Origin of the sequence: Sagittula sp. NFXS13 (genome assembly GCF_040148795.1) — a bacterium.
Taxonomy (GTDB): domain Bacteria; phylum Pseudomonadota; class Alphaproteobacteria; order Rhodobacterales; family Rhodobacteraceae; genus Sagittula; species Sagittula marina.
Genome location: NZ_JAGEMH010000001.1, coordinates 397,732 through 452,383, shown reverse-complemented (window position 1 = coordinate 452,383; position 54,652 = coordinate 397,732). Strand labels below are relative to the sequence as shown.

56 protein-coding genes, 1 tRNA gene and 1 riboswitch (2 of these 58 running past the window's edge) are annotated in these 54,652 nt (G+C 63.4%); of the genes, 32 read left to right on the top strand and 25 right to left on the bottom strand.

The window, feature by feature from the left end; genetic code table 11:
• Positions 1 to 434: the 5' portion of a LysR family transcriptional regulator gene (locus tag J4E08_RS02165; RefSeq protein ID WP_183964171.1), read on the bottom strand. The gene continues 481 nt to the left of window position 1, outside the view; 434 of the gene's 915 nt are visible here — the first part of the coding sequence; it begins with the start codon at positions 432 to 434; its stop codon lies beyond the left edge, outside the window.
• Between the two features lie 148 nt (positions 435 to 582).
• The gene (locus tag J4E08_RS02160; protein WP_349537106.1) at positions 583 to 1,275 is read right to left on the bottom strand and encodes a GntR family transcriptional regulator; all 693 of its coding nucleotides are present in this window, start codon (positions 1,273 to 1,275) and stop codon (positions 583 to 585) included.
• A gap of 135 nt (positions 1,276 to 1,410) precedes the next feature.
• Here J4E08_RS02160 and J4E08_RS02155 point away from each other — a divergent pair, with 135 nt between their 5' ends.
• Both J4E08_RS02155 and J4E08_RS02150 read left to right on the top strand, forming a co-directional pair.
• Positions 1,411 to 2,106 carry an aspartate/glutamate racemase family protein gene (locus J4E08_RS02155; RefSeq protein ID WP_349537105.1) on the top strand — a complete coding sequence of 232 codons (696 nt, stop codon included), beginning with the start codon at positions 1,411 to 1,413 and terminating at the stop codon, positions 2,104 to 2,106.
• A 23-nt stretch (positions 2,107 to 2,129) separates the two neighbouring features.
• Positions 2,130 to 3,491: an NCS1 family transporter gene (locus J4E08_RS02150; protein ID WP_349537104.1), complete on the top strand. Its 1,362-nt coding sequence runs from the start codon at positions 2,130 to 2,132 to the stop codon at positions 3,489 to 3,491.
• 23 nt (positions 3,492 to 3,514) lie between these two features.
• Here the strand turns inward: J4E08_RS02150 and J4E08_RS02145 are convergent, their stop codons facing one another.
• The 3 genes from J4E08_RS02145 to J4E08_RS02135 form a co-directional block, all read right to left on the bottom strand.
• Positions 3,515 to 4,066 carry a type II 3-dehydroquinate dehydratase gene (locus J4E08_RS02145; protein ID WP_349537103.1) on the bottom strand — a complete coding sequence of 184 codons (552 nt, stop codon included), beginning with the start codon at positions 4,064 to 4,066 and terminating at the stop codon, positions 3,515 to 3,517.
• Between the two features lie 379 nt (positions 4,067 to 4,445).
• A complete protein-coding gene (locus J4E08_RS02140; protein WP_349537102.1) occupies positions 4,446 to 6,329 on the bottom strand; it encodes a bifunctional sugar phosphate isomerase/epimerase/4-hydroxyphenylpyruvate dioxygenase family protein in 1,884 nt (627 codons plus the stop codon).
• Positions 6,326 to 6,595: a hypothetical protein gene (locus tag J4E08_RS02135; RefSeq protein ID WP_349537101.1), complete on the bottom strand. Its 270-nt coding sequence runs from the start codon at positions 6,593 to 6,595 to the stop codon at positions 6,326 to 6,328. The genes J4E08_RS02140 and J4E08_RS02135 overlap by 4 nt, the downstream gene beginning before the upstream one ends.
• Before the next feature lie 125 nt (positions 6,596 to 6,720).
• Here J4E08_RS02135 and J4E08_RS02130 point away from each other — a divergent pair, with 125 nt between their 5' ends.
• Positions 6,721 to 7,431 carry a TetR/AcrR family transcriptional regulator gene (locus J4E08_RS02130; protein ID WP_349537100.1) on the top strand — a complete coding sequence of 237 codons (711 nt, stop codon included), beginning with the start codon at positions 6,721 to 6,723 and terminating at the stop codon, positions 7,429 to 7,431.
• Between the two features lie 257 nt (positions 7,432 to 7,688).
• On the opposite strand, the gene J4E08_RS02125 is transcribed toward J4E08_RS02130, so the two are convergent.
• Together J4E08_RS02125 and J4E08_RS02120 are read right to left on the bottom strand one after the other, a co-directional pair.
• Positions 7,689 to 9,095 (bottom strand): PepSY-associated TM helix domain-containing protein, encoded by a 1,407-nt coding sequence (locus J4E08_RS02125; protein ID WP_349537099.1) that lies wholly within the window; start codon positions 9,093 to 9,095, stop codon positions 7,689 to 7,691.
• A gap of 83 nt (positions 9,096 to 9,178) precedes the next feature.
• The gene (locus tag J4E08_RS02120; protein WP_349537098.1) at positions 9,179 to 9,529 is read right to left on the bottom strand and encodes a hypothetical protein; all 351 of its coding nucleotides are present in this window, start codon (positions 9,527 to 9,529) and stop codon (positions 9,179 to 9,181) included.
• Between the two features lie 285 nt (positions 9,530 to 9,814).
• Here J4E08_RS02120 and J4E08_RS02115 point away from each other — a divergent pair, with 285 nt between their 5' ends.
• From J4E08_RS02115 to J4E08_RS02085, 7 genes are read left to right on the top strand one after another with little or no spacing between them, the layout of a single operon-like run.
• A complete protein-coding gene (locus J4E08_RS02115) occupies positions 9,815 to 11,020 on the top strand; it encodes a GTP-binding protein (RefSeq protein ID WP_349537097.1) in 1,206 nt (401 codons plus the stop codon).
• Positions 11,020 to 11,631, top strand: coding sequence for a DUF1826 domain-containing protein (locus J4E08_RS02110; RefSeq protein ID WP_349537096.1), 612 nt, complete (start codon positions 11,020 to 11,022; stop codon positions 11,629 to 11,631). The genes J4E08_RS02115 and J4E08_RS02110 overlap by 1 nt, the downstream gene beginning before the upstream one ends.
• A complete protein-coding gene (locus tag J4E08_RS02105; RefSeq protein ID WP_183964150.1) occupies positions 11,631 to 11,915 on the top strand; it encodes a DUF6525 family protein in 285 nt (94 codons plus the stop codon). Before J4E08_RS02110 ends, J4E08_RS02105 begins: the two co-directional genes overlap by 1 nt.
• 22 nt (positions 11,916 to 11,937) lie before the next feature.
• Complete coding sequence (locus J4E08_RS02100) at positions 11,938 to 13,446, top strand: ABC transporter substrate-binding protein (RefSeq protein ID WP_349537095.1); 1,509 nt, start codon at positions 11,938 to 11,940, stop codon at positions 13,444 to 13,446.
• On the top strand, positions 13,443 to 14,384 hold the full coding sequence (locus J4E08_RS02095) for an ABC transporter permease (protein WP_349537094.1): 942 nt from the start codon (positions 13,443 to 13,445) through the stop codon (positions 14,382 to 14,384). Before J4E08_RS02100 ends, J4E08_RS02095 begins: the two co-directional genes overlap by 4 nt.
• Positions 14,381 to 15,196: an ABC transporter permease gene (locus J4E08_RS02090; protein WP_349537093.1), complete on the top strand. Its 816-nt coding sequence runs from the start codon at positions 14,381 to 14,383 to the stop codon at positions 15,194 to 15,196. The genes J4E08_RS02095 and J4E08_RS02090 overlap by 4 nt, the downstream gene beginning before the upstream one ends.
• Positions 15,193 to 16,638 carry an ABC transporter ATP-binding protein gene (locus J4E08_RS02085; protein ID WP_349537091.1) on the top strand — a complete coding sequence of 482 codons (1,446 nt, stop codon included), beginning with the start codon at positions 15,193 to 15,195 and terminating at the stop codon, positions 16,636 to 16,638. The genes J4E08_RS02090 and J4E08_RS02085 overlap by 4 nt, the downstream gene beginning before the upstream one ends.
• Positions 16,639 to 16,925: 287 nt before the next feature.
• Here J4E08_RS02085 and J4E08_RS02080 read toward each other — a convergent pair whose 3' ends face one another.
• The 6 genes from J4E08_RS02080 to J4E08_RS02055 are packed head-to-tail and all read right to left on the bottom strand — an operon-like array spanning position 16,926 to position 21,362.
• On the bottom strand, positions 16,926 to 17,804 hold the full coding sequence (locus J4E08_RS02080; protein WP_349537090.1) for a metal ABC transporter substrate-binding protein: 879 nt from the start codon (positions 17,802 to 17,804) through the stop codon (positions 16,926 to 16,928).
• Positions 17,804 to 18,121 carry a hypothetical protein gene (locus J4E08_RS02075; RefSeq protein WP_349537089.1) on the bottom strand — a complete coding sequence of 106 codons (318 nt, stop codon included), beginning with the start codon at positions 18,119 to 18,121 and terminating at the stop codon, positions 17,804 to 17,806. Before J4E08_RS02075 ends, J4E08_RS02080 begins: the two co-directional genes overlap by 1 nt.
• Positions 18,122 to 18,147: 26 nt before the next feature.
• Positions 18,148 to 18,912 (bottom strand): DUF4198 domain-containing protein, encoded by a 765-nt coding sequence (locus J4E08_RS02070; RefSeq protein WP_349537088.1) that lies wholly within the window; start codon positions 18,910 to 18,912, stop codon positions 18,148 to 18,150.
• Positions 18,913 to 18,940: 28 nt separating this feature from the next.
• The gene (locus J4E08_RS02065) at positions 18,941 to 20,095 is read right to left on the bottom strand and encodes an ABC transporter permease (RefSeq protein WP_349537087.1); all 1,155 of its coding nucleotides are present in this window, start codon (positions 20,093 to 20,095) and stop codon (positions 18,941 to 18,943) included.
• Positions 20,092 to 20,766 (bottom strand): ABC transporter ATP-binding protein, encoded by a 675-nt coding sequence (locus tag J4E08_RS02060; RefSeq protein WP_349537086.1) that lies wholly within the window; start codon positions 20,764 to 20,766, stop codon positions 20,092 to 20,094. The genes J4E08_RS02065 and J4E08_RS02060 overlap by 4 nt, the downstream gene beginning before the upstream one ends.
• Positions 20,763 to 21,362 carry a hypothetical protein gene (locus J4E08_RS02055; protein ID WP_349537085.1) on the bottom strand — a complete coding sequence of 200 codons (600 nt, stop codon included), beginning with the start codon at positions 21,360 to 21,362 and terminating at the stop codon, positions 20,763 to 20,765. Before J4E08_RS02055 ends, J4E08_RS02060 begins: the two co-directional genes overlap by 4 nt.
• Before the next feature lie 557 nt (positions 21,363 to 21,919).
• Positions 21,920 to 22,025, top strand: a riboswitch (TPP riboswitch).
• On the opposite strand from J4E08_RS02055, the gene J4E08_RS02050 reads away from it, so the two are divergent.
• From J4E08_RS02050 to J4E08_RS02035, 4 genes are all read left to right on the top strand, one after another.
• On the top strand, positions 22,018 to 22,629 hold the full coding sequence (locus J4E08_RS02050; protein ID WP_183964129.1) for a YkoF family thiamine/hydroxymethylpyrimidine-binding protein: 612 nt from the start codon (positions 22,018 to 22,020) through the stop codon (positions 22,627 to 22,629). It overlaps the preceding riboswitch by 8 nt.
• 45 nt (positions 22,630 to 22,674) lie before the next feature.
• Positions 22,675 to 23,436, top strand: coding sequence for an ABC transporter permease (locus J4E08_RS02045; RefSeq protein WP_349537084.1), 762 nt, complete (start codon positions 22,675 to 22,677; stop codon positions 23,434 to 23,436).
• Complete coding sequence (locus J4E08_RS02040) at positions 23,429 to 24,169, top strand: ABC transporter ATP-binding protein (protein WP_349537083.1); 741 nt, start codon at positions 23,429 to 23,431, stop codon at positions 24,167 to 24,169. Before J4E08_RS02045 ends, J4E08_RS02040 begins: the two co-directional genes overlap by 8 nt.
• Positions 24,166 to 25,143: an ABC transporter substrate-binding protein gene (locus tag J4E08_RS02035; RefSeq protein ID WP_349537082.1), complete on the top strand. Its 978-nt coding sequence runs from the start codon at positions 24,166 to 24,168 to the stop codon at positions 25,141 to 25,143. Before J4E08_RS02040 ends, J4E08_RS02035 begins: the two co-directional genes overlap by 4 nt.
• 479 nt (positions 25,144 to 25,622) lie before the next feature.
• Here J4E08_RS02035 and J4E08_RS02030 read toward each other — a convergent pair whose 3' ends face one another.
• Positions 25,623 to 27,896 (bottom strand): methyl-accepting chemotaxis protein, encoded by a 2,274-nt coding sequence (locus J4E08_RS02030; RefSeq protein WP_349537081.1) that lies wholly within the window; start codon positions 27,894 to 27,896, stop codon positions 25,623 to 25,625.
• Positions 27,897 to 28,368: 472 nt separating this feature from the next.
• Here J4E08_RS02030 and J4E08_RS02025 point away from each other — a divergent pair, with 472 nt between their 5' ends.
• Both J4E08_RS02025 and J4E08_RS02020 read left to right on the top strand, forming a co-directional pair.
• Complete coding sequence (locus tag J4E08_RS02025) at positions 28,369 to 28,596, top strand: hypothetical protein (protein ID WP_349537080.1); 228 nt, start codon at positions 28,369 to 28,371, stop codon at positions 28,594 to 28,596.
• Positions 28,597 to 29,107: 511 nt separating this feature from the next.
• Entirely contained in the window at positions 29,108 to 29,938 is an 831-nt protein-coding gene (locus J4E08_RS02020; RefSeq protein ID WP_349537079.1) for a GNAT family N-acetyltransferase, read from the top strand.
• Between the two features lie 236 nt (positions 29,939 to 30,174).
• Here the strand turns inward: J4E08_RS02020 and J4E08_RS02015 are convergent, their stop codons facing one another.
• Positions 30,175 to 30,657, bottom strand: a complete 483-nt coding sequence (locus J4E08_RS02015; RefSeq protein WP_349537078.1) for a winged helix-turn-helix transcriptional regulator — start codon at positions 30,655 to 30,657, stop codon at positions 30,175 to 30,177.
• A gap of 166 nt (positions 30,658 to 30,823) precedes the next feature.
• Between J4E08_RS02015 and J4E08_RS02010 the strand changes: the two genes are divergently transcribed.
• Complete coding sequence (locus J4E08_RS02010) at positions 30,824 to 32,149, top strand: NAD(P)/FAD-dependent oxidoreductase (protein WP_349537077.1); 1,326 nt, start codon at positions 30,824 to 30,826, stop codon at positions 32,147 to 32,149.
• Positions 32,150 to 32,589: 440 nt separating this feature from the next.
• Here the strand turns inward: J4E08_RS02010 and J4E08_RS02005 are convergent, their stop codons facing one another.
• Positions 32,590 to 32,790 carry a heavy-metal-associated domain-containing protein gene (locus tag J4E08_RS02005; protein WP_349537076.1) on the bottom strand — a complete coding sequence of 67 codons (201 nt, stop codon included), beginning with the start codon at positions 32,788 to 32,790 and terminating at the stop codon, positions 32,590 to 32,592.
• Between the two features lie 159 nt (positions 32,791 to 32,949).
• Here J4E08_RS02005 and J4E08_RS02000 point away from each other — a divergent pair, with 159 nt between their 5' ends.
• Both J4E08_RS02000 and cueR read left to right on the top strand, forming a co-directional pair.
• Positions 32,950 to 35,457 (top strand): heavy metal translocating P-type ATPase, encoded by a 2,508-nt coding sequence (locus tag J4E08_RS02000; RefSeq protein WP_349537075.1) that lies wholly within the window; start codon positions 32,950 to 32,952, stop codon positions 35,455 to 35,457.
• A 10-nt stretch (positions 35,458 to 35,467) separates the two neighbouring features.
• Positions 35,468 to 35,887: a Cu(I)-responsive transcriptional regulator gene (gene cueR / locus J4E08_RS01995; RefSeq protein WP_349537074.1), complete on the top strand. Its 420-nt coding sequence runs from the start codon at positions 35,468 to 35,470 to the stop codon at positions 35,885 to 35,887.
• Positions 35,888 to 36,137: 250 nt separating this feature from the next.
• Here the strand turns inward: cueR and J4E08_RS01990 are convergent, their stop codons facing one another.
• The 3 genes from J4E08_RS01990 to J4E08_RS01980 form a co-directional block, all read right to left on the bottom strand.
• On the bottom strand, positions 36,138 to 37,526 hold the full coding sequence (locus J4E08_RS01990) for a fused MFS/spermidine synthase (RefSeq protein ID WP_349537073.1): 1,389 nt from the start codon (positions 37,524 to 37,526) through the stop codon (positions 36,138 to 36,140).
• A gap of 738 nt (positions 37,527 to 38,264) precedes the next feature.
• Positions 38,265 to 39,878: a thiamine pyrophosphate-binding protein gene (locus tag J4E08_RS01985; protein ID WP_349537072.1), complete on the bottom strand. Its 1,614-nt coding sequence runs from the start codon at positions 39,876 to 39,878 to the stop codon at positions 38,265 to 38,267.
• Between the two features lie 944 nt (positions 39,879 to 40,822).
• A tRNA-Leu gene (locus J4E08_RS01980) sits at positions 40,823 to 40,906 on the bottom strand.
• 201 nt (positions 40,907 to 41,107) lie between these two features.
• Between J4E08_RS01980 and J4E08_RS01975 the strand changes: the two genes are divergently transcribed.
• The 7 genes from J4E08_RS01975 to gap all read left to right on the top strand — a co-directional run bounded on the left by J4E08_RS01975 (position 41,108) and on the right by gap (position 45,183).
• Positions 41,108 to 41,746 (top strand): exopolysaccharide biosynthesis protein, encoded by a 639-nt coding sequence (locus J4E08_RS01975; RefSeq protein ID WP_349537071.1) that lies wholly within the window; start codon positions 41,108 to 41,110, stop codon positions 41,744 to 41,746.
• Between the two features lie 96 nt (positions 41,747 to 41,842).
• Positions 41,843 to 42,310: a disulfide bond formation protein B gene (locus J4E08_RS01970; RefSeq protein WP_349537070.1), complete on the top strand. Its 468-nt coding sequence runs from the start codon at positions 41,843 to 41,845 to the stop codon at positions 42,308 to 42,310.
• Between the two features lie 165 nt (positions 42,311 to 42,475).
• Positions 42,476 to 42,727 (top strand): PepSY domain-containing protein, encoded by a 252-nt coding sequence (locus J4E08_RS01965; RefSeq protein ID WP_349537069.1) that lies wholly within the window; start codon positions 42,476 to 42,478, stop codon positions 42,725 to 42,727.
• A gap of 62 nt (positions 42,728 to 42,789) precedes the next feature.
• Positions 42,790 to 43,329, top strand: coding sequence for a cytochrome b/b6 domain-containing protein (locus tag J4E08_RS01960; RefSeq protein WP_349537068.1), 540 nt, complete (start codon positions 42,790 to 42,792; stop codon positions 43,327 to 43,329).
• Complete coding sequence (locus tag J4E08_RS01955) at positions 43,326 to 43,859, top strand: helix-turn-helix transcriptional regulator (RefSeq protein WP_349537067.1); 534 nt, start codon at positions 43,326 to 43,328, stop codon at positions 43,857 to 43,859. Before J4E08_RS01960 ends, J4E08_RS01955 begins: the two co-directional genes overlap by 4 nt.
• A gap of 51 nt (positions 43,860 to 43,910) precedes the next feature.
• Positions 43,911 to 44,054: a hypothetical protein gene (locus J4E08_RS01950; protein ID WP_183965019.1), complete on the top strand. Its 144-nt coding sequence runs from the start codon at positions 43,911 to 43,913 to the stop codon at positions 44,052 to 44,054.
• Between the two features lie 127 nt (positions 44,055 to 44,181).
• On the top strand, positions 44,182 to 45,183 hold the full coding sequence (gene gap / locus J4E08_RS01945; RefSeq protein WP_183965026.1) for a type I glyceraldehyde-3-phosphate dehydrogenase: 1,002 nt from the start codon (positions 44,182 to 44,184) through the stop codon (positions 45,181 to 45,183).
• Positions 45,184 to 45,236: 53 nt separating this feature from the next.
• Here gap and J4E08_RS01940 read toward each other — a convergent pair whose 3' ends face one another.
• From J4E08_RS01940 to J4E08_RS01915, 6 genes are all read right to left on the bottom strand, one after another.
• Positions 45,237 to 45,635 carry a thiol-disulfide oxidoreductase DCC family protein gene (locus tag J4E08_RS01940; RefSeq protein ID WP_349537066.1) on the bottom strand — a complete coding sequence of 133 codons (399 nt, stop codon included), beginning with the start codon at positions 45,633 to 45,635 and terminating at the stop codon, positions 45,237 to 45,239.
• A gap of 114 nt (positions 45,636 to 45,749) precedes the next feature.
• Positions 45,750 to 45,911 carry a DUF1127 domain-containing protein gene (locus J4E08_RS01935; RefSeq protein ID WP_183965030.1) on the bottom strand — a complete coding sequence of 54 codons (162 nt, stop codon included), beginning with the start codon at positions 45,909 to 45,911 and terminating at the stop codon, positions 45,750 to 45,752.
• Between the two features lie 160 nt (positions 45,912 to 46,071).
• Positions 46,072 to 46,878 (bottom strand): alpha/beta fold hydrolase, encoded by an 807-nt coding sequence (locus tag J4E08_RS01930; RefSeq protein ID WP_349537065.1) that lies wholly within the window; start codon positions 46,876 to 46,878, stop codon positions 46,072 to 46,074.
• The gene (gene coaD / locus J4E08_RS01925; RefSeq protein WP_183965034.1) at positions 46,875 to 47,366 is read right to left on the bottom strand and encodes a pantetheine-phosphate adenylyltransferase; all 492 of its coding nucleotides are present in this window, start codon (positions 47,364 to 47,366) and stop codon (positions 46,875 to 46,877) included. Before coaD ends, J4E08_RS01930 begins: the two co-directional genes overlap by 4 nt.
• Positions 47,367 to 47,498: 132 nt before the next feature.
• Complete coding sequence (locus J4E08_RS01920) at positions 47,499 to 47,933, bottom strand: CBS domain-containing protein (RefSeq protein ID WP_183965036.1); 435 nt, start codon at positions 47,931 to 47,933, stop codon at positions 47,499 to 47,501.
• Between the two features lie 83 nt (positions 47,934 to 48,016).
• Positions 48,017 to 48,925 carry a LysR family transcriptional regulator gene (locus J4E08_RS01915; RefSeq protein WP_349537064.1) on the bottom strand — a complete coding sequence of 303 codons (909 nt, stop codon included), beginning with the start codon at positions 48,923 to 48,925 and terminating at the stop codon, positions 48,017 to 48,019.
• Between the two features lie 93 nt (positions 48,926 to 49,018).
• Between J4E08_RS01915 and J4E08_RS01910 the strand changes: the two genes are divergently transcribed.
• The 6 genes from J4E08_RS01910 to J4E08_RS01885 all read left to right on the top strand — a co-directional run.
• Positions 49,019 to 50,515 (top strand): CoA-acylating methylmalonate-semialdehyde dehydrogenase, encoded by a 1,497-nt coding sequence (locus tag J4E08_RS01910; protein WP_183965040.1) that lies wholly within the window; start codon positions 49,019 to 49,021, stop codon positions 50,513 to 50,515.
• A gap of 292 nt (positions 50,516 to 50,807) precedes the next feature.
• Entirely contained in the window at positions 50,808 to 51,245 is a 438-nt protein-coding gene (locus J4E08_RS01905; protein ID WP_349537063.1) for a hypothetical protein, read from the top strand.
• Between the two features lie 75 nt (positions 51,246 to 51,320).
• Positions 51,321 to 52,445, top strand: a complete 1,125-nt coding sequence (locus J4E08_RS01900; RefSeq protein WP_349537062.1) for a carboxylate-amine ligase — start codon at positions 51,321 to 51,323, stop codon at positions 52,443 to 52,445.
• Between the two features lie 66 nt (positions 52,446 to 52,511).
• The gene (locus tag J4E08_RS01895) at positions 52,512 to 53,642 is read left to right on the top strand and encodes a glycosyltransferase (RefSeq protein WP_183965046.1); all 1,131 of its coding nucleotides are present in this window, start codon (positions 52,512 to 52,514) and stop codon (positions 53,640 to 53,642) included.
• Positions 53,643 to 53,749: 107 nt separating this feature from the next.
• On the top strand, positions 53,750 to 54,004 hold the full coding sequence (locus J4E08_RS01890; protein ID WP_183965048.1) for a GlsB/YeaQ/YmgE family stress response membrane protein: 255 nt from the start codon (positions 53,750 to 53,752) through the stop codon (positions 54,002 to 54,004).
• A gap of 76 nt (positions 54,005 to 54,080) precedes the next feature.
• Positions 54,081 to 54,652: the 5' portion of a sodium:calcium antiporter gene (locus J4E08_RS01885; RefSeq protein WP_349537061.1), read on the top strand. 457 nt of this gene lie beyond the right edge of the window; 572 of the gene's 1,029 nt are visible here — the first part of the coding sequence; it begins with the start codon at positions 54,081 to 54,083; the stop codon falls past the right edge of the window.

The window sequence follows — 54,652 nt, the reverse complement described above, 5'->3', positions numbered from 1 at the left end:
AGGAAAAAGGCCAGATCCAGCCCCTCGGTGGTCAGGTCAACCTTGCGGTCGGTCAGGCGCAGGCGGATGCTGACGTCGGGATAATCTGCACGAAATTCCGGCACGCGCGGCGCGATGAGACGCCGCCCGACGCCCAGCGGAGCCGCAATATACAGCGATCCCTTGAGGTTCTCGGTCACGTTGATGATCTGGGCTTCTGCCCGGTCGACGGCTTCGAGGATCTCCGTCGCGCCACGGTAGAAGCTTTGTCCGTGTTCGGTCGGGGACAGGCTGCGCGTGGTCCGCTGGAACAGCCGCACGCCGAGATGTTCCTCCAGCTGGGAAATTCGCGAAGAGGTGACCGCAGACGAAATGCGCAGGTCGCGCCCTGCGGCAGACATGCTGCCCAGTTCGTAGACCCGGACAAACGTGCGGATGTTGTCGATATAGCTCATGGTGGCGAATCCCGCTGCAGGCGCGACGGCGTGGCAGGCAGGACGAGGTCCGGCACCTGCATTGTTCCGTCTTTTTTGATGCTGACGTTCAATTGCCGCCTTTAGCACGATACAAAACGGGGGGCCAGCATTCGCCCTTGCAGCGTGGTCAGGCGTTTTGCGAGGGGGCGCGGCGCGGGGCCAGTTGGTCCTGCAGCGTCGCCGCCCTTGGCTGCGCATCAAAATCCAGATCAGCCTCAAGGTGGCGCAGGTGGCTGTCGGTCAGGGCGACCATCTCGTCGCTGTCGCCGCGTTCCAGCGCATCGACGATGCGGGCATGTTCGTCCTCGGCACACGACGATGTGCCATGGCGGGCGTACAGGCCAAGGATCAGCGTGCTGCGCATGGTCAGCTCGGACAGGAAACGGTCGAGCACTTCGTTGTCGGCGACCTGTGCGATGCGCATGTGGAAATCGCGCGAGGCACGCAGCTCGGCGGGTTTGTCGCGGGCATCGCGGGCCTCGGCCTCTTCGCGGATGTTTTGCCGGAGGAACCGGATGTCTTCCGGACTGGCCTGACCGGCAGCGGCGCGCGCGATGGTGCGTTCGATGGCGCGACGGGCCTGGAATACGTCGCGGGCCTCCTTTGGCGAGGGGGTCATGACAAAGGCGCCGCGATTCGGCCGCAGCTCGACCACATGCTGTGCGGCCAGCGTGGCCAAGGCGCGCCGGACATTCGCCCGGTTGCAGCCGAACAGGTCGCTAAGCGTCTGTTCGCCCAGCTTTGTTCCCGCTGGCAGACGCTGTTCCGCGATTGCGCTCAGGATCGATTCAACGATTTCGTTTTCGGGGAGACTTTGCATGGCGCTCTGAAAATAAAAACTTTCTTTGCAGTACGTTAGGCAGCGGGGCACGGGTTTGCAAGGCTGCTCCGACGGCAAGACGCTTGACGTGTTAGCAACTATTGTTAACAATTTATGATAACAAGAGGAGGCTCCATGAAAATCTTAGTCGTCAATCCGAACTCCACCGCCGCCATGACGGACAAAGCCGTCGCGGCCGCGCAGGCCGTGGTGCATTCGGACACGGTCATCGTCGGGGCCACCGGCACCGGCCCGGCCAGCATCGAGGGCCACTACGACGAAGCCATGTCCCTGCCCGGTCTGCTGGCCGAGATCGCCAAGGCAGAGGCGGCGGGCACCGACGGCATCGTCGTGGCCTGTTTCGACGATCCCGGCATCGGTGCCTGTCGCGAACTGGCCAGCGGTCCGGTGATCGGTCTGTGCGAGGCGGCAGTGAAGGCGGCCAGCATGTTGTCGACGTCGTTTTCGGTGGTGACCACCCTGCCCCGGTCGATCCCCGTGATCGAACACCTGATCCACGGCTACGGCCTGTCGCACCAATGCCGCCGAGTCCGATCCGCGGCGATCCCGGTGCTGGCGCTCGAAGAGGAAGGATCAGGCGCCCGCGAGAAGGTCCGGGACGAGATCCTGCGCGCCATCGAGGAGGATCACTGCGAGGCGGTCGTGCTGGGCTGCGCAGGCATGGCCGACCTGACCGAGTGGCTGAGCACCGAAACAGGCATTCCGGTCATTGATGGCGTCACAGTCGCGGCCAAGATGATCGAAGCGCTGGTGGGGGCTGGCCTGAAGACCAGCAAGATTTCCGGCTATTCGACGCCGAACAAGAAATAAGAATGCTCTAGGGAGGAGTAGACATGACGATGAATGCAGAAACCGGGATGGCCGGTGGCCAGATCGCCGATCACGACGAAAAGGGGCTGGGGGAGGAAAGCCTTGCGCCGCAACAGACCCGGATCATGGACCCCTGGTCCTATCTCTTTGCCTGGCTGGGGGGCTGCGTGTCGATCGGCACCTTCACCGTCGGGTCGGGCCTTGTCGGGACGCTGAACCTGTTGCAGGTGGTCGTGGCCATCGGCATCGGCTGCACCGTGATCGGCGCGGCGCTGATGATCAACGGCCAGGCGGGGCACAAGTACGGCATCCCGTTCATGGTGCAGGCGCGCTCTGCCTTCGGGTTCTCCGGCTCACGGCTTCCGGCGCTGGTCCGTTCGGTGCCGGCAATCGTCTGGTTCGGGTTCCAAAGCTGGATCGGCGCCGGGGCGCTGAACCTCGTCTCTGAGACCCTCTTTGGTTTCAGCAACATGGTCGTCTTCTTCGTGGGCTTTCAGTTTCTGCAGATCGGCCTGTCGGTGCTGGGGTTCCACGGCATCAAGTGGCTGGAGAACATCGGCTCCGTCTTTATCATCGGGTCGCTGGTCTACATGTTCTTCAGCGTCCTGAACAAATACGGCGACGAGATTTCCACCAACCTGGTGAATGTCGACGGCACCTGGGGCGCGCCGTTCTGGGGAGCCACCATGCTGTTCCTTGGCATCTACTCCACCATGATGCTGAACGTGTCGGATTACTCGCGCGAGCTGCGCCACAATGTGGGGCCGGTGCGGCAGGTCGCGATCTACGCCAACTCGATCCTGCCCGCGACACTGTTCATGGGGCTGATCGGCCTGATGGTGTCGGGCGCAACCGGCGAGGTCGATCCGATCAAGGTCTTCTCCAGTGCTGTCGACAACAAGCTGCTTCTGGTCGTTACGTTGCTGTTCATCGCCTTTGCGCAGGTCACGACGAACATTCTCAACAACGTGGTGCCCCCGGCCTACGCCTTGATGGATATCTTCAAGATCAAGTTCAAGGTCTCGGCGATCCTTGTGGGCCTGCTGGCTTTTGCCACCTTCCCATGGGAACTGGTGAAGGATGAATCCGCCGCCGGTCTGAGCCTGTTCATCCAGACCTATTCTGCCTTCCTCGGCCCGATCTTCGCGATCCTCGTGGTGGACTACTATGTCCTGCGCAAGCAGACGCTGGACCTGGACAAGCTCTATGACGAAAACGGCCCTTACAAGGGCGTGAACTGGGCCGCTGTCTTTGCCATGGCCGTTGGTGTCGTCGCGGCGCTGCTGTTCTCGGGCATCAGCTGGTACGCGAGCCTTCTGCCTGCGGGCGCGGCCTACTACATCCTGATGCGCGTCATGCCCTCGGCCAAACGCTTCATGGAGTGACGGTTCACCGCAACCGATGACAGTCAGGATCGCCGCCTTGTCTGACAAGGCGGCGTTTCTCGTTTCCAACGATCCGGCGCGAACAAAACCGGGTGCATCGGGTGGGGCCTGCGTGGATATGGAGGTATGGCCGTGCATTTGCTCACGCTGAAGCTGATCGGACGGCACAGGCGCGGGTCGATCCGACTGGCGTTGATTTTTCGCGGAGACGGCGTGCTGACGTCCCACCTGCATCGCCGCGCCGTCGGGATCGCATGCAGGTCGGATGTTGCAAAGCAGATTACGGCTTGCGGTCTGTTCGGCGCTGCGACAGGTGCGCGCGATTTCCGCCCGCTTCCGCGGGGCAAACGCGTATCTTCGAATGCCGAAGCCCGCGATCTTTGCCGTCGTTGCCTTGGCCACGTAAGAGAATGGCCAAACGCTTCGCGCTTGAACAGCGGCGAGATATGCACCTCGATGAGCGGCCCGTCGTAGATCAGCAAGCTGTGGAGGATCGCGATAGACGTGGAGGTGAACCCGGCGGGGTTGATCAGGAGGCCATCGCGCGTGCCGCGGGCTTGCTTGATCAAATTCATTTTCTCGGCTTCGCTGTCGCCTTGCCGAACGACGATTTCCGACGCCTTCGTCCCCTGCCGTCCGGCGGCACAGCGCCTCGACGTCGTCCAGCGTGTCGTGGCCTTAGATTTCGGACTGGCGCGTGCCGAGCATGTCGAGGCCGGGGCCGTTTATGATCGGGACTGTGAGGGTCATCGGGATCTCCGTTATTCACCCGTTGCAGCCATAAAGGCAGAGAGCGCGGCCGGTGCTGTGGCTTCGGTCGGGGTGGTGACGCCGCCGTATATGCCGACCAGCAGGACGGAAACGATCATCCGTTCCCACCTGTCGTTGATGCCACCGGTTCTGCGATAGCATGTCGTGATTTTTATAGGCCCCTTCCCAAAAGGCCTGTGTTTTCTAGACCGTTGGCATCTCCTTGGCGCGCTGCAAACGCTTGAGGGACGCGATGCGGAACGGGGCGTTGGGGGCGCCGTAGCCAGCATATCCGCCGCGACGCTCGACGACTTCAAAGAACATCTGGCCGGCAAAGGGTTTCGAATAGAACTGGAAGAACTCCCCGTGCTCATCGGCGTCATACAGGATGCTCGCGGCGCGCATGCGGTCGAGTTGCTCCGGCTGCAGGTCAAAGCGCGCCGACAGGTCGTCGAAGTAGTTCGGTGACAGCGGCAGCGCCTCAAATCCGCGCGCTTTCAGAGCCTCGGCGGTGGCGAAGATATCGTTCGTGGCCAGCGCCACGTGCTGGATCGTCGCGCCCAGCCCGTCTGCCAGGAACGAGCCTGCGAGGGTCTTGTGCGACTCGGCGCCGTTCAGCGTGATGCGCGCCGCGCCGTCGGGCGCCGCGATGGCCCGGCTGCGGATCAGACCGTCGGGATCGACCACGTCAACCATCGGCGCTTTCTGCATGTCGAAAAGCGTTGTCCAGAACAGCGACCACGACAGCATTTCGTCATAGCTCATGGTCTGGGCGATATGGTCGACGCGGGTGAGACCGGCCTCTGGCGTGGCCGCATCCTCGTGCAGGAAATCCACATCCCACACTTCTGACAGCGCACCTTCGCTGATCAGATGCATGACGCTGCCGCCAAGGCCGCGGATCGCCGGGATGGGCATCTCTCCCGGGCCGATGGGCTGCGAAAACGGCTGCGCCCCAAGGGCCTCTGCGCGGATCACCGTGTCTTCGGCGGAGGCCACCGAAAGCCCGATGTCGCAAATCGTCGTGCCCCGGACAGTCCAGGCATTGGCGGCGTGGCCCGTCGTCTCGGCATTCAGCAGGAACCGGATGTTGCCCTGCTGCCAAAGCGTCACCGCCTTTGAAACGTGTCGTCCCCTGCGCTGGAACCCAAGGCTTGCCAGCAAGTCTTCAAGTGCGGTCAGGGCCGCCCCCTGTGCTGCAAATTCAATGAACGCGGTGTCATGCACCCTCACCGGGGCGGGCAATGGCGGCACGCCCGACATGGCCTCTGGTTCTTGGCGCCGCACGTCGTCCATCAGCGCGATCAGCGAGCGGTAGCCATCGCGGGCGATGGTTTTCGGGCTGCCGCCGCGGAACTGGTCGTTGAAGATTTCGAGGCTGACCGGCCCTGCGTAGCCCGTCGCCATGACGGCCCGCATGAAGTCGGTGACCCGCAGGTCGCCTTCGCCGGGCATGTTGCGGAAGTGCCGGGACCAGTAGAGCAAGTCCATTTCGATCGCGGGCGCGTCCGCCAGCTGCACGAAGAAGATCTTGTCGCCGGGAATGCGTCGGATGGTTTCGGGGTCGATCCCGCGGGCCAGGGTGTGAAAACTGTCCAGGACCAGCCCCACGTTCGGATGATCCGCCCGCCGCACGATTTCCCACGCATCGCGGTGGTCGTTCACGTGACGGCCCCAGGCCAGCGCCTCGTACCCGACCCGCAGACCCCGCGACGCCGCCAGATCGCCCAGTTCGGCCAGATCCCCTGCGGCGCGGTCGATGCCGCCAAGCGCCTCGGGATGCACCGACGAGCATATCAGCATCAGCTCGCAGCCCAGCTCCTGCATGACGTCAAACTTGCGCCGCGCGCGCTCGAAGGCCTTGGCCCGCAGCGCCGTGGGCAAGCCCTCGAAGTCGCGGAACGGCTGGAAAAGCATGACCTCCAGCCCGCTTTCCCGGATACGGCGCCCGACGGCGGCGGGGCTGCGGATATCGGCAATGAAATCCTGCTCGAAAATCTCGATCCCTGTGAAACCGGCCTCGGCGATGGCCTCGATCTTTTCCTCGAGGTTGCCCGAGATCGACACTGTGGCGATGCCCGTTTTCATACAAGTTCTCCCTCGGTCGGAGCGAGGTTTTGAAACGTCAGGCGCATCCGGTCAGCGTCGGCCTGGGCCAGGATGGCGGCAAGGTCGTCTTGGGTGTCCGCGTCGGTATCAAGAAGATCGTAGCGACAGGTCAGCCCGTGGGCCTTTGCCTCGGCCTCGTGCATCGCCGGGGTGCGCGACAACTGGATGCCACGACCGACAAGGCCCAGTTTCAGCACCGTCTGGCCGCGGTCCACACCTGTTTCTGGCGGTTGTTCAAGATTCATGGACGCGCGGAGCTCCCTTTCCAAAATTCTTGCGCTCAAATTGTTCCGCACGGTACAATTCGTCAAGGAAAAAGGGACTGACGTGTCCATTTTGCATGTGCTAATGCGTCGGAGTGGAGGGTCGCATGGAAAAGAATACCGAGGCAGAGCGCCGCAGCTGGAGGCAGAATCCCGAGGCAGTGCAACGAGATATCCTCTCCGTGGCCCTGACGGAATTCGCGGCGAAGGGGCTGTCCGGCGCCCGGATCGAAACCATCGCTTCGCGCACCCGCACATCGAAGCGGATGATCTACTATTACTTCGGTGACAAGCTCGGCCTCTACACCAAGGCGCTTGAAACAGCCTATATGACCGTGCGCGAGGGAGAGGCCGCGCTGGATCTGGCCGATCTGCCCCCGGACGAGGCGCTGGCGCGGCTCGTGGCCTTCACCTTTGACCACCACCGCAAGTCCGCGGATTTCATCCGAATGGTGATGATCGAGAACATCCACAACGCCGAGAACCTCGCGGCGTCGCAGATCATCCGGGACATGAACGTGACAGCGATCGAAAAGCTCGAAGACATCTGCCGACGCGGGCAGGATGCCGGGCTTTTCCGGTCTGACCTCGACGCGGTTGCGCTGCACTGGCAGATCAGCGCCGCGAGCTTCTTCAACCTGTCGAACCGCCCGACCTTTTCCGCGATCTTTGGCCCCGACCTGTTCGAGGAAAAGGCGCAGGCGCGTTTGCGGGCGCAGATCGTGGAAAGCATCCTCGCCACCGCGCTAAAGCCCTCCGCCCTGCATGGCATACGGTCCAGAGGGGCGATCCCGGACAGCGACACGCCTGCCGACTGATCCCGAGGCAGGACAGCCGCTGGCGCGCGTTCGTCCAGGCATCATTTGAACCCAAGGGATAGGTCTGTCGGGCATCCGGGAAAGACAGGGCCGTATCAGCCTGTCTTTGGATGAAGAGTGAGCCCCTCGCCTTTGGCGAGATGGCCGCTTGCAGCCCTTTGCCCCGAAAGACAGTGCCGCCAGCGTGACACTGGCGGCACTGTTCAGAGGGCCCGTGGCCGGAGGGCAGACAGCGGCGCTATACGCAAACTGATCGCTTACGCCCGCGTGGCCGACAGATGGCGATCACGGAAATAGGCCAGAAGTTCCACTAGCACGAGCAGAAGCATAGACAGCCCCACCAGCGGAAAGAAGATCCCGGCGGCAATCGCCATGACCAACAGGGTACGTGGAATGCGCCAGTCTGCCGGGACCTGCGGCACGCCGAGCGCACCGGAGGGGCGGCGCTTCCACCACATCGTGGCGGCCGAGACGCAGAGCCCGACCATGGCGGCGCAGGCCAGCACCAGAACCAGCTGGTTCAGCAGCCCCCATTCCTGGCCCATGTGGACGCTGATCCCCCACTCGGCCCAGCGACCGAGCGTGCCGAGATCTTCGAGCCCTGCGTCGTAAAGCACCTCACCGGAGTAGCGATCAAGATGGATGACCCGTTCGTAGGTGATGTCATCGGGGTAGACCGACGCGGTGAAGACCCCGGTCGGCCCGCTCGGGAAGGTGACGGCATAGCCCGGCACGATGCCCAGACGCTCCACCGTTGCGACCGCGTCATCGAGGACCGGAAGCGAGACCGCATCACCCTCGGGGATCGCCGCCGCACCTGCCCCGTGGCCGGCGTGTGCATTGCCTCTGTCGGACATCGGAATGGGCTGCTGCTCCATGATCCAGGGGGCACGGTCGACAACGTCCTTGGTGGGCACACCCGAGAGCGGTTTGTCCGACCAGTAGCCGTCAGGCATGCCGAGGCCCAAAGCATAGGCCGTGTCGTAGAATTTCCCGCCCCAGACGCCGGACCATGGCAGGCCCGTCATGGCGAGGAAAATGATGAAACCACCGGTGTAGATCCCGGTGACCGCATGCAGGTCGCGCCACCAGGGGCGGCCCTTGCGGGCCTTGATCCGCACCGTGCCGACCTTGCGCCCGCGCGGCAGCCACAAGAAGACGCCGCTGGCAACCAGCAGGACCATCCAGCCGGCGGCGGCCTCGATCAGGCGATTGCCGAACCAGCCGATGTACTCCAGAGAATGCAGCTTGCGCACCACGTACATGGCCGGGCTTCCCGCCGCGCCGCCATCCCACAGGGTGCCCAGAACGCGCCCGTCGGCAGGATCGACGTAGACCGTGTTGCGCATCCCCGCGTCGTCAACGATGTCGATCTCGGCGCTGCGGTCCGCTGCCGGGGCCGGCGTGTAGGCCTTGACCGTTCCGGGATGCGCTTCGAGGGCTGCGGCGACGATGCCGGAGGGTGGCAGGCTCTCGGTCCGCGCGTCGGTGAAGCGCAGGTCCGCATGTGCAACGTTGTTGATCTCGTCCTTGAAGAGATAGACGCCGCCGGTGACGGCGAGAATGAGGACGAAGGGCAGGACGATGAGCCCCGCGATGAAGTGCCAGCGCCAGACAGCGCGATAGAGCGCGGAACTGGCCGCGCGGTTTGAAGTGTCAGTCATGTGAACATTCCAACTGTCCCGTCAGCGACGGGCATGAAGCAGGCAGCACCCCGCGAAACAGGGTGCGGTGGATCAGGTCTGGGTCAGACGATCCGGGGCGGTGCCCGCGTGGAATGATTGATGTTGCGGCCCTGGGCCGCGCGATGCAGTGCCTCGCCCTGCCGCCAGAGGTCGTGCGGCGCGAAGGCCAGCTCCAGGGTCGGCGCGGTCAGCTCGGGGGCTTGCGGCGTGGCGTGACAGAAGGGGCAACGGTGCTCGTGCGTGCCGTGTCCGTCGTGATCGGCACAGAGGTCGCCCTCTCCGAATGTCATGACAAAGATCGCGCGCTCCCGGTCGCCCTGCTCCGGCGCCATCAGCATCGCCGAGACAACGCTCGTGAGCGCAAGGCACAGGCCAAGCACAAGGACGCAGATCAGGGGCACGCGGGTCGACATGGCGCGGCTTATGCCACCCTGCCCGTCCGTGGGAAAGATGGAAAAGAAACTTGGCGCCGATCCGCGATTTGCCGCGAGGACAAAAAAACCGCTTGCGAGTTTGTAACGTTATACAATAACACACGGGGCAGCCGATAGGCCCATGAATTTTCCCTCGCAAGTCAGTGGCTTGACGGGGATGGCCCCTTGCGGCCGACAGCAATGACGAAACGAAAACTCGGCGCAGACCTCCCGCCCGCCGTGGCGGGAGGCGTGGCTCTTTGCGCCTGAAAGAAAGGGTTCGAGATGCAAGATCACAGGCTTCCGGTTACGGTATTGTCCGGCTTTCTGGGCGCGGGAAAGACCACGTTGCTCAACCGTGTCCTGAACAATCGCAACGGTCGCCGGGTGGCGGTGATCGTCAACGACATGTCCGAGGTCAACATCGACGCCGACCTCGTGCGCGCCGACACGCAGCTCAGCCGCACCGACGAGACGCTGGTCGAAATGTCGAACGGTTGCATCTGCTGCACGCTGCGTGATGACCTGCTGGCCGAGGTGGCGCGCCTGGCCTCCGAAGGGCGGTTTGACAGCCTGGTGATCGAATCCACCGGCGTGTCCGAGCCGCTGCCTGTGGCGGCGACCTTTGAGTTCCGTGACGAGACCGGCCACAGCCTGTCCGATGTGGCGCGGCTGGACACGATGGTGACCGTGGTCGATGCGGTGAACCTTTTGCGCGATTTCTCCAGCCATGATTTCCTGGCGGATCGCGGAGAGACGGCGGGGGACGGTGATGAACGCACCCTCGTGCATCTGCTCACCGACCAGATCGAATTCGCCGATGTGGTGGTGCTGAACAAGGTGACCGATGCCGGGCCTGACCGCGTCGATGCCGCGCGCAAGATCATCCGCGCGCTGAACGCCGATGCAAGGATCATCGAGGCGGATCATTCGGACGTGCCTGCGGAGGCCGTGTTGGACACCGGGCTTTTCGATTTCGAGCGTGCCCATGAGCATCCGATGTGGGCCAAGGAGCTCTACGGTTTCGCGGATCACACGCCGGAAACCGAAGAGTACGGCGTCACCAGCCACGTCTATCGCGCCCGCGCGCCTTTCGTGCCGGAGCGTATCATGGCGGTCCTGCAGGGCGACCTGCCCGGCGTGATCCGCGCCAAGGGGCATTTCTGGATCGCCACGCGCCCCGATTGGGTGGCGGAGTTCTCGTTGGCCGGGGCGCTGTCGGGCGTGACGCCGCTTGGGACCTGGTGGGCCTCTGTGCCGGAGGCGCGACGTCCGCAACATGACAGCGCGCAGGCCTATATGGCCGCGCACTGGCAGGAGCCGTGGGGCGACCGGCGGCAGGAACTGGTGTTTATCGGCGCGGGCATCGACTGGCCCGATTTGGAGCGGCGGCTGGACGCCTGTCTGCTGCCCGGTGCGACCGGACCCGACGATCTGCCGGACCTGCCCGACCCCTTCCCGCTCTGGCGCCGTGCCGAGGAGGCCGCGTGATGCTGGACCTGCCAAGGATCGCGACGGCGATGAACGCCAGCCCCGACCCGCGGGTGTTGCTCACACTCGGGGCGGAGGGCGTATCGCTGGCGTTGTGGCAGCGCGGGTTGCCCGATGGACTGGCGGCCTGGCTGGACGGTTTGCCACTGGAACAGCTGCCACGGATGCGGCGGACGCTTCCGAGCGCGAAGGTCGCAGACGCGGTGCGCGCGGCCTGCCGCGAGGCGGGTGCGACGGCGTGTGCGGATGCCCTGGCCGAAGAGGTGGCAACCATCGCCCGGCAGGCGACCATGGCGCTCGCCGCGCCGATGCTGGAGGTGCGCCTGTCCGTCAGCGCGGGCCAGCCCTGCCCGAAGTGGCACGTGGATGCGGTTCCGGGCCGCGTGCTGTGTACCCTGCGCGGGCCGGGCACGGAGTTCGGGCCGATGGACGCGGACGGCGGCGCGCAGTCGGTGCATCAGATGGCCCGCGGCAGCGTCGGGGCCTTTCGCGGCGCGCTTTGGCCGGGGGCGGGCCTGGCGGGGATCGTGCATCGTTCACCGCCCGCGACGGACGGCGCACCGCGCCTTTTGCTGGTGATCGACCCGGTGGACGATTTGGGGGCGTGCTGATGGATCGCGCCTCGAACCTTGGGGAGGTCCGCCAGCGCCGACGCCGCCGCAACGGTGACCCGATGCGGGCCTACGACGCGCTGCCTGCGCCGCTGCGCCGCTGGATGGCAGAGGCCGCGCTGCCTTGGTCACCGGCTTCCTGTCGCCGCATCTGGACCCGCGCCAGACAGCGCGGCGAGACCGTGGACACCGTGCTCGACCGCCTGACCCGTGCCGAGGCCGCCTGCCTCGCCCGCGAAACCCTGCCGCGCGGGCTGTCCGGCCACGCGCACTCCCAACACTGACATCAATGACCCAGAGGACTGAATGAAACACCTCCCCCTCACAGCTGCGCTGCTAGGCGCGGCTCCCTTTGCCCCGCTCCCCGCCCTTGCGCAGGACGACACGCTGAACGTCGCCGCACAATACGAGATAAAGGGGCCGGAAGCCTCGACCTCCGGCTTCGTCTTCACCCGCATGGGGCTGGCCGAGACGCTGGTCAACGCCGACCCTGACGGCAGGCTGACCCCGGGACTGGCGACAGACTGGTCGTCTTCGGAGGACGGCCTGAACTGGACCTTCACGCTGCGCGAGGACGTTGCCTTCCACGATGGCACCGCCATGGATGCCGCCGCCGTGGTCAACGCGCTGGAGATCGCGCGCGCCAAGCCCGGCCCGCTGAGCGGTCTGCCGATCACCGGAATCACCGCTGCGGATGACGCGGTGGGGATCACCCTGTCCGAGCCGATGGCGGCGCTGCCTGCCTATCTGGCGGAGTTCCGCGCGCAGATCCTTGCGCCCGCGTCCTACGCCGAGGACGGCAGCGGCGTCGCGATCATCGGCACGGGGCCCTACATGGTTACCTCGATGGACGCGCCGCTCAGCCTTGATGCCACGGCGTTCGACGCCTATTGGGGCACGGCTGCGCACATCCCGAACGTGGCCTATTCCGGCGTCAGCCGGGTCGAGACCCGCGCGCTCATGGCCGAGTCCGGTGATGCGGATTTCGTCTTTGGCCTTGATCCGGCATCGGTCGCGCGGCTCGGCATGGTCGATGGGGTCGAGGTCCTGTCGACCGCCATTCCGCGCACTCTTCTGATCAAGGTTAACGCGGGCCACCCCTTCTTGTCCGATCCGCGGGCGCGACGGGCGCTGAGCCAGGCCATCGACCGGGAAGGCATTGCCAAGGCTGTGCTGCGTTACCCCGAGGGCGCCGACCAGCTGTTCCCGCCATCGCTGGCGGGCTGGCATGACGACGACGCCGCACCGCTGACGTATGACGTCGACGCGGCCAAGTCGACACTGGCGGACCTCGGCTGGACGCCCGGCCCGGACGGCATTCTGACCCGCGACGGCGAACGGTTTGCGTTGACCCTCACCACCTATCCCGACCGCCCCGAGCTGCCGCTGGTGGCCTCTGTGCTTGAGCAACAGTTCCGCGTCCTCGGCGTCGACGTGACGATCAACTCCACCAATTCCTCGGCCATTCCCGCGGGGCATCAGGACGGCTCTCTCGACCTTGCGCTGATCGCGCGGAATTTCTCGTTGATCCCCGATCCCATCGGCACCGTGCGGTCGGACTATGTCGGCAACGGCGACTGGGGTGCGATGAACTGGAAAAACGAGGCGTTTGCCACGCTGGTCGCCCATATCGCGCGCGACGGTGGTGCGCCGGCCGACAAGGCCAAGGCCGCGGCGATCCTGCAAGACGAGCTGCCGGTGATCCCCATCGCCTGGTATCGCCAGACGCTGGCGGTGTCGACCGCCGTCGAAGGCGCGATCATCGACCCGTTTGAACGCAGCTTTGGTCTGCAGGACCTGCGGTGGGCAGAATGAAAGCGCTGACATCACGTCTGGTTCAGGCGATTGTGGTGGCCGTCCTGATCGGGACCGCGACCTTTGTCATGATGCGCAGCCTGCCGGGGGATGCCGCCTGGCGCATCGCCGCCGGTCGCTATGGCTATGACAATGTCGATGCCGCCGCCGCCGAGGCGGTGCGCAGCGAGCTGGGCCTTGATGGCCCCGCCCTGCCCGCGCTGCTGCAATGGCTGGGCGATTTGCTGACGCTGGACTTCGGCACCTCGCTGGTGAGTGGCCAGCCGGTGATGCAGGAGATCGCGCATCAGCTGGGCGCCTCTGCCGCGCTGGCCGGGATCGCGCTGTTGCTGTCGGTGCTGATCGGGCCGCCATTGGGGATCCTTGCGGGGCTGCGTCCGGGGGGCGTGCTGGATCGGTGCCTGTTGGTCGTTTCAACCGGGCTGAAGGCGGTGCCGCAGTTCCTGCTGGCCCTGATCCTGATCGTGCTCCTGGCGGTACAGCTGCGCCTTCTGCCCGCCGCCGGACATGGCGAGGCGCGCCATTTCATCCTGCCGAGCCTGACGCTCGCGCTGGGTCTGGCCGCCGTGAACGCCCGCATCGCGCGGGACGCCATGGCGCGGATCGCGGACATGCCGTTCTGGCGGTTCGCCGAATGGAAGGGGTTGTCGCGCCGCGAGGTGCTGATGCGGCACGGGCTGCGCAACGTCTCTGTGCCGCTGCTGACCTACCTCGGGCTGCAATTCGTGACCCTGGTCGAAGGCGTCGTGGTCATCGAAGCGATCTTTGGCTGGCCGGGGATCGGTCATGCGCTGGTGCATGCGATCTTTTCCCGCGACGTGCCCATGGTGCAGGGCACTGCGCTGGTGCTGGGGCTGGGCTTCGTGCTCGTCAACACCTGTATCGACCTGATCGTGCGGCGCATCGACCCGCGCGGAGAAACGGAGGCAAGGGCATGAGCACCGCTGAACTCTATACACAACCCGCCCGCTTGCCCGTGGCGCGCAGCCTTGGCGCGGCGCTGGTGATCCTCGTCGCGGCGGTCGCCCTGATCGGGCCGCTTCTGATCCCCGGGGACCCGCTGGCGCAATCCTTGCTCAAGGCGCTCTCCGGCCCCGAAGCCACGGCGCCGCTGGGCTATGACCACTTGGGCCGCTCGGTTTTTCATCGGCTGTGCGCGGCGCTGATGCTGTCGCCGCTGATCGCGCTCGCAGCGGTGCTGACGGCCGGTGCGGCGGGGCTGATCCTCGGCACGCTGTCCGCCGCGATGGGCGGATGGGTCGACACGGCCCTGACCACCCTAGCGGATGCGTTGCTGGCGCTGCCCGGCCTGCTGCTGGTGCTGATCGTGCTGGCCATGGTGCCGGGCACGGCGACGGGCTTCTGGATCGGCCTGTCGCTGGTGCTTTGGGTCGAATTCTACCGCCTGACCCGCGCCGCCACGCGCGAGGTGCTGGTGTCGCCGTCGGTCGAGGCGGCGCGCCTGCTGGGGTTTCGCGCGCCGTATATCTTCCGCACCCATGTCTGGCCGGAGATCGCGCCGCTGATGCTGACCACAGCTGCCTTTGGCATCGCCACCGCCATCATGGCCATCGCGGCGCTCGGATTTGTCCATGTCGGGATGCGCGCGCCGACGCCGGAACTGGGGCTGATGATGGTCGAACTTCTGCCCTACTGGCGCGAAGCTCCGCTGGCGCTGCTGTCGCCGGTGATCGCCACCTTTGCCCTGCTTCTGGGCCTTACCCTTTTGGCCGGGAGCCGTGAAACATGAGCCTTCTGACTGCAACTGACATCACCGTCCGGGATGGTGCGCAAACCCTGCTGGAGCCGCTGTCGCTGACCGTGACCCCCGGCGAGCCGCTGATCATTCTGGGCGAAACCGGATCGGGCAAAAGCCTGATGGCGCAGGCGATCATGGGCACGCTGCCCGCTGGATTGCAGGCGCAGGGTGAAGTGCGGATCGGCGCGCACACCTTGACCGCCAGTGAGCCACGCCGCTTTCGCGGCCTCTGGGGGCGGGAGATCAGCGTGCTTCCGCAGGAGCCGTGGCTATCGCTCGATCCCTTGATGCGCGCCGGGGCGCAAGTCACCGAGGCACATCGGCTGGTGCGCGGCCTGTCTGCTGCGGATGCAAACGCGCGGGCGTCGGCGGACCTTTGGCAGTTGGGGCTGACAGCCGCGGCACGGCACTACCCGCACCAGCTGTCGGGCGGCATGGCGCAACGCGTGGCCATCGCGGCTGCGCGCGCCGGTGGTGCGGGCATCGTCATCGCCGACGAGCCGACCAAGGGGCTGGACGCCGCGCGTCGCGACGATGTGGCGGACCTGCTGCTTTCAGAGATGGGCGAGGACGGCGGCCTGCTGGTCATCACGCACGATCTGGCGCTGGCGCGGCGCATGGGCGGTCAGATGATCGTCCTGCGCCAAGGCAAGGTGGTCGAAACCGGCGCGACCGAAACGGTCATGAGCGCCGCTCGCGAGGCATACACCCGAGCCCTCCTTGCCGCCGATCCCGAAAGCTGGACGCGTCGTGCGCCAACCCGGCGAGACGGCCCGCCGGTCGTGGACGTGCACGGCCTGTCGGTCGCGCGCGGCGGGCGAGAGCTGTTCTCCGGGGTGGGCTTTGACGTGGCGGCGGGCGGTGTCTTCGGCATCACCGGGCCCTCTGGTTGCGGCAAGTCCACGCTGGGCGATGCGGTGCTGGGGCTGGTCGCGCCCGCCGCCGGGACCGTCACGCGGCGCGCCGACATTGGGCCGCACGGCTTTCAGAAGTTGTATCAGGACCCCGTCGCGGCCTTTCCACGCAAGCGCAGGCTTGGGGAAACCCTGAACGACGTGGCACGCATGACCGGGGAGAGCGCGCGCATATCGCCACTATTGGAGCAGCTTGGCCTGTCGCCCGCGCTGTTGGAGCGGCGTCCCGGCGCGGTTTCTGGCGGGGAGCTGCAGCGGTTGTCGATCCTCAGGGCGCTTCTGCGGCGGCCCGCCCTGATCTTTGCCGATGAGCCGACCTCGCGCCTCGACCCGATCACGCAAGCCAGGGTGATCGGGATGCTGGGCGAGATCGCCATGACCGAGGGCACCGCGATCCTGCTCGTGAGCCACGACGCGGCACTGGTGCGCAATACGGCGGACGCCGTGCTACCGCTGGGAAAGACTGTTTTGCGTGAACCGCAACCCGACGCCGCGTCGGTCGCAACAGCGCCTCATTGACCGCATAGGCCCTGCATGAAGGGTCGTGACCAGTCCCGTCAGGCCATGCGGTCTGGCGGGATTTTCATTGCGCTGGGTTATCAGGGCGCGGGGACCACCGCGTTCATCGGGGGCGCCAACGGACACGTTCTCCGGCTTCTCTCGGATCAGCGCCTTTTGTCACCGCGACAAGGACGCCTGAAGAGGACCTCTCCGCGCCTGCCCCGGTGGCGGGCATGTGCGGCACCGCCACGAACTGGACGCAACTGGCCGACGCGGAGGGCGCTTTCGGCGGACAAGATCGCCACCTACCGCTGAGCAGCCTCTGCCAGCATCGTGATCGCCGCGCGCATTGCGGACAGGAAATCTCCCTCTGCGGGACGGTTCGCCAACGGCGCAAAGACGGTGGAGGCAATGCCCATCTCCTGCGCGCGGTCCATGGCCCCGGCCGGCGGCGCGGCCTCCCAGAGCAGAAGCGTCGCGCCTTTGGCCTCGCTCAACTCGGACAGCTCGGTCCATTGTGCGTCGGTCGGCATGGCGCCGGCCTCCCACTCCAGCGCGGCGATCTCCAGCCCGTAGGCGCGCGCGAGGTAATGGTATCGCGGATGGGTGGCGAGGATGGTCTGGCCTTTCAGTCCGGCAAGTGCGCTGCGGGCCTGCGCGTCCAGCGCCGCGAGGTCGGATTGCAACGCGGGCAGCGTGTCCGCCAGCGTATCGGCAAGCTCGGGGATGCGGCGCTCCATCATGGTGGCCAGCGCATCAGACTGCTGTGCGGCCTGTGCAAAGTCGAGCCACGTGTAGCTTGCGGTGCCCTCGTGGGAATGCTCCCCGTCCGCGCCGTGGCTGTGGGTCACGGATTGCGTCGCGATATAGGCATCGGAAAAGCCCGCCGAGGTGTCGACGATCCGCGAGCGCGGCAGGGAACTGCGCGCAGTCCAGGGCGCAAAGCCCGCGCCGTTCAGCGCGATGACGTCCGCCTGCTGAATCGCGGCGATGTCCGACAGGCCGGGTCGCCAAAGCGACGGATCCTGCCCCTCTGGCACCGGGAAAAGAACGTCCACCGCGCCGCCGCCCAGCCGCTCCGCCATCCAGGCCAGCGGATAGTTCACGGTTGCCACGACGTGGCGGTCCTGTGCGGAGGCAGCGGAGGCCGCCAGCGCGGCAGCAAGGCAGAGGCGTTTCAGCATCAGTTGGTCTCACCGTTATTCTGGCCGTAAGCGATATCGTCGGGCGTCAGCATCCAGTAGTCGGAATGGCCTTCGCTGACATCGACCTCGATCATCAGGCCGCTGTCCGCCGCGCCGTCTGGCAGGTCGAAGCGGGTCATCCCCTCGGCCCCGATGTCCAGCGTCATCAGCAGAACGTTCCCGGCATCCAGCACGCGCACCTCTCCCTCGGTCGGGACACGGCCCGAGGAAAAGGTGGACTCGACGGTCACGGTATCCCCGGCAACAGATGCAAAGACCCGCAGGTCATGTGCCGCAGCCGGGAGGGCTGCGACCATGGCGAACGCTATGGCAAGCGGGCGGATCACTGCGTGGTCCACGGCTCGAAGTGGATCCAGATCACGGCGCCGAGTTCATGCGCCTTGTCCTCGCCCTCGTGCTGCATCGGTGCCTCGGCGGTGTTCAGCGCGGCAAAGCCCCACCATCCGTCTGTCGGCGCGGCATAGGTAAAGACGCCATCGGCGTCGGCCTTCACCGTCTGGGTGATCATCAGGTCGGAGGGCGCGGTGGCGCTGCCATCCTCGTTGTAATATTCGACTTCGACCTCGGCATAAGGCACAGCCTCGCCGTCGAGCTTCACGATGCCCTGAAACACGTTGCCGTCCCACAGCGCGAAGGGCTTGGACAGCGGCACGATCTCTGTCTTCAGGCCCAGTTCCGTGTCCCAGCCCTCGTCATCGCCGTAGGCCGACACGTAGGTCTTGGTGAAATGGGTGATGAAGGCGTCTTCCTCCGGCTCCCAGTAGGGCTGCGGCTCCATGGCAAAGACGTAGGTGCCGGGGCGTTCCATCCGGTACTCGGTGGCGAAGGCGGCGTGGTCCATCACCTGCGCCTCGGTCAGCGTGTCGAGCAGATCGGTTGTTTCGCCCTCGTGGGTGACGGAGAAGGCAACCGGCTTTTCCAGTTCCATGCCGACGCCCTCGAAAGGATGCGAGAACGACAGGGTCAGATCGACGGTGCGCCCGTCCTCCTGTCCCGGCATGTTGTCCGAAGGGATGATCATGCCGTAATGCGCCGAGGCGGTGGTGGCAGAGGCCAGCAGGGCGGCGGCGGTCAGGAAGGTTTTCATGAAGGGCTCCGTTCTGGGGTTTGCGAATTTAGAAGGCCAGCAGCCAGGCGACGAGTTGATCGCCATTCGCGTTTACGACGAGGACGATACCTGCCGCCAACACCATGGCACAACTCAGAAGTATTGCGATCTCTGCGGTGGCCAGTCGCAGGATCGTGAACCGCCCCGCGCCAAGGCGACGGGCGGTCAGCATTTCGGGGGCACGCAGGCTCCATGCGAGGAAAAGCGACAGGCCGATGGCGCCCAATGCGGCAATGCCGATGATGACCGTTACCGCGTCGAGCAGCGCCGCGATGCGAAAGATGCGATCCACCAGCCCTGCGATGACCTCGGACGGGTCAGTCAACTGCACCGGGTTCTCCGGATCGAGGTAGCGGCCCCGCAGGATCGTGCCGGAGCGGGTGTCGTAGGGCGCGACGATCACGGCGGACAGCGGGTAGTCGCGGGCAGCGCCGTGGAAATGAAAGCTGTCGATGTTCTCCGGCGTGATGCGCTGGAATTCCGTGATGGCGGCGTTGGCGGTGACGTTGCCGTCGGCATCCGCCGTGACCACGTCGTCATGGCCGTGGCCGATGCCCGCGATCACCCAGGCCGTTTTCACATCGGTGAACACCGCCTCGTCGTCGGGGGTGCCGGTCGGTTCGAGAACGCCGGTGATCTGCAGCTCCAGCGGGTAGACCCCGTCGAGATCAAACAGGTTCTCGGGCGCAGAGACCACCGTATCGCCGGGCCCGAGCGCCAGCCGCTTCGCCACGTCCGCGCCCAGCACCGCCTCCCCGAGGATGGCCATCTGCCGCCCCTCGGCCAGGGTCAGCCCGCGAAAGTCGAAGTAATCCAGCGAGGTGCCGACAATCCGCGCGCCATTCGTCTGGAAGGCCGTGTTGAGCGGGATTGGCAGGCCAAGACCACTGTCCCAGACGGCATCCTCGGCGGCGCGGGTGATCGGCTGCGCGCGGTCCTCGGAGAAATAGACCGCCCCCATCACAAGATCGAGCTGGCTGCCACGCGCGCCCAGCACCAGCGGCGTCGCCTCGGCCCGGCGCGTCAGGGCCTCTTCGGACCCGCGCAGCAGAGTCTGGGTCACCATCGGCACGGCAAGGATCAGCGCGCCCACAAGGATCAGCACAAGACTGCGCGCCCAGGTCCAGCGCAGGTGGGCGAAGGCGAGGAAAAGAGCGTTCAAGAGGTCTGCTCCGCTGGTTGGCGCAGGGTGGCGAAGTCGATCACCCGATCAAAGCGCGGCAGCAGATCGTGGTCGTGCGTCACGGCCAGCACGGTTGCCCCCTGTTCGGCGGCACGGGCAAAGAGCACGTCGAGGATGACTTCCTTGGTCTCGGGGTCGAGGTTGCCGGTCGCCTCATCGGCGAGGATCAGCCCCGGCTGCGTTATCAATGCGCGGCAGATGGCAACGCGCTGCTGTTCACCACCTGACAGCGCGTTCGGATGGCTTTTCAGGCGATGCGCGATGCCGCAGGCCTCGGCCAGTGCCTGCGCCCGGTTGCGGACATCGCGATCGAGCGTCAGGCCAAGGCCGACGCGATAAGGGTACAGGATATTCTCGAAGGCGTTCAGGTAATCGACCAGCGCGAAGGTCTGGAAGATGAAGCCGATCTGCGCCGCGCGAAACCGCCTGCGCCCGCCGTCATCCAGCGCGGTCAGATCTTGGTCCGCCACCTTCAAGGCGCCGGTGTCCGGCTGTGCGAGCCCGGCAACAAGGTTCAGCAGCGTGGTCTTGCCCGTGCCGCTGGGTCCGATGATGCCGACGTGCTCGCCCTTGGCGACGTCGAGCGCAGGCACGTTCAGAGCAAACCCGGCGCGCGGGTAGGCAAAGGTCAGGTCGCGTGCGTGGATCAACTCTCCTGCTCCGGTGGGTCGACCGGGGAGGTGTTGCCCGGCGCATCGGCGTTGCGCTCCAGCGTGCCAGCATCCGTGCGGTCCACGTCCGTCAGATCGAAGCCCGCGATCTTCCAGCGCCCATCCGCCACGGCGAACCGCAGATCCGCTGCGTAGGCGTTGCCGCGCATGTGCATGTGTTCGGCGTGACCCACGACCCCCAGCACCCGCCAGCGGGCCGAGATGTTCACTGTCTCGCCGGACGGTCGCGCGCTCATCCCCAACAGCGACACTTCGTGGATTTCCTGATCGGGGTTCAGGCCGCCCCCGGCCATTGCGCCCACCCGTTCGAGGTAGAGCTGCTCCAGCGCGTCCCCCGTGGCGACCTCGGCCAGCTTGTCGTAGATCGCGGCTTCCTCCGTCTCTCCGAAGGCGGTGTAGACATCGGCGAGGATGCCCGGCAGCAGCAGCGGGCTGTTCTGCGAGAATTCCTGCCGAGACATGGAGTCGGAACTGCTTACGTCGGACGTGCTGGACACAAGATAGGGCCAGGCCCCGACGCCCAGCCCGGTCAGAACCAACGCCCCCGCGATGGTGTTTCGAATGATGTCGCGCATGAGCCCTCTTCCCGTCCCGTCAGAGTGTAGAGCCCATGGGATCATGCGCAAGGTGTCTCCAACGCGCGGGCTTGGTCTGGGGTTGCAGAAAGACCGCCAAGCCGGATCGTGCCACACGCCCGGCAAACCGGTTTCGTTCTGTCGGCGGGGCGCGGTCAATCGTAGGGGCTGCCTTTTCCACGTCATGCGCGTTTGCATTGCTTTGCTCAGGTCGCCCTGCCCCCACACATCGCATGGGATGGTCCAAAGACCGCTTTCAAGGCTGTCCGGCCATTGTCTCCTGTTGGTTTGGGTGATGGGAACGGTCTTGCGGCCAGCACACGACCGGAAATCCGCGCGCCGTTCCGCCAGAAAGATTCGCGCACCCGGGCGAGAAAGCCCACCTCAGAGACGGCACCGACCGCGGCTCGCTTCAGTGACCCAATGTGTGGCCGCTTGCAGACCAACGCATGGCGAGCATGGCTGAGATTGTCTTCGTTCCGCGCGAGCAGGCAGGCGTTTCAAACTGATGTAAAGACACTCGCTTGACATCAAATGGCGGTTGAACAATGGTGCGCGCATATAACCGGGGGTGCTCCGAGCGGAGCTGAGATGCGCGACATGCGTGAACCCTTCACAGCTGATCTGGATAATGCCAGCGGAGCGAGGTGCTACCATGTTCATAGGCGCGCAAGTGTCACTTTATCCGATGACATCCGATTTCGTGGACGTCATCACCACCGGGCTGGACGCCCTGTCCCCCTATAAATCCGACCTGAGGATCGAGACCGACGACATGTCGACGCTCATGGTCGGCGCACCCGGACCGCTGTTCGACGCGATCCGGGACCTGTTTTCCGCCGCAGCCAAGCGGCCCGAACATGTGACCATGCACGTGACCCTGTCGCGCGGTTGCCCCGGTGAGCCGGATGACCCGAATTGCCGGTGCGACACGCTTGCGCGCGCGCAGGACCAGTCCTTGGCCGAGCGGCAGACACTGGCGGCGCACGCCGTCAAGGACGCGCCCGATATGGGTGTCGGGATAGATGTGCAATTCTCGCTCTATGTCATGGGCGCGGGTGGCCATATGGACGAAATCTATGGCTGCATCGACTTCCTGAAGGACAGCGGCACGTTCCTGCGGTCCAAGAATTTCTGCACGCGGTTGCGCGGTGATGCGGGCGCGGTCTTCGAAACGCTGCGCCAGGCCTTTCTGCGGTTCGGCCCGGCGGAAGGCCATGTGACCATCGACCTGACAGCCTCGGCCAACAGCCCCAGCCTCGGCTGAGCGGGCTGCCACACGCGGGCATCATGCGCCCGCGACAGGCTTGTCATGAAGTATCTTGGTCAGATCCTACCGGCCCTCGTGGTCATCTGCGTCTTTCTTGGCGGCTGGGAAGGCTATGTCGCGCTGACGGATGCCTCGTCGCTTGTGTTGCCCGCCCCGAGCGACGTCGTGAATGGGCTGTTGGTCGAGCGGTCCGCGATCGCGCGGCACGCGGCGGCCACATTGGGTGTCGCGGGCGTGGGCTTTGCCCTGTCGGTGCTGTTCGCTTTCGCCGTCTCCATCGTGCTTCACTTCTCGGGCTGGCTGCGCCGGGGGCTGCTGCCGCTTCTGGTCGCCAGCCAGACCGTGCCGATCGTCGCCCTTGCCCCGCTGATGGTGCTTTGGTTCGGCTTCGGCCTGCTGCCCAAGGTGCTGCTGGTGATCCTTGTCACCTTCTTTCCGATGGTGGTCAGCCTTGTCGCCGGCTACGCGAGCCTGCCGCGTCCGTTTCGCGATCAGCTGGTCTCCATGGGTGCGACACCGTGGACAGTCTATCGCCGGGCCACGCTGCCCTCGGCACGGGGGCATTTCTTTTCCGGGCTCAGGATTTCGGCGACCTATGCCATCGTTGCCACGATCTTTGCCGAATATGCCGGCGCGCGGCAGGGGCTCGGCATCTACATCCTGTCGGCAAAGAACAATTTCCGGGCGGATCTTGTGCTGTCGGCGGTGTTGGTGTCGGCCTGTCTCACGCTTGCGCTTCTGGCGATCATCCACGGGATCGAACGGGCCACGGGCCGCCGGTACCGGAGGAACGCGCATGCTTGAACTGCAAGGTCTTACGGTGTGTGCCGGGTCAGAACCGCTGGTCGAGGATGTGTCGCTCGACCTTGTCGAGGGCAGCCTGACGTGTCTGATCGGCCCATCAGGCTGCGGCAAGAGTTCGGTGATCAAATGGCTTGCCGGCGTTCTGGCGCCGGAATTGCAAACCAAAGGTGACCTGCATCTGGACGGCCAGACCGTCGAGATGCCGCATGACGCCATCGCATATCAGCCGCAGCAGGACACGCTTTTCCCGTGGCTCACGATTTGCGAGAACGCGCGCCTTGGGTTGGAAATCAGGGGGATGGCGCAACGCACGGCGCGTGACCGGGTGCGGCGTCTGTTTCCGGCGTTCGGGCTGGACGGCCATGAGGACAGCTTTCCCGACCAGCTGTCCGGCGGGATGCGCCAAAGGGCGGCCTTTCTGCGGACCATCGTTCAGGACGCCCGCATTCTGTTGCTGGACGAACCGTTTTCGGCGCTGGATGCGGTGACACGGTTACAGATGCAGGACTGGCTGATCGACCGACTGGCCGAACGCCCGCGGGCCGTCCTGATGGTGACCCACGACCTCTACGAGGCCACGCAAATGGCCGACCGCATTCTCGTCATGGCCGGCGGTCCCGGCCGCATCATCGCCGACATTGCCATTTCCACCCCGCGCGCAGACCGCAGCGAGGCCACGCTGGCCGACATCCGTTCGACCCTGAAATCCATGCTCTTGAAGGAAACCCCATGAAAATCATGACGCTGAGCCTTTTGCCATGTCTCGTGGCCTCGATGGCCCAGGCCGAGGACGTCACCATCGCGCTGGACTGGACCCTGAACACGAACCACATCGGTCTGGTTGTCGCGCGCGAGAAAGGATATTTCGCGGACGCCGGACTGCAGGTCGATATCCTGCCCTACTCCGACACCGCATCGACCGCGTTGCTTGCCGCCGGTGCGGTGGATTTCGCCTACATGACCGCACTCGGGTTCATGAGCGCCAAGGCCGGCGGCGCGGACATCACCGCGCTTTGGGTCACGATGCAGCGCGAGGCCGGGCGGCTGGTCTATGACAGCAACAACGCCGACATCACCCGCCCCGCCGATCTGGAAGGCAAGACCTATGCCGGGTTCGGGAGCGCCTGGGAGGATGCGCTGATCTCGACAATGATCGAAAACGATGGCGGCACAGCCGACTACGACACCGTGACGCTGGGCACGGGCGCCTACGAAGCGCTGGCCACAGGCGCTGTGGATTTCACATTGGAGGTGGCCACCTGGGAAGGGGTGAACAGCGATCTTCTCGGGCGCGATCAGTCGCATTTCATCTATTCGGATTACGGCGTGCCCGAACCCCAGGGCGGCTATATCGGGAGCCGGACTGCAATGCTCGAGAGCGACCCAGAAACGGTCGATGCCTTCATGAAAGCCACCGCAAAGGGCTACACCTGGGCCGCCGAACATCCACAGGCCGCGGCAGAAATCCTGATTGCCGCCGGAGATTTTCCCAACGCAGATCTCGTTCGCGGTTCGATGCGGGTGATCGACGAGGGCAATTATCTGACCGACGGCTCGAACTCAGTGGGCCGGATCGACGAGGCGCGACTGACGACGATGGCGCGTTTCCTCTACGATAGCGGTGTGTTGCGCGGGACCGATGGGGCGCCTCTCGTCTGGCCCGGCACCGTATCGGACTGGTTCGATCAAGGCTGGATGGCTGAGTGAGCGTGCGACAGTAACGCCGGGGAACAAACGGGAACAGTGATCACGGTGTTCTGTTTCCGCGATTGGCATCGGCAGCACCTGTACGTCATTCATGACGCGGCGGGGACGGAGTGGCCGCGTTTGGCCCCTGCCCTCGTCGTTTGCCGTACAACGACGCATGGGGTGATGTTGTTGAAAATCTCTTTGCTTGGTTGAGCACGGGCTTCTCGTTCCGTCGGATTATGGGGGTCTTGCAAGGTTGGCGATGCCTCGAAGGCAGAAGGTTCATGATCGGTTGTTCCAAGAGCGCGACCTCGCGATGCTCAGTCCTGCCGGTCATCCTCTCCGGGGCCTTGATAGCCTCCCTGAATGGCTTTCACGAAGAGATGCGCGTTATCTAAAGCGACACTGAGCGCCCCTCGATCAATCCCGGCCCCCTGATCCGAATGCTGATCCGTCTGACGTCAGCACCGCTTCTGAGCGCCAGCTTCGGACTTGGTTCAGAATTCGGACCAAGAGCCATTTGCTACCTTTTTCTCCGCAACTGCGCTGCTATCGTCGTGTCTTTGCGGAGTTTGAGAAAAGGCCTTCATGGTTTCTGAAGGGCCAGTCTCTGCCGGACCCTCCGAGGGCTTTGATACCTTGGAAGCCCCCGGCACCACTGCCTGACGGGGACTATCGACAGCGCGCAAGTTGAAACGGCCAACTTGGCTTTCGAGAGAGGTCGCCTCGTGCTGAAGGGTTGCGGCTGCGGCAGATGTTTCCTCAACCATAGCCGCATTGTGTTGCGTAACCTGGTCAAGATGTGTGGCCGCGACGTTGATTTCCCCCAAGCCAACGGACTGTTCCTCTGCACCTGACGCGATGTCTGACATCTCGTCCGCAACCTGGGCGACGCGCTTGACGATATCTGTGAGGGACGCCCCCGCCCGGTTGACCAACTCAACGCCATTGGCCACCTGCGCTGAACTGGAATCGATCAAGCGCCTGATATCATTTGCGGATTCTGAAGATCTCTGTGCGAGGCTCAGAACGTCAGACGCGACAACAGCGAAACCGCGCCCGACCTCGCCGGCGCGCGCGGCCTCGACACCAGCATTCAGCGCCAAGAGATTTGTCTGAAACGCGATGTCTTCGATGACGTTGATGATTTGCGTGATCGCTTCAGAGGACTTCTCGATTTCAGACATGGCAGTGACGGCATCTCGGACGATCTCGCCCGAGTTTTCGGCCGTCTTGCGCGCTTCGGACATGTCGTGTTCGGCATTCGCAGCGGTCTTCGCAGCGGCTTTCACCGACGTTGTCATTTGATCCAAAGCAGCCACCGTTTGTTCCAGAGTGGCTGCCTGGCTTTCTGTCCGTCGTGCCAGTTCATCTGACCCAATGCTGATTTCGTCAGACCGCGAGCGTATTGCCACGATGCTTTCGGATAGATTTGCCATAATGTCATTGAGTGTGGTGACGGTCAGGTTGAAATCTTCGCGCAGTGCGTCATACGATCCTGAAAACTCGGTCTCGATTGTCTGCGACAGGTCGCCCTTTGCAAGTCCCTGCAAGCCTTTGGCCAGCGTCTCGACCACCCGCGCCTGCTCTTCTTGCTGGCGCTCCTGTTCCTGCTCCAGCCCTTCTTTCTCGAGCAGGCGTACGCGCAAGGCCTCTACCGAAGCGGCCATGGTCCCGACATCGTCACGGCCGTCCGTTCCGCGCACCTCCTCTGCATACCGTCCTGCGGCAAGCTTGTTGATCGAAACCAGCATAACTCCGAGAGGCCGCCCGACCAGCGCGCGCGCCGTGAAGTAGATCGTACAAAGCGACATGATCAGAATCAAAAGCCCGCCCGAGATAGCTTCAAAGACAGCATTATGAACAGGCGTGGAAAATACGGCTTCTGGAACATCCAAAATCGTTGCCCAGGTCGTATTCATCCCCGGGGCCGTGAAGGGGTACACCAACCGTGTTGCGCCGTCCGGCAGCCCCTTGATCACCTGGGGCGTGCCATTCGTCAGTGCAGCGTTGACCACGTCCGATCCAACGTCGGCATAAGGTTGCGTCAGGTTGGCCTCGTCTGGATTTGCCAGCCACTTCCCCTCGCTGTCCACGAGCATGACGCGTCCGCCGTCAAATGTTTCAAGCGTGGCGAGCATCGTGGTCAGGTCTGTCAAAACGATATCCACACCTGCGACGCCAACCGTTTGTCCATCGACGATAACGGGGACCGAGGCAGACGTGAGAAGACGCCCTTCATCTGACAGGTATGGCTCTGTAATCAATCCTTCTTCCGTATCCACCGGCACAGAAAACCATTGCGAGGTGGGGTCGACGCTGAAAGTCGAGAATTCCAGGCCGCCTTGTTCGGACTTTGTCCAGTAAGGTGTGAAGAGACCGTCAGCATTCCGTCCCTCGGAGCCGGTGAGATAGGCATCGGTTGCTCCGTTGGGCAATCCGGCCATCCACGCAGAAAAAACGATTTCGTACTGCATCGGAACACCGCGCAACATCTCGATCATGTTCGCGGTCGTGGCATTCCCGGTAGACATGTAGCCGGCCAGCGTCCCGCTGATCGCGGCGCCGGCAGAGGTTGCTTCGGTAATTTGTACAGCAACGGTTTGCGCAATTTCCCCGGCTTTTTCAGTCGCGAGTGTCATGACTTGGCGATCAGCCTGGTGTGATGCACTCCATCCGCTGTAGCTGATGTAGCCGGCCAAGATGAGTGTTATCGAGATACCGGTCGCGACGACCATTTTGCCGGTGACAGTCTTGAAGAAATTAGTCATGATTGAGCGCTCTCCCTGCTCCGACATTCTCCTGTTCGGTATCAGCGGGAGCTTGCAAAACTGTTAGGATTCCGGCTCTGGCCAAACATAAACCACAGCATTTTATGTAAATTCGGGGTGATTAGCGGCTTATTTAACAGACGCGGAAAGCCGTTATCTGTGCCATCTCTTGCCCTGCAACCCTGCCCTCCATGTGTAATGGTAGGCTTGCGGGCGTTCCATGCGCCTTCTCCCTCACCTTGAATGCCCGGCAGCGCTCAGGCACGACTGGCTCCCGTTCGCCGGCTGACGCGTTCCCCGCGTGGTCGCCTGATCCGGCTGACGTCCGAATGTCCGCGACCTGCCTCTCTTTCCGGAAGGTTCGGCCCAACCATTCATTTCGGGATCAGACCTGTAAGCATGTTCAACCGGTCAGGGGATAGCCTGTGTTTCGCAAGCACCTGAACGACTTTTTTGTTGAGGGCCACTGTCTTTGGGAAAAGTTGCGTTCACCCTGTCTTTGCCCAACCGATCCGGCCATGCGGTGGTGGGTCTTTGGCATGTGTGGCTGTTCAAAGCGGGCATGATGACGCCCAACCTGCTGGGGAAACCAGCTTTCGCCCAGACTGTGCCGTCCGAGCCTACTGGCCGGATAGGGGGCGGACTGTCGCAGGGACCGAAGGTGTTCAACCCGCTGGATGCCACGCATCTATACCGCTGATGACGTTGCAGTCTCCCTGTTCGACGCGCTGTGCCGCATCACGCCCGGGAAGGCAATATCGTTGCGAACCTCACCGCCGAGGTGCCGACGATCAGGTTCGATCATCGGTTTCACCGTGCTCAACCTGATGCCGGGAGGTCCCCTGTCGCAATTCGCGCTCGCCTGTGTCCTCGGCCCCTATTTGCTGCCGTACGTTTCCCAGCAGATAGTCCTACGGGCGCGGTTTGCGCCGCCGGCTGACAGGGCAACATTACCTTGGCACCGATCCGTTGGGACGCGACATCGCAGCACGACTGCTGACAGCTGGGCGCATTTCGATGCTGCTTGGTTATGGCCGCCGTTCTGGGCTGGCCCATCAGCGTGGTGGCCGGCTACGGCGGCCGGGTGGTCAACGCCGTTCGGATGCCCAGCGCCACCCGTTTTGGCCAAACCTGCCGCGCGCCCTTGCGATCAAGCGACAGATGCTATCGTAGGATCACAAGATTGCGGACAGATATGAAGGAATTCCGCCATGACCCAAGTAGACACCTCGCTCCCTCCCGCGATCGCGCTTGAGCCCTTCGCCGAGGCGCATATCCCCGAGGCGCAGGGCCTGTCGAAAGCCGTGCAATGGCCACACCGGATCGAAGACTGGAAGCTAAATCTGTCAATATCCCAAGGGGTTGCCGCCGTGGCTGACGACCGGGTCGTGGGCACTGCGCTGTGTTCTCTGTTCGGTCCCGTGGCCGCCGTGAACATGATCATCGTCGACGCAGTGATGCGCGGTCGGGGGCTGGGACGCAGGTTGATGGAGCACGTGATCACCCTTGCCGGGGACCGCGAAATGCGCTTGGTCGCCACCCAGGACGGTCTTCCGCTTTACCGCAAGCTGGGGTTTGAGGACTGCGGGCATGTGGTGCAGTTGCAAGGGACAGCCTGTGCCGCGACCCCGGAACTGCCGGTGACCTTTGCGCCAGAAAACCTCCACAAGCTGGCAGAAATGGATACAGAGGCCAGCGGAATGGCGCGCGGGCCGCTCCTGTCGCAGATTGCAGACAGCGGCGAGACGCTGACCACCACCGGCGGCTTTGCCATCCTGCGCCGGTTCGGATGGGGACATGTTCTTGGCCCGGTGGTCGCGCGGGATGCCACCGCCGCACGGTCGCTCATCGCAGCCGGGGTGAACCATATGCAGGGCCAGTTCCTGCGGATCGACCTGATCGAAGAAAGGGGCCTCGTTCCTTTTGTCGAGGAGCTGGGGCTGACGGTGGTCGGCGGCGGCACGAGCATGGTCCGCAACCCCAAGGCCCGACCCGACGGCGATTACAAGACGCACGCCATGATCTCCCAAGCCCATGGCTGACCGAAGGTCGTGACAATACGACCAAGCGCCCCGCGCCAAGTCCCTTGCCGAACTGGACCGACGCCATCTCGTCCCTCCGGTGTCTTCCTTCCGGGATCAGGAGCCGCGCGGGGGACGCTTGGTGATCGCACACCCGCACAGATGCCGACGGACAAGAGCTGATCGACGGCTTTGCCCGGACCGACCTGCTGGCCTGCTGTCTGTCCCTGCCCCCGCACGCGGCTGTTGACGATGGTTCAATCGGGGTCGCCGTAAAGTCGCATCAGATCAAAGTGCTGGCGCGCAAAGAGGGTCTCGAGCACGACGAAACTGAAATACTCGTCGATGCCCCGGTTCTGGTCGCCCAGCGCCTCCACGATGGGCGGGCAATCATCGATCCAGCCAGTGACCAACGGCACAAGGAAGTCGTTTCCACCGGACTCCAGATGGCATTTCACCCTGGCATCGGTTTTTTCCAGCGCCTCTTGAAAGCGCGGGAAATCGATCTGCCTGAGGTTCTTGAGCGTGAAGTCGGTAAACACCGTCATGGGCGAGCCAAGGCACCCCAAGTCGATCCAAGGCGAATAGCCCGCATTCAGCAGCTTTTTCACACGCAACAGACGGGGGGATGGCGACTGATTAACCTTTTCGGCCAACTCGACGTTCGGGATCCGGCCATCGCGTTGCAGCACGGAAAGGCGCTTCACGTCCGTCCGGTCGAGCGTGCAGGCCGGCGTCATCGCATTTGCTTTTCCTCCTCGGTATGGTCAGAAGAGCCTCCGCAGGATTTCCTGCTCATGCTCGTTACTCTTCCGGTTTCAACTGAAGGTGCCATTTGCGCCATCCATTGCGGAACACCCTGCTCTATTCCTGCAGATAGGCTTTGGCCAAACGAAAGGATCGCTCATGTCCGCACCACGCCTCGCGGTGGCCACATCCACCATCCTTCCCAAAGATGCCGATTGCGTCGTGATCGGTGGCGGCATCGTCGGCGTCTGTGCCGCCTGGTGGTTGGCGCGGGAAGGCCAGAAGGTCGTGCTGGTGGAAAAAGGTGTGATCGGCGGTGAACAATCCAGCCGCAACTGGGGGTGGTGCCGCCAGCAGAACCGCGACGCGCGGGAACTGCCCCTGGCGACGCGCAGCCTCGCCTTGTGGGAACACATGGGCGCAGAGATCGGAGACAGTCTGGGATTTCGCCGGTGCGGGTTGATCTATCTGTCGAATGACGAGGCCGAGATCGAGCGCTGGGCAAAATGGGGCCGCTTTGCCCGAGGCGAAGGGGTCGAGACGCACATGCTGACGGCGCAGGAGGCCGCGGCGCGCGGTGCCTCGACGGGCCAGCGCTGGAAAGGTGGCGTCTGGTCCCCCACCGACGGCATCGCCGATCCATCGCGGGCGGCCTCCTTGATCGCGAAAGATATCGAAAGGCTGGGCGGTCACGTCATACAGACCTGCGCCGCACGCGGCATTGAACGCAGCGCGGGCCGTGTGTCTGCCGTCGTGACCGAACGCGGCACCATACGCACGACGTCGGTCGTCTTGGCGGGCGGGGCATGGGCGGGCAGCTTCCTGCACCAGCAGGGCATCTTCTTTCCGCAGGCCTCCGCCCGCAGTTCTATCCTGTCCGTGGCCCCCGGCGCGCAAGGTCTGCCGGACGCGCTGCACACCGCGCCTGTCACCGTCACCCGCCGCGCCGATGGCGGATACACGCTGGCCACCTCGGGCCGCGCCAACCTTGATCCGACCCCCGGTGCGCTCCTGGGGATGCGGCATTTCCTGCCGATGTTCGCCCGGCGCTGGCGGGTGCTGCGCCCCGGCGGCACACAGGCCTGGGCGGCGGGTTTCGAAACACGCCGCCGCTGGGCACTGGACCAGCCGACCCCGATGGAGCGGATGCGTATCCTCGATCCGAAACCCGACGCCAAAGTCATCGCCCAGACCTTTGCGCGCGCGCAAGAGCTCCTGCCGGAACTCCGCAAGCTGTCCGTGCAGGCCGCCTGGGGCGGCTACATCGACAGCACGCCTGACGGTGTGCCCGTGATCGACACCGATGTCGGCATCCCGGGTCTTGTTCTTGCGGCGGGTCTGTCCGGGCATGGCTTTGGCATCGGGCCAGGCGTGGGGCACCTCGTGGCAGACCTGATCCTTGGACGCGCCCCCCTTACCCAGACGACACAGTACCGCTTGGCGCGCTTCGGGCGCAGCCAGTGGGGCCAAGTGTCCGACTTCTGACCCTGACGGAGCAGACACATGAAAACCTGTGAACTGGCCATGCTCCCAGGCGACGGGGTCGGCGTGGATGCATTCGATGCGGCCCTACCCCTGCCGATCCCTAAGTCCAAACAAGAGGCTGCAGGTTGGATCCGGACGCGGCAAAGCCGGTCTAAGTCGACAGGAAAGACTCAAACAAAAGCCCCTCCAAACGCGACCTTTGCACCCTCGACCGCGCGCCGCATGAAGGAATGAAACGGCTGAACCAAGCCTTGCCTTGGACCAAAGCGTCTTGGCTATCAACGCCCCTGACGAGGGACAGCCCCTTGTCGATTACAATTTCGCCCTCAGGCGAAAGAGCCCCAGCGGTCGCAGTTCCTGAAACAACAGCTGCAAAAATTGCACGTCAGAACCGGATTGTTTCACCATACGACAAATCCACCGGACCCTGCGACTGAACGTCAGGCGGCGACCGGGGTGGCGTCGTAGCCTGCATCCTTGATCGCCACCATCAGCTGCTCTGACGACAGGGCGCTGTCGATCTTGACCCGCCTGTCGGTCAGATCGCAGGCGACCGAGGCCGCGGGGTCGGCAGCTTTGACGGATTTTTCGATGGCGGCGGTGCAGTGACCGCAGCTCATGTCGGGGACCTTGAATTCCATGTCGAACCTCATTGGTTTGAGAACACCGCGGAGATGGGGCTTCCACCAGGGGGAAGGTCAAGACCAGCGGTGCGTCAAAGAAATTTCACTCGGCACTTGACCCTCCAGTGACTGGAAGCCCCATATGAAGGTCAGCCGCAAAGATTAACGGAGGCTGTCATGCCGAAGCGAACCCCTGTCACCCTGTCCATCGAAGGCATGTCTTGCGCGTCCTGCGTCGGCCGCGTCGATCGTGGCCTGACCGCAATGGAGGGTGTTCATGACGTATCGGTCAACCTTGCCTCTGAAACTGCCCGGCTGGTTGTGGACAGCCCTGACCGTATCACTGATGCCATCGCGGCGCTGGACAAGCTGGGATACCCGGCACGCGCGACGGACGTCACGCTCAGCATCGCAAGCATGTCCTGCGCGTCCTGCGTCGGCCGCGTCGACAAGGCGCTCGCGGCGATACCCGGGGTGCTGGAGGTCAACGTCAACCTTGCGTCGGAAACCGCCACGGTGCGCTACGTCGATGGCGCGGTGACGCCCGCCGACCTGATCGCCGCCTGCACAAAAATCGGCTATCCTGCGACTTTGGTGCAGGCCGCCGGGGGAGAGGACCGCACCGCCCGCAAGGCCGAAGAGGCGCGCAGTCTGTCCCGGCGCATGGGCTATGCCGCTGCGCTGACCCTCCCGGTGTTCCTCGTAGAGATGGGCGGGCATGTCGTCCCGGCCTTCCATCACTGGATCACCGCGACCATCGGCCAGCAGACCAGCTGGATCTTGCAATTCATCCTGACCACCCTTGTGCTGATTGGACCGGGGCGCGTGTTTTATGCCAAGGGCCTTCCCGCACTGCTCAAGGGAGCGCCCGACATGAACAGCCTCGTCGCTGTCGGAACCGGTGCCGCCTACCTGTATTCGGTCGTCGCGACCTTCTTGCCCGCGCTTTTGCCCGATGCCGTCCGCGCCGTCTATTTCGAGGCCGCGGCGGTGATCGTTGTGCTGATATTGCTGGGCCGCTTTCTGGAGGCGCGGGCCAAGGGACGCACGGGCGCCGCGATCCAGAGCCTGCTGGGCCTCCAAGGGCGCACCGCCCGCGTGCTGCGCGATGGCGACAGCGTCAAGGTCTCGGTCGACGATCTGGCACAAGGTGACATCATCGTCGTCCGTCCCGGGGAGCGCATCGCCGCTGACGGAGAGGTCGTCGAAGGCACCAGCCATGTCGACGAAAGCATGCTGACAGGGGAACCTGTTCCGGCAGAGAAAGCGCCCGGCGACACCGTCACCGGGGGCACCGTGAACGGCGCTGGCAGCCTGCACTTCCGGGCCACGCGGGTCGGCGGAGAGACGACGCTCTCCCAGATCATCCACATGGTCGAAGAGGCTCAGGGCGCCAAGCTGCCGATTCAGGGTCTGGTCGACAAGATCACCCTGTGGTTCGTTCCCGCCGTCATGTCCGCCGCCACGCTAACCGTGCTGATCTGGCTGGTTTTCGGACCGTCTCCCGCAGTGACGCTGGCGTTGGTTGCGGGTGTCTCCGTGCTGATCATCGCCTGTCCTTGCGCCATGGGGCTGGCAACGCCGACCTCGATCATGGTCGGAACCGGCCGCGCCGCGGAAATGGGCGTGTTGTTCCGCAAGGGCGATGCGCTGCAGCAGCTCGATAGCGTCGAGGTCGTGGCGCTGGACAAGACCGGCACCGTGACCGAGGGCCGCCCGGAGCTGACCGACCTGGTGCTGGCGGATGGATTTGAGCGCGCCGACGTGTTGTCGAAAATCGCCGCAGTCGAGGACCGCTCCGAGCATCCCATCGCCGAGGCCATCACCCGCGCGGCCCGCGCCGAGGGGGCACCGCGCGCCGAGGCCAACGATTTCACCTCGCTCACTGGCTACGGCGTGCGCGCCACGGTGGACGGCGCGCAGGTTCTGGTTGGAGCTGATCGCTTCATGGCGCGCGAAGGCATTGACACAACAGCGCTGGCGGCGCGCGAGACCGATCTGGCGACACGCGGACGCACCGCGCTCTACGCTGCCATCGACGGGCACCTTGCCGCCGTGATCGGCGTCGCCGATCCTGTCAAACCCGCCAGCCGCGCGGCAGTGGCTGCCCTGCATGAAAAAGGCCTGACCGTTGTCATGATCACAGGTGACAAACGCGAAACAGCCGACGCCATCGCCCGGGAAACCGGCATCGACCAGGTCATCGCAGGCGTGCTGCCCGACGGCAAGGTCGCCGCGCTGGACGAGCTGCGGCAAGGGCGTCGCATCGCCTTTGTGGGTGACGGCATCAACGACGCACCGGCGCTGGCCCATGCGGATGTGGGCATCGCCATTGGCACCGGCACCGATGTGGCCATTGAATCCGCTGACGTGGTGCTGATGTCGGGCGACCTGCGCGGCGTGGTCAATGCGTTCGAAATCTCGCGCCGCACCATGCGCAACATTCGACAGAACCTGTTCTGGGCGTTTGGTTACAACACGGCGCTGATCCCGGTGGCGGCGGGAGCCCTGTATCCGGCCTTCGGCGTGCTGCTGTCGCCGATGCTGGCGGCGGGGGCGATGGCGCTGTCCTCTGTCTTTGTGCTGACCAATGCACTGCGCCTGCGCCGCGTGGCCCCCGCGATGGATGAAGGCAGGGCCACCGTGGCCACCCCGTCCCGCGTCACAACCGCCCCGGCGGAATAAGGAGATGAAAATGAACATCGGTGACGTCGCCCGCCGTTCGGGCCTGCCTGCCAAGACCATACGCTACTACGAAGATATCGGATTGATCCGCCCGCAACGCAGTGAGAACGGGTATCGCAGCTTTCGCGAACAGGACCTGCACAAGCTGGCCTTTCTCGGCCGGGCCCGTGCTCTGGGGTTCACCATCGAGGACTGCCGCACGCTTGTGGCGCTCTATGAGGATGAGGGCCGCGAAAGCGCTCAGGTCAAACACATCGCCATGGAGCATCTGCGGCAGATCGAGGACAAGATCGCCCAGCTTCAATCGATGCGGTCCACGCTGAACACGTTGGTCCACGCCTGTGCGGGCGACAACCGCCCCGACTGCCCTATCCTTGAAGATCTGGCACAGACCGGTCCCGAGGCGCGGTCCGCTGAAAAGCAGTCGTGAGGGATTTGGCGGAAGATACTCATTTGTGCGTGGTACGACACATCGCGTCCGCACGACCTTGGCACGTTTGGAAACCTCGTCGGCTTTGAATCCGCTCCCAAAAGCAGAACGCAGCTTTGATATACGCTCGCCGGAAACCTCGTTCGCGCCATACCTGATCATGCGCGGTATTTTCAGGGTTCTTCTTCAGCGCTAAGGTGCGAAATTTTTTCGATGCAAATGCCCGAAAGACCTCAAGAATCCGACCGGTCTACCTTTGTCCGACCCAGCCTTGATCGTCGCTGAAGGCGCGCGCGTCAGAGATCCTGACAGGGCCGTAGGTTTCCGACGTTGTTTCGAGAGGCTCAAACGGTCGGTGCGATGCCGCAAGGAGGACGTTGGTCCGGCCCAAGGCGTTCAAATCCCCTGCAACGGCGTCCACATGAGGATACAATTCCCGAAGGATGGCGTGAACCCCGCGCACAAGGGGGCCGTCTGGTGCATCCAGCAGGTTCACGTAGACCGGGCCATCAACGATTTCCTGCAGGCGGGCGAAGGTCTCGCGCGTGGCAAGATGGGCCGGGACGGAGCTGGAAGAAAACGCATCCATCACCGCGGCGTCGAAGCGCTGTTGCGTCTCGTTCAGATACACGCGCCCATCGGCGTGGACGATCCCCAGCCGTCCACCGGCGCGCGGCTCCGCCGCATCATACCCGGTCTGAGCGATCATCTTCGATGCAAGCGGCAAGTTTTGGCGCACCACATCCGTCACCAGCGGATCAATCTCGACGGCAATTGCCTGCGCGTCTGGCCGCGAGGCAAGCAGCTTGGTCGGCAACGAATATCCTCCGCCCCCGATGAACAGCACCGAAGGGTCCGGCCCCAGATCGCGATCCATCCGCCCCCAAATCCAATCCGTGTAGCTCAGCGCCAACTCCACCTCGGCGTCATTACGCGTAATCCTCTCGGCGGCCTGTATCGTGCCGTCCGAAATAAGGCGCACCTCGGAGCCACGCTGCGCGACACGCAGGCAGGACAGACCGGATTCGTATTGGCAGGCCGGTGTTCCCGCAAGACCGGCAACGGCGACGAAGCCCGCCGCCGCGACCATCACACCCGGGCTGCCCCGTTTGCCGCCGCGCACTAAGGCCAAGCAAATCAGCGCAACCGCCCCGCAAGCGGCAAAAGTCGCTGTCGATCCAATCAGCGGCAAGGTGACGAAACCGGCAAGGATAGCGCCAAAGATCGCCCCGACCGACCCGGCGGCCATCACGAAGCCCAGCGAAGATCCCTCCCGCCCCGGACGCGCCTCCATCGCCAGTTTGGCAAGCAGCGGCGACGGCAGCGTCACGCAGACCGACGCGGGGAAGAAGACAAGAAACACGCTGATCATCATGCCATCCGTGCCGCGCGCGCCCCAAGCATAAAACAGGCCGAGCAATGTGGGCGATACGGCCATCAGCACCGCCGTTGCAATCAACGCGCTGCGGACATTGCTCAAAGCTTCCTTCCGGGGCTGCTCCGCGATAACGCCGCCGACGGCGCTCCCCAAGGAGAACCCTCCGAGAACCGTCGCGATGACGGTCGTCCAGGTCAGCAAAGACGTACCGAAAAACGGCGTCAGCACGCGGCCTGCGGCGATCTCATATGTCAGCCCCACGGCGGACAGCACGAGGATCAGGAAGATGGTGACGGAAAAGCGGATGGGACTCTCCTTGCGGTTTGCATATGGGGGGCGGTTTGCATATGGGGGTCGCCGGACCCAGCCTGAGTGACTTTGTGACGTAGCGGGCTGACCGGAAAAATCCTGCCCTTTCGCAATTGTCTTTCAGCATGACGTCGCATCAGGTGGCCTGTCGTTCGATCCCAAAACCCTCGCGATGTCATAGCAAGGTCTGTAGGCCCTGTGACAGCACCGCAAAATGACCGCTACGGATGCCCCGGCCCAACGCCCTTCTGACTGTTCACGTGGCCAGCGATTTGACCGCTGGACTCAAGACCTTGAACAATAATGCCCTCGCGACACCCGACCGGCCTGCTGCCCTCTCGCGCCTTTCATCGCATAGATGAAAAACATGACCGAGCAAAAGCGCCGCCTAAAAATTGATCTTGAGATGACCGTGTCCGATGTCCCTTGCTCGGGCGATCTGACTGCAAAAGGCCATAAATTGACGACGCAATCTGCCGAAAGCCGCCCTTTCGGCAGATTGATGAAAGGAACCGGCACATGCCGCGATGTAGCGGCAGTACACGAGGCGGTGTTGGGAACGGGACGACGCGCATGCGCGCCAAACGGTGCCTGCCCTTCCGGGATTCAGCGGCAAAACCAGTCGCTTTCGAAGCGCAAGTCGCCGAAGTATGCAACCGGCCAGCCGCTGATCCCAATACAGGTCGCTTGTTACATCCGCATGCGTGGCACGTCATTCGGGTCCAGTCGAAGCTCGATCAGCAGTGGCTTGTCCCGGGTTTCGATCGCCTTGATCGCATCCTCCAGATCTTCGTTGGATTCCACCACAATGCCGTGACCGCCAAGTGCGGTCCCCACCTGAGCGAAGGAGGGCCAATCAAACATGGACAGGCCCGGGTCCATCTTGCGGTCGAGAAACTGGATATGCTCGGCACCGTAGGCGGAGTCATTGGCCACGATGACAATCAGATCCTGCTTCATCCGGACAGCGGTGTTGAATTCATTGATGCCCCCCATCATGAAACCACCGTCGCCGGTAAAAAGCACGACCGGCCGGTTCGGCACCGCGTAGCCCGCACCGATTGCGACCTGCATACCCAGGCCAATGGAGCCAAAGTTCGTGGTGGCGATAAAGCTTTCTGCGTTGGGGCAGGAAATCCGGCACCAGACCTCGGTCATGAAGCGCCCGCCATCGGTGGTGAGAAAGCGGTCCTTTGGCAACGCGGCTTCCAGTCTGTCCAACGCGTATTCGAAATTCACGAACCCCGGCGTGGTCTTGTCCGGGTCGCCTTCGGGATGGGCGGTCAGCGCGTCAATGTCGAGTTCGGTGGAAAAGCCGCTGCCGGGGATCTCCGCTTCGTCCAGCCACCAGACGATATTGTCGGCGGTCAGACCAGCATCGGCGATGAGCGATGCATCGGGGTGATAATTCTTGGCGACCTCTGTCACGGTGTTGTTGATCTGCACAACACGCTTGCCCTTCATCAACGCGCCCTTGTCGGTGGTGAATTGGTGCAGGGATGTCCCGAACGCAACGATGCAATCGGCCTTGCCGATCGCGTCATAGGCGGCGGGCGTCGACAACGTGCCAAAGATGTCGATGTTGTGGGGATGGCCGTTGAACATGCCCTTGGCCTTGAGCGTGGTGGCCAGCGGGGCCTCCAGACGGTCGGCCAGAGCCTTGATCTGTGGGACCGCGTCCTTTGCACCGATGCCCGCCAGAATGATCGGACGCTTTGCGCTGGCGATCATGCCGATGGCTTCGTCCATGTCATCGCCGGCGGGAACGTAGGACGGCGCATTGAACGCCTGAAAGACGTGTTTGGTGTGCTCGATCTCCTGCCACATGAAATCAACCGGCATGTTCAGAACGATGGGGCGCTTTTCCACCTGTGCCCGGTAGATGGCGTGGGCCACATCATAAGAGGCGGTTTCGGGCGAACGCATTTGTTCGAACCCGGCGCCCGTGACCTTGACCGTTTCGCGCTGGTCAATGTTTTGCAGGTTGTGCGGGTTGGAAACAGCGGTGTCTCCCGCCAGCAGAACCATGGGAACATGCGCGCGCGTTGCCTCGGTCAGGGCGGTGACGCAGTTTGTCAAAGCCGGGCCATGGGTGACCGTGGCAAGGCCGACTTTGCCAGCGACGCGGCCATGGGCCAGCGCCATCAGGACCGCGCTGCCCTCATAGGCCACCGGAACGAAGGTCGCGCCACCGTCGCGCACGAAATGGTCAACGATGAAGAGGTTGGCATCCCCCATCAGCCCGAACATTGTGTCGAGGCCGTGATCGGCGAGGGATTGGGCAATGGATTGGTAGACGTACATGCTGAGTGCTCATCAATTTCGTGTGGGAAGGATCTGCCGCAAATCTATCGCACCAATGGCGCGAGAAGTGCGCAGAGGTATGGTATTTGAAGAGTGATTTTCGGAACATTACGCACGATCAACCAAATTAGCGCGCAGATCACGCATACAAACTGAAACGAGCGAAGCGTCGATTGAAAAGCGCGTTGTTGCAGACCGCCCGCCCGGGACGTGATGTCCACTCCCCTATTGAACTTGGGGCGATGTGTACGATCTCTTCGGTGTCGAGGGGGTGATAGGGTCTCTCAGTAAGACATGGATCGTAATTTTGGCGGCCGGTGTCTCTTGGCTCGAAAAGACGATTTCGAAAGGCGTTGGCGCACCACATCTTTGCCTCGATCCGCCGTTCGATGTGATATTCGGCGCAGCATTTCCGACCCCCCCGGCCATAGCGGCGCGCGATGCGGAGAGTTTCGTTTGTGACCATTGCTGCCGGACTGTTTTCGACTCAGATCAGCGCGTTCTTGCGGATCGGAATGATCGAGGTGGCGCGAGTGCCCAATGGGGCCGGTTCCATGGCCAAATGGGCCTTACGCCATTGGCAGCGTTCGAGAATGTCTTCTGGCGTCCCTCATGCGGCGCGAGCCTAGGCACGCCCAGCGAGCCTGTCACACATGCAAGCATGGGCCACCACCGGCCATCGGACCAGAACCGAACCTTTAAGCGCTTCCTGATAACCGGACCAAACCGTCGTGCAGGAGCTGGCAGTTGGGGGCTCACTCGTTCGCCCCGCTCAACGACATGGTTTCCCGCGGCGCCTCCTCCGTAAAAACGAGTTCGGACACATGACAAAGCATCGAGAGGCGCGCCCGAAAACGGCGGAAACAGAACGAAACAAAAAGATACAAAACGGAGAAACCCCGGCAGGCACATCGCCAAACCGGGGTTTATCGTTCAAGATCAAGTGGTACCCAAGGCCGGACTCGAACCGGCACGCCTCGCGGCGGGGGATTTTGAATCCCCTGCGTCTACCATTCCGCCACTTGGGCCCTTTGATGCGCACCATGTAACCGCGTTGCATCGCGGCGTAAAGAGGTTTTGAGCATATCCTTGACGCTCCTTCCACTGCATGGTTGTTGCCGGCCAATGACCCTGCGGAGAACGGTTGAGGTAACGCTGGACATGCGACGCCATCGCGCCAGGACCTTGACCCCCGCCGTCTGACCAAATGCTTAAAAAAGGCGAACTGCATGACGGACCTACCTCATAGCGAAGGCACCGCGATTTCCGACCGTCTCGACATGCTCGTCCTGGACGCACAAGCCTTGGCCGGACAAGGCGAGAGCGCTGCGGTGACCTTGGAGTGGGTGCTGGCGCAGCTGCATGAGCGGGCATTCGGCCTGTTCCTGCTGATCCTCGCCCTGCCCTGCTGCATCCCGTTTCTTTATGGCATTCCGCAAGTTGTGGCCCTGCCGCTGATGTTTGTCTCCGCGCAAATTCTGGCCGGGCGGCAAACGCCATGGCTGCCGGGCAAACTTGGGGCGCGCAGTGTGTCCTCCGAGGGGCTTGCCAACCTGGCCAGGCGCGCCGGCCCCTGGCTGCGCCGGATCGAGGCGATCAGCCGCCCCCGCCTTGGCTCGCTGACCCGCGCCCCGGCGGACAGGCTGGTCGGCCTGGCGCTGGTGCTGTTCAGCGCCTCGATTCTCGTGCCGCTGCCGGGGACGAACACCGTGCCCGGATTTGCCGTCGTCGTGGTCGCCATGGGCCTGCTGCAACGCGATGGTCTGCTTGTCATTGTCGGCACTGTTCTTGGCACGGCGTGGATCGGCACGCTCCTGTTTGCCGGGGCGACGCTGGTCAGCCTTATCCGGACATGGCTTGGCGTCTGACCCGTCAAGCGATCATTGCACAGACGGGTTTGTGATTTGCATCGCGCTTCCCCCCAAGGCAACCAACCCAATAGACGCGGACCAAACGAGATCCCAATGACCCTGAACCGACGCTTTCTCACCGCCCTTGCCACCGCCATGTCGATCTCGCTGATCGTCGGTGCGCTCGCGTTTCAACACATCGGCGGGATGCCGCCCTGCAAGCTTTGCTACTGGCAGCGATATGGCCACTGGGGCGCGATTACCTTCGGCGCGCTGGCTCTGGTCATTCCGAACCGCGTTCTGCTGGGTCTGGCGGCAGTGTCGGCGGCAGCCTCCTCTGCCATCGGCGCCTATCACACAGGGGTGGAACGCAAGTGGTGGGAGGGTCCGACCTCCTGCACCGGCGCAGATGTGGGCAGCCTGTCCACCGATGAGCTGTTCGACAAGATCATGTCTGCCCCGGTCATTCGCTGCGACGAGATCCCTTGGGACATGTTCGGCCTGTCGATGGCAAATCTTAATGTTCTGGCCTCTGCTGTGATCGCGCTGATCTTTGTCGCTGCGATCCGCGCAAAGGCCTGAACACACAGCGGAATTTCCGCCGTATATCTTCGGTTCAGCCCCCTGAACCAAAGTTCAAGGCGCGGCAAACGGCCCTTGCGCCCAATATGCGCCGCGCCCTGACCCTGCCATCTGTTCCCCAGCCACAGGCACCACCGCCTGTCGCCTTAACAGATGGAGCTTCTCATGAACCGCATTATCCTGTCCAGCGCGCTCGCCGCCTTGCTTGCCGCCCCTGCCTTTGCATCCGACGGCGACCTCGTTCTGGATGACGCCATGCGCACCCGCATCACCGAACAGCTGACCGCCGACGGCTACGAAGTCGGCAAGATCAAGATCGAAGATGGCGAATACGAAGCCTACGCCAAGAAGGACGGCCACCGCTACGAGGTCTTCCTCGATGCCGATCTGAACGTCACCCACACCAAGGACGACTGATCCCCTCGGCCTGCCGGGGGCGACGTGCCCCCGGCCCTTTCGTATCTGTCAGGAGCCTGCGCATGACACACCACCGCGTCTGGGACCCCTTCATCCGGGTCTTTCACTGGAGCGTCGTCACGCTCTTCTTCGCAAATGCCTTCGTCATCGATGACGACAGCAAATTGCACCACTATGTCGGCTATGCGGTTGCGGCGGCGCTGGTGCTGCGGCTGGCGTGGGGTCTGATTGGCCCGACCTACGCCCGCTTTGCCCAATTCGCGCCATCCCCCGCCGGCGTCACGGCGCAACTGTCCGATATGGCCACCGGGCGCAAACGCGCGCATCTGGGCCATACGCCGCTTGGGGCCTTGATGATCTTCAACCTGCTGCTCTCTCTCGCGGGAATCGCGTTGACCGGCTACCTGATGACCACCGATATGTTCTGGGGCGTCGCATGGCCCGAAGACATTCACGAAGCGCTGGTGACATGGACCGAAATCTCGATCGTGCTGCATGTGGTGGCCGTGATCTGGGAAAGCCGCCGCACCGGCGTCAATCTGCCGCGTGCCATGGTCACGGGTACCAAGGACATTCCGGACGGTCTACAGATCGAACCATGACCCGACATGCTCCCTATGGCCTGATGATCCTGATTACCGCGCAAGTGCTTTGCGCGGTGTTTTTCCTCGGCGATGTGGTGGCAGACGGGCTGGAGGCAGGCTGGCCGCATTTCATGGATTGGCATTTCGGTGTGGAGGCGCTGGCCGCCCTCGCGCTGATCGCCGGGGTCGGCTTTGAGATCCGCACACTCATGGCCCTACTGCGACGCGAAGCCCATCTGAAAGAACAGCTTGGCCTTGCCGCTGGCGCGTTCCACGAGATCGTCACCCAGCGCTTTGCCGATTGGGGGCTGACCCCTTCCGAGCAGGACGTGGCGCTGTTCACGCTGAAGGGCCTCGCCATCCCGGAGATCGCAACCCTGCGCGGCAGCGCCGAAGGCACGGTGAAGGCCCATCTCGGCGGCATCTACCGCAAGGCTGGCGTCAACAGTCGCGGGGCATTCCTCGCCCTGTTCATCGAGGACCTGATGACGCAGCCCGCCGATCCCGTGCCACACCACCCCACGCCGGTTTCGCCCACGGGGACGTGACAGCGCAGCAAACCTCTGTCATGACCAGACCGACCTGACGGAGCACGCCTCATGACCAATCAACTCGCCATCGTGCTGGGGCTGATGATCGCCCTCCTCTTTGGTGTCGATTTTTTGATGTTCGACGGCGAAGGCACGCTGTTCCTCGCGCGAAAGCTGTATTGGCTCATTGACTACCTCGCCTTCTGGCGGTGAGACTGATGTGGATACGCGTCGCTCGGGTTGACTTTGACGCCGGTAGATGCATGTTAGCGCTAAACAAAACGCCGTATCGCATCCTCCGCGACTTCGGCCCTTCTGACCATCGAAAGGGGAGCCTCCCATGACCGTCACCGTCGCCATCAACGGCTTTGGCCGCATTGGCCGCAACGTGCTGCGTGCCATTATCGAATCCGGCCGCACCGATATCGAGGTGGTCGCTATCAACGACCTCGGTCCCGTGGAAACCAACGCCCACCTTCTGCAATACGACTCCGTGCATGGCCGTTTCCCGGTCGAAGTGACCCACACCGACGACTCGATTGACGTGGGCCGTGGCCCGATCAAGGTCACCGCCATCCGCGACCCCAAGGATCTGCCCTGGGGCAATGTGGACGTGGCGCTGGAATGCACCGGTATCTTCGCCACCCGTGACAAGGCCGCGCTGCACCTCGAAAACGGCTCCAAGCGCGTTCTGGTCTCCGCCCCGGCATCCGGCGCGGACAAGACGATCGTCTTCGGCGTCAACGATTCCGTGCTGACCGCCGAGGACACGGTTGTGTCCAACGCCTCCTGCACCACCAATTGCCTCTCCCCCGTTGTCAAAGTGCTCAACGACGAGATCGGCATCGTCAAAGGCTTCATGACCACGATCCACAGCTACACCGGCGACCAGCCGACGCTGGACACCATGCACAAGGATCTGTACCGCGCCCGCGCGGCAGCTCTGTCCATGATCCCGACGTCGACCGGTGCGGCCAAGGCCGTGGGCCTCGTTCTGCCCGAACTCAACGGCAAGCTGGACGGCGTTGCCATCCGTGTGCCCACGCCGAACGTCTCCGTCGTCGATCTGACGTTCGAGGCCGCGCGTGACACCACGGTGGAGGAAATCAACGCCGCCATCCGCAAGGCCGCCGACGGCCCGCTCAAAGGCGTGCTGGGCTACACGGACAAGCAGCTGGTCTCCGTGGACTTCAACCACGACCCGCATTCGTCGATCTTCCACTGCGACCAGACCAAGGTCATGGAAGGCACCATGTGCCGCATCCTGACGTGGTATGACAACGAATGGGGCTTCTCCAACCGTATGTCCGACACAGCCGTCGCCATGGGCAAACTGATCTAAGCTGGCTCAGCCAGACCTGTCGAAGCGGGGCCCAAGCGGCCCCGTTTTGCGTTTCAGATGTTGTTTTCTGGGTTGAAGCCAAACCGCCCCGCCATGCGCGACAACCAGGGCCGCAGCGGCAAAAACACCCGATACGCGCCTTCCAGCACCGGCGTCACGCCCGGCACACGCGCCAGCTTTGCGGCCCAACGCCAACGCGGCAGCTGAGCCCAGATCGCAACGAACCCACGCGCGCCAGACTGCAACGTCCCATCGGCCCGTCGCACATGAAACCGCCCACGCGCCGCGTCCGGGTCCAGATCCGGCCCCACCTCCACATCCTCTCGTGACACATCGACAAAGCACAAACGCTCCGCGCCCGGCTGCTTCCGGTAGTGGCCGATTTCGGCAGAGCACAGCGGACAGGCTCCGTCATAGTAGACCGTCACCTCTGGCGTCTCGTTCCGCGTCATGCTCAAGCCTCCTGTGCCGTTGCTGATCAGGTAGCGCGCCACGACCCCAGACAAAGAAAAAGCGCCGCTCAGGGAAGCGACGCCTTTTTGAATGACAAAGTGGGGCGGTCCGACTTAGCCGCCGTAAACCGCCTGGTACGCGATGCGGGACATATCTGCGCGGTCCATGTTCAGGTCACGCATGTCTGCTTCGGTCATGGAGTACAGCTCGTTCAGGGTACGACGGTACTGTGCGTGTTTTGCCATGCGGGAGCGGATGGAAGAAATCATAGTCATGTTCAGGTCCTCATATCAGCGGATGTTTGTTTCTGTTGTCGCTAACATGGGCCATGCTGCGCCGCAGCACAATTGCCAGAACGTCCGTGTCGCCATGCAGAAAATGCATGGCCATCCAAGGGTGACGTTAACTTCTGATCTGCATTATGTGCAGGGCGGATCAGCGCTTTGCCACCCTGTCGAAAAAGCTGTCGATCGCCTCCAGATACCCTGGCCGCTGCATCAGGATATCATGCCCGCCCGACGGGACCGGCACCAGTTCCCCATTCGGAAGAGCCTGCGCCATGCGCTGCCCGTGCGCGTAGGGGATCACGCTATCCAACTTCCCGTGTACCACCAGGGCTGGCTCCTCCACCCGGCGCGCGGCGTCAATGCTGCGCCAATGGTCCACGCCCGGGATCCAACAGGCCGGCACATACGCCTGACGCGCCATGATCTCGCACAGCCGCGCATAAGGCGCCTCAAGCAGCACCCCAGACACGTCGCGCTCGGACGCCGCAAAGGTCGCCAGCCCCGTGCCCATCGAATACCCGTGCAGCACGATCGGCCCATGCTCCGGCAGCACTTGCTGCAAGCCGTCCAGCAACACCAGGGCATCGGCCTTCAGCGTCTCTTCTGACGGCGCGCCGGGCACGCCGCCGCCGCCCCGATAACCCATGGCCACAACGCTGCGCCCGGCACCTGCATGATGCGACAGCATTTCCTCGAAGGCCGGCAAAGCCCCGACATTGCCCATGAAATACACCACGACGGGTGCCCCCGCCCCGGCATCATGTACCCAGGCCACCACGGGGACCGCCCCGCCAGACACCTCCGCACGGGCAAAGCCCGGCAGATCCAGCGTGCTTTGCGAGTGAAACGGATAGACCAGCGCCCGATGCGCGCTGACCAGCAACATGGCATAGGCTGCATAGACCAGCACCGCCGCGCCAACGCCAATCGACGCAACGCAGCGGCCCCGCATCATTTCAGCCTGTTGACCAAGGCGTCGCGCACCGCGGGCGTTACGAATTTGGACACGTCCCCGTCCAGCCGGGCGATTTCCTTCACCAGCTTGGAGGCAATCGCCTGATGCTGGGCTTCGGCCATGAGGAACACCGTCTCCACCGATCGGTCGAGCGCCCGGTTCATGCCAACCATCTGATATTCATACTCGAAATCTGCCACGGCCCGCAGGCCGCGCACGATCAACGATGCCCCCACGTCGCGGGCGCAATCAATCAGCAGGTTCTCGAAGGGGTGGGCAATGATCTCCGTCCCGGTCTCCGCGGCGATGGTGGCACATTCTGCCTCAACCATGGCCACCCGCTCATCGAGCGAGAACAAAGGGCCCTTGTCGCGATTGATCGCGACGCCGATCACCAGCCGGTCCACCAGCGTCGCCCCTCGGCGGATGATATCAAGATGTCCCAATGTGATCGGGTCGAATGTGCCGGGGTAGAGGCCGATGCGCATGGAAGGCTCCCTTGCCTTTCAGTAAGTTGCGCTCACGCAACAATATTGCGCACCTGAATGCAAGCAGGAAAGCGGGACCGGCAGCCAGAACGGCCCGCGCAGCCCTGCCCGTTCAGCCCCGTTTGCCCTGCCTCAGTGACCCATTATCATGCCCTCGAGCGCATCACGCTCCATCGACAGCTCCGACAGGCGCGCCTTGACCACGTCGCCCAGGGTGATGAGCCCGACCATCACCCCGTCTTCGACCACGGGCATGTGACGGAACCGTCCCTCGGTCATTGTAGACAGAACATCATCAGCGCGATCGGCCAGCGTGCAGGTGACCAGCTTTACCGTCATGTAGTCGTCGACCGAATCGTCCATGCAACTGCCACCTTTGCGCGACAGCACACGCACGATGTCACGTTCTGACAGAATCCCCTCCGCATGGCTGCCGTCGGTCGAAATCACCACCGTGCCGATCCGTTTGTCCGCAAGGATCTTGGCCGCCTCCGAAACTTTCGTTCCCGGTTTGACCGTGTAAACTTCGACTCCGCCTTTGCTCTTCAGGATCTGTTGAACCTGCATGGCGCTCCTCCTCTTCGACGACTGTATGTGATCAGCGTGTGTCAGGTCTGACATGCTGTCAAGTAAACCCTAAGGAGCGGTTATCATGTTTGTTCGGTACCGCTTTCCAGACGCAAAAGTTCTGCGCGCATGCCGGTGACCAGCGCCTCCGCAAAGCGGTTCATACGCTCCAGCCGTCGGTCGTCCTCGTGGCGCACCAGATAAAACGTGCGCACCAGCGACAGCTCGTCAGGCAGCACACGGCGCAATCCCGGTGCGAGCGGCAAACTGAAATCATGCACCACGCCAAGGCCCGCGCCCTGCCGAAGCCAGTGGAATTGCACAGCGACCGAATTGGACGCCAGCGGCACTTCCGTCAGGCCCAGCTCCGCCAGGTAATCCAGTTCCTTGTCAAAGATCATGTCCTGAATGTAGCCGACGATCCGATGCCCGGTCAGATCGGCGCGGCAGCGGATCGGCGGATGCGCGTCAAGGTAGTCTCCGCTCGCCGCCAGATGCAGCTTGTAGTCGGCCACCTTTTGCACCACCAACCGCCCCGCCGTGGGCCGCGAGACAGTGATCGCCATATCCGCCTCGCGCCGCGTCAGGTTCACCAGCCGCGGCAGGGCAACGATCTGCACCTCCAGATCCGGATTGGCCTGTGCGATGCGGGCGCAGACCTGCGGCAGCAGAAAGTTCGCACAGCCATCCGGTGCGCCGATGCGGATCTGCCCGGACAGCCCTTCCGACCGACCCTGCACCGCCTCCGCCGCCATCAGCGCCGCCTGCTCCGCCGATTCCGCATGGGCCACCAGACGGGTCCCGGCCTCCGTCAGCGCATAGCCTTGCGGGCTTTTGACAAACAGCGCCGCCCCCATGACCTGCTCCAGCCTAGCGATCCGCCGCCCCACCGTGGCCGGGTCCATACGCAACAGCTTGCCCGCGGCCGACAGGCTTTCACCGCGTGCGACGCTCAGAAAAACCCGTAAATCGTCCCAGTCCACATCACTCATCCTGCATTTTTGCAAAGCCTCTTTGCCAGATTGCACCTGTGCACGGCAATTTTGCAAGAGTATGGTCCACGCAACTTCACAGGAGGAACCCCTATGGAACTCACGAACTGGATCAACGGCGCCCACGTCAAATCGACGTCCGGCAACCATTCCGACGTCTTCAACCCCGCCACCGGCGAAGTGCAGGCGAAAACGCCGCTGTCGACCGTGGACGAGCTGAACGATGCCGTGGCCAAAGCGGTCGAAGCACAAAAGGCATGGGGCGCCACCAACCCGCAGCGCCGCGCCCGCGTCATGATGAAATTCGGTGCGCTCATCAACGAGCACATGGATGAGCTGGCCGAGATGCTGTCGCGCGAGCACGGCAAGACCATTCCCGACGCCAAGGGCGACGTGCAGCGTGGCCTCGAAGTGGTCGAAGTCTGCATGGGCGCGCCGCACATGCTCAAGGGTGAATTCACCGACAACGGCGGCCCCGGCATCGACCTGTGGTCCATGCGCCAGCCGCTGGGCGTCGTTGCTGGCATCACGCCGTTCAACTTCCCCGCCATGATCCCGCTGTGGAAAATGGCCCCGGCGCTGACCTCCGGCAACGCCATGATCCTCAAGCCGTCCGAGCGTGTGCCCTCCACCGCGCTGCGCCTCGCCGAGCTGCTACAGGAAGCCGGTCTGCCCGATGGCGTGCTGCAAGTCGTCAACGGTGACAAGACCGTGGTTGACGCGATCCTCGATCACGAAGACGTGGCCGCCGTGGGCTTTGTCGGCTCCACGCCCATCGCCCAGTACATCTATGGCCGCGCCGCGAACAACGGCAAGCGCGCACAGTGCTTTGGCGGTGCCAAGAACCACATGATCATCATGCCCGACGCCGACATCGACAAAGCCGCAGACGCGCTGGTCGGTGCCGGCTTTGGCGCGGCAGGCGAACGCTGCATGGCGATCTCCGTGGCCGTTCCCGTGGGTCAGGAAACCGCAGACAAGCTGATTGATGCGCTGAAACCCCGCGTCGAAAAGCTGCGCGTCGGCCCCTACAACTCCGACCAGGAGATGGACTACGGCCCCGTCATCACCGCGCAGGCCAAACAGCGCATCGAAGGTCTGATCGCCTCTGGCGTTGACCAGGGCGCGGACCTGCTGATCGACGGCCGTGGTTTCGAGCTGCAGGGCTACGAGAACGGCTTCTTCTGTGGTCCGTCGCTGTTTGACAATGTCACGCCCGACATGGACATCTACAAGGAAGAGATCTTTGGCCCGGTTCTGACCACCGTGCGCGCCGACACCTACGAGGACGCGCTGAACCTTGTGATGGACAACCCCTACGGCAACGGCACAGCGATCTACACCGCTGACGGCGACACCGCGCGCGATTTTGCGCACCGTGTGAATGTGGGCATGGTCGGCATCAACTTCCCGATCCCGGTGCCGCTGTCGTACCACACCTTTGGCGGCTGGAAGAAATCCGCATTCGGCGACCTGAACCAATACGGCCCGGACGCCTTCCGCTTCTACACGAAGACCAAAACCGTCACCGCGCGCTGGTTCTCCGGCATCAAGGAAGGCGGCGAGTTCAACTTCAAAGCGATGGATTGATCGCGGCTTCGGGGCGGTCCCGCACCGCCCCGGCCAAACCGTTTCAGGCGTGCCGATGACCCGCGGCACGCCTTTTCTTTAGGCGCTTGCCCCGGCCAAGCATTTTCTTGAAAGCATGGTGACATCAAGAGGCCTCCGGTTTTCCTCTTACCTTTTAACCGGTTGGGCCAATTTGCACCGCATGCCGAATATCTCTGAAATATTTATAAACTTGTCATGAATTTTTACCGCTATACGGTATTTAGTGAGGTGCTTTTCGTGTGCGGCGTGCCTACGCCCAGGGGGCCACGTGATGACGATTGAATTCACGGTCCATCCGGACCGAAATCTGACGTATTTTCGCTTTTTCAACCAGATCACGGTCCAGGACTGTGCCGTAACATTCCGCGCGTATGTGGCGCACCCTGATTTTCGGCCGGACTACCTCATGCTCTCGGACACACGCCAGCTTGAGGGAATAGATGCCACCTGTCTCGGCATCATCGTGGCCGTAGAACGGCTCCTGCCCTGCTTTCGTGCCTTTCCGAATAGCGCACGCTCGATCATCTATGCCAAAAACGATTTGATCTTTGGCATGGCACGGATGATGCAGCAAGTCATCGAACCGGTCAGCACGTTTGAATTTCAGATACTTCGGACAGAGGCGGACGCGCTCGCCGCCGCCAACATGCCCCAGACCAGCCTGGATGACCTTGCGCGCGAACTTGGCGTTCTCGCTCCCCTCGCCTGAACGCTTGTCCGTCGCGCCGGAACCTGCTTTCCTGATCCTGCTCCGCGCACCGTCGGGGGTATGGGGGACCAAGAAATGATCACACCGGCGTTCAGCATCGGCATCGAAGAAGAATACCTGCTGGTCGATCCCACCACGTGCGCTCTGGTCGAGGCGCCAAAATCCCTGATGACGGCCCTCACGCAGGACCTGGGGGATCAGGTCAGCCCCGAGTTCCTGCAATGTCAGGTCGAAATCGGGACAAAGCCCTGCGCCACAATCAACGACGCCCGCGACGACCTCAAACGTCTGCGGAGCGCTGTCCTCACCCGCGCGGCAGACCACGGGCTCGCCCCCATCGCGGCCTCCTGCCATCCGCTCGCGGATTGGAAAAAACAGACCCCCACGGACAAGGATCGCTACAATCAGCTTGGCCGCGACCTCGGCGGTGTGGTCCGCCGCATGTTGATCTGCGGGATGCATGTGCATGTCGGCCTGGACGACAACGCCCTGCGCGCCGACCTGATGCGACAGGCAAGCTACTTCCTGCCGCATCTATTGGCGCTCTCGACCTCCTCGCCGTTCTGGCAGGGCGAAGACACCGGGCTGGCCTCCTACCGCATTTCGGTCTTCGACAACCTGCCCCGCACCGGCCTGCCACCGCAATTTTCCACCTGGGCGGAATTTGATCGCTCGGTGCAATTGCTCGTGGACCTCGGCGTGATCGAAGACAGTTCCAAGATCTGGTGGGATCTGCGCCCGTCGTCCCGGTTTCCCACCTTGGAAACGCGGATCATGGATGTGCAGCCGCGCATGGAGCACGCGCTGACACTGGCGGCGATCAACCAATGCCTGATGCGGATGCTCTGGCGGTTGCGGGTCAAAAACCAGCGCTGGCGCGTTTACGACCGCTTCCTGATCGAGGAAAACCGCTGGCGCGCGCAACGCTATGGCACCACCGAAGGGCTGATCGACTACGGTCGCGGCGAGATCGTGCCTTTCCCGGAACTGGTCGAGGAACTGATCGACCTGCTCGAAGAAGACGCAGGCGTGCTCGGCTGCGCCTCCGAGCTGCACCGCGCCCGCGACATGGTCAAAGCCACCTCCGCCACCCGGCAATTGGCGGTGCGCAATGCCGCACGCGACAGCGGCGCGGACGCAGACAGCCAAATGCGCGCCGTCGTCACCCATCTGATCGACGAATTCCACGCCGATCTCTGAACGCCCCGCCCCTTGTCGCCCGCAACGCCGCGCGATAGGCAACGCCAAAGCTTGCAGAGGTCGCCCATGACAGTCGCCATCGCCACTTCCGATTACTTCGTTCAGGGCGAGACCTTCATCAATCGCCACATCGAACACATGTTCGGCGGCAACACCTGCGTGATCTGTGGCCGCCACAATGGACAGGACCCGCTGGGAAAACCGCTGTTCGAGCGCCGCGCCAAGCTGTCACGCGCCGACACCTTCCGCGCACCCTTCGCCATTGCGGCAGGCGCTCTGACCCACGCCACCTCGCGCGTGCCCTTCGGGGACAACCGCCGCGCTCTGGCCCGGTTCATAAAGGCGCAGGACGTCGATGTGATCCTTGCGGAATTCGGCACACAGGCGATCGTTCTGGCGCCTCTGGCCAATGACCTGAACATCCCGATCTTCACCTATTGGCGCGGCACCGACGCGTCCAAGATGCTGCGCGTCAAACAGCGCGTGCGGTCATACAAGCTGATGATGCCCCGCCTCGCGGGCATGTTTTCCGTCAGCCAGTTCCTGCTCGACAACCTTGCCGCCCATGGCATCCGCCACGACAATGCCCACGTCGTGCCCTCCGGCGTCGATATTCGCCGCTTTACCCCCGGCGAAAAGCGCCCCGGCAGCTTCCTCGCCGTGGGCCGCATGGTCGAAAAGAAAGCGCCGGAAATCACCCTGCGCGCCTTTGCCGAGGCCGCCCGGCAGCGTGACGCGCATCTGACCTTCATCGGTGACGGCCCCCTGTTGCAACGCTGCAAGGACCTGGCGCAATCCCTTGGCGTCGCTGACAAAATCACCTTTACCGGCGCCCAGCCGCATGACGTTGTCCGCCAGCACCTGCACCATACCGAAGTGTTCCTGCAACACTCCGTTACGGCCAAGGACGGCAACACCGAAGGCCTCCCCACCGCCATCCAGGAGGCGCTGGCATCCGGCTGCATCACCCTGTCCACCCGCCATGCGGGCATCCCCGAAGCGGTCGAGGACGGCACAAACGGGCTGCTGGTCGACGAGTGGGACGAAGCCGGATTTGCACGCCAGATCGCCCACATCCTCGACATGCCCGACCGCTCCGCCATGGCCACCGCAGCGCGCCGAACCGCCGAGGAAAAATTCGACAACGCCAAGGGGCTCGCACGGGTCGAGGACATCCTGCGCAAAACCCTCGCCTGACAGCACCTTGTAATTTACGGCAAAATAACGGGAACATTCTGCACGGTTCCTCGTTGTATCCCCAGACGCCGGATTGGTTCGGCATAGATACATCTAGGAGATACATCATGACCGGACTCGGTTGGTTCGCAGCTATCATCATCGGCGGCATTGCAGGTTGGCTTGCAGAAAAGTTCATGCATTCCAACATGGGCCTCATCATGAACATCATTCTTGGCATCGTGGGTGCCGTGATCCTCAACGCCATCCTGATGGCCGTCGTGGGCACCACGCTTGGCGGCTGGATCGGTCAGCTGATCATCGGCTTCATCGGTGCCTGCGCTCTGATCTTTATCGCACGCGCCGTACGTGGCCGAGCCTGATATTTCAGTAGATACTTTATAGAACGACCAATGCGCGTCGGCCCTCGGCCGGCGCGTTTTTCATATGAAAGTGCCCATGTTCTCTGATCTCTCCCTTCCGATCGTCCTGCTGATTTTTGCCGCCGCCGGAGCGGTTGTGATCTTTGCCTCGATCCGCGCCACCCACCTTGCCGACACCATCGCCGACCGCACCCGCATCGGCGAAGCCATGGCCGGTGGCCTGATCCTCGGCGGCGCGACGTCGCTGTCGGGCGTGGTGGTCTCTGTCACGGCGGCCAACTCAGGTGACGCCAGTTTCGCCGTCTCCAATGCCGTCGGCGGCATCGCGGCCCAAACGCTGTTCCTCGCGCTGGCGGACATGCTGTGGAAGGGCGCCAATCTCGAACATGCCGCCGCCGAACCTGCCAACCTGTTTCAGGCGGTGATGCTCATCATCCTGCTGGCCTTCCCGGTGTTGGCCATGGCGGGCCCTGACGTCTCCTTCCTCGGCATCCATCCCGTGAGCGTTCTGATTTTCCTCGCGTATCTCTATGGCGTGCGGCTGTCCTCCACCGTCGCCGAGGACCCCATGTGGACCCCGGTGGAAACCAGAGACACCCGCCACGACGAACCCGAGGACGATACCGAACAAAACAAATCCGCCAAGCG

What these genes read in the sequence shown, in the direction of transcription:
- J4E08_RS02160 (WP_349537106.1), bottom strand. Translation starts at nt 1,275, where the DNA reads ATGCAAAGTCTCCCCGAAAACGAAATCGTTGAATCGATCCTGAGCGCA.
- J4E08_RS02155 (WP_349537105.1), top strand. Translation starts at nt 1,411, where the DNA reads ATGAAAATCTTAGTCGTCAATCCGAACTCCACCGCCGCCATGACGGAC.
- J4E08_RS02150 (WP_349537104.1), top strand. Translation starts at nt 2,130, where the DNA reads ATGACGATGAATGCAGAAACCGGGATGGCCGGTGGCCAGATCGCCGAT.
- J4E08_RS02145 (WP_349537103.1), bottom strand. Translation starts at nt 4,066, where the DNA reads ATGAATTTGATCAAGCAAGCCCGCGGCACGCGCGATGGCCTCCTGATC.
- J4E08_RS02140 (WP_349537102.1), bottom strand. Translation starts at nt 6,329, where the DNA reads ATGAAAACGGGCATCGCCACAGTGTCGATCTCGGGCAACCTCGAGGAA.
- J4E08_RS02135 (WP_349537101.1), bottom strand. Translation starts at nt 6,595, where the DNA reads ATGAATCTTGAACAACCGCCAGAAACAGGTGTGGACCGCGGCCAGACG.
- J4E08_RS02130 (WP_349537100.1), top strand. Translation starts at nt 6,721, where the DNA reads ATGGAAAAGAATACCGAGGCAGAGCGCCGCAGCTGGAGGCAGAATCCC.
- J4E08_RS02125 (WP_349537099.1), bottom strand. Translation starts at nt 9,095, where the DNA reads ATGACTGACACTTCAAACCGCGCGGCCAGTTCCGCGCTCTATCGCGCT.
- J4E08_RS02120 (WP_349537098.1), bottom strand. Translation starts at nt 9,529, where the DNA reads ATGTCGACCCGCGTGCCCCTGATCTGCGTCCTTGTGCTTGGCCTGTGC.
- J4E08_RS02115 (WP_349537097.1), top strand. Translation starts at nt 9,815, where the DNA reads ATGCAAGATCACAGGCTTCCGGTTACGGTATTGTCCGGCTTTCTGGGC.
- J4E08_RS02110 (WP_349537096.1), top strand. Translation starts at nt 11,020, where the DNA reads ATGCTGGACCTGCCAAGGATCGCGACGGCGATGAACGCCAGCCCCGAC.
- J4E08_RS02105 (WP_183964150.1), top strand. Translation starts at nt 11,631, where the DNA reads ATGGATCGCGCCTCGAACCTTGGGGAGGTCCGCCAGCGCCGACGCCGC.
- J4E08_RS02100 (WP_349537095.1), top strand. Translation starts at nt 11,938, where the DNA reads ATGAAACACCTCCCCCTCACAGCTGCGCTGCTAGGCGCGGCTCCCTTT.
- J4E08_RS02095 (WP_349537094.1), top strand. Translation starts at nt 13,443, where the DNA reads ATGAAAGCGCTGACATCACGTCTGGTTCAGGCGATTGTGGTGGCCGTC.
- J4E08_RS02090 (WP_349537093.1), top strand. Translation starts at nt 14,381, where the DNA reads ATGAGCACCGCTGAACTCTATACACAACCCGCCCGCTTGCCCGTGGCG.
- J4E08_RS02085 (WP_349537091.1), top strand. Translation starts at nt 15,193, where the DNA reads ATGAGCCTTCTGACTGCAACTGACATCACCGTCCGGGATGGTGCGCAA.
- J4E08_RS02080 (WP_349537090.1), bottom strand. Translation starts at nt 17,804, where the DNA reads ATGCTGAAACGCCTCTGCCTTGCTGCCGCGCTGGCGGCCTCCGCTGCC.
- J4E08_RS02075 (WP_349537089.1), bottom strand. Translation starts at nt 18,121, where the DNA reads ATGGTCGCAGCCCTCCCGGCTGCGGCACATGACCTGCGGGTCTTTGCA.
- J4E08_RS02070 (WP_349537088.1), bottom strand. Translation starts at nt 18,912, where the DNA reads ATGAAAACCTTCCTGACCGCCGCCGCCCTGCTGGCCTCTGCCACCACC.
- J4E08_RS02055 (WP_349537085.1), bottom strand. Translation starts at nt 21,362, where the DNA reads ATGCGCGACATCATTCGAAACACCATCGCGGGGGCGTTGGTTCTGACC.
- J4E08_RS02050 (WP_183964129.1), top strand. Translation starts at nt 22,018, where the DNA reads ATGTTCATAGGCGCGCAAGTGTCACTTTATCCGATGACATCCGATTTC.
- J4E08_RS02045 (WP_349537084.1), top strand. Translation starts at nt 22,675, where the DNA reads ATGAAGTATCTTGGTCAGATCCTACCGGCCCTCGTGGTCATCTGCGTC.
- J4E08_RS02040 (WP_349537083.1), top strand. Translation starts at nt 23,429, where the DNA reads ATGCTTGAACTGCAAGGTCTTACGGTGTGTGCCGGGTCAGAACCGCTG.
- J4E08_RS02035 (WP_349537082.1), top strand. Translation starts at nt 24,166, where the DNA reads ATGAAAATCATGACGCTGAGCCTTTTGCCATGTCTCGTGGCCTCGATG.
- J4E08_RS02030 (WP_349537081.1), bottom strand. Translation starts at nt 27,896, where the DNA reads ATGACTAATTTCTTCAAGACTGTCACCGGCAAAATGGTCGTCGCGACC.
- J4E08_RS02020 (WP_349537079.1), top strand. Translation starts at nt 29,108, where the DNA reads ATGACCCAAGTAGACACCTCGCTCCCTCCCGCGATCGCGCTTGAGCCC.
- J4E08_RS02015 (WP_349537078.1), bottom strand. Translation starts at nt 30,657, where the DNA reads ATGACGCCGGCCTGCACGCTCGACCGGACGGACGTGAAGCGCCTTTCC.
- J4E08_RS02010 (WP_349537077.1), top strand. Translation starts at nt 30,824, where the DNA reads ATGTCCGCACCACGCCTCGCGGTGGCCACATCCACCATCCTTCCCAAA.
- J4E08_RS02005 (WP_349537076.1), bottom strand. Translation starts at nt 32,790, where the DNA reads ATGGAATTCAAGGTCCCCGACATGAGCTGCGGTCACTGCACCGCCGCC.
- J4E08_RS02000 (WP_349537075.1), top strand. Translation starts at nt 32,950, where the DNA reads ATGCCGAAGCGAACCCCTGTCACCCTGTCCATCGAAGGCATGTCTTGC.
- cueR (WP_349537074.1), top strand. Translation starts at nt 35,468, where the DNA reads ATGAACATCGGTGACGTCGCCCGCCGTTCGGGCCTGCCTGCCAAGACC.
- J4E08_RS01985 (WP_349537072.1), bottom strand. Translation starts at nt 39,878, where the DNA reads ATGTACGTCTACCAATCCATTGCCCAATCCCTCGCCGATCACGGCCTC.
- J4E08_RS01975 (WP_349537071.1), top strand. Translation starts at nt 41,108, where the DNA reads ATGACGGACCTACCTCATAGCGAAGGCACCGCGATTTCCGACCGTCTC.
- J4E08_RS01970 (WP_349537070.1), top strand. Translation starts at nt 41,843, where the DNA reads ATGACCCTGAACCGACGCTTTCTCACCGCCCTTGCCACCGCCATGTCG.
- J4E08_RS01965 (WP_349537069.1), top strand. Translation starts at nt 42,476, where the DNA reads ATGAACCGCATTATCCTGTCCAGCGCGCTCGCCGCCTTGCTTGCCGCC.
- J4E08_RS01960 (WP_349537068.1), top strand. Translation starts at nt 42,790, where the DNA reads ATGACACACCACCGCGTCTGGGACCCCTTCATCCGGGTCTTTCACTGG.
- J4E08_RS01955 (WP_349537067.1), top strand. Translation starts at nt 43,326, where the DNA reads ATGACCCGACATGCTCCCTATGGCCTGATGATCCTGATTACCGCGCAA.
- J4E08_RS01950 (WP_183965019.1), top strand. Translation starts at nt 43,911, where the DNA reads ATGACCAATCAACTCGCCATCGTGCTGGGGCTGATGATCGCCCTCCTC.
- gap (WP_183965026.1), top strand. Translation starts at nt 44,182, where the DNA reads ATGACCGTCACCGTCGCCATCAACGGCTTTGGCCGCATTGGCCGCAAC.
- J4E08_RS01940 (WP_349537066.1), bottom strand. Translation starts at nt 45,635, where the DNA reads ATGACGCGGAACGAGACGCCAGAGGTGACGGTCTACTATGACGGAGCC.
- J4E08_RS01935 (WP_183965030.1), bottom strand. Translation starts at nt 45,911, where the DNA reads ATGACTATGATTTCTTCCATCCGCTCCCGCATGGCAAAACACGCACAG.
- J4E08_RS01930 (WP_349537065.1), bottom strand. Translation starts at nt 46,878, where the DNA reads ATGATGCGGGGCCGCTGCGTTGCGTCGATTGGCGTTGGCGCGGCGGTG.
- coaD (WP_183965034.1), bottom strand. Translation starts at nt 47,366, where the DNA reads ATGCGCATCGGCCTCTACCCCGGCACATTCGACCCGATCACATTGGGA.
- J4E08_RS01920 (WP_183965036.1), bottom strand. Translation starts at nt 47,933, where the DNA reads ATGCAGGTTCAACAGATCCTGAAGAGCAAAGGCGGAGTCGAAGTTTAC.
- J4E08_RS01915 (WP_349537064.1), bottom strand. Translation starts at nt 48,925, where the DNA reads ATGAGTGATGTGGACTGGGACGATTTACGGGTTTTTCTGAGCGTCGCA.
- J4E08_RS01910 (WP_183965040.1), top strand. Translation starts at nt 49,019, where the DNA reads ATGGAACTCACGAACTGGATCAACGGCGCCCACGTCAAATCGACGTCC.
- J4E08_RS01905 (WP_349537063.1), top strand. Translation starts at nt 50,808, where the DNA reads ATGACGATTGAATTCACGGTCCATCCGGACCGAAATCTGACGTATTTT.
- J4E08_RS01900 (WP_349537062.1), top strand. Translation starts at nt 51,321, where the DNA reads ATGATCACACCGGCGTTCAGCATCGGCATCGAAGAAGAATACCTGCTG.
- J4E08_RS01895 (WP_183965046.1), top strand. Translation starts at nt 52,512, where the DNA reads ATGACAGTCGCCATCGCCACTTCCGATTACTTCGTTCAGGGCGAGACC.
- J4E08_RS01890 (WP_183965048.1), top strand. Translation starts at nt 53,750, where the DNA reads ATGACCGGACTCGGTTGGTTCGCAGCTATCATCATCGGCGGCATTGCA.